Source organism: Heliobacterium chlorum (assembly GCF_014502795.1).
Classification (GTDB): Bacteria; Bacillota; Desulfitobacteriia; order Heliobacteriales; family Heliobacteriaceae; genus Heliobacterium; species Heliobacterium chlorum.
Genome location: NZ_JACVHF010000021.1, coordinates 1 through 45926, shown reverse-complemented (window position 1 = coordinate 45926; position 45926 = coordinate 1). Strand labels below are relative to the sequence as shown.

At 42.8% G+C, this 45926-nt stretch carries 52 protein-coding genes and 1 tRNA gene; 5 read left to right on the top strand and 48 right to left on the bottom strand.

Annotated elements, in window-relative coordinates; all coding sequences use genetic code 11:
* From H1S01_RS15800 to H1S01_RS15735, 15 genes are all read right to left on the bottom strand, one after another.
* A partial coding sequence (locus tag H1S01_RS15800) for a phBC6A51 family helix-turn-helix protein (protein ID WP_188041382.1) occupies positions 1–368 on the bottom strand: 368 nt, incomplete at its 3' end.
* A gap of 167 nt (positions 369–535) precedes the next feature.
* On the bottom strand, positions 536–811 hold the full coding sequence (locus H1S01_RS15795) for a hypothetical protein (protein ID WP_188041381.1): 276 nt from the start codon (positions 809–811) through the stop codon (positions 536–538).
* Between the two features lie 637 nt (positions 812–1448).
* A complete protein-coding gene (locus tag H1S01_RS15790; RefSeq protein ID WP_188041380.1) occupies positions 1449–1703 on the bottom strand; it encodes a YolD-like family protein in 255 nt (84 codons plus the stop codon).
* A 109-nt stretch (positions 1704–1812) separates the two neighbouring features.
* On the bottom strand, positions 1813–2487 hold the full coding sequence (locus tag H1S01_RS15785; protein ID WP_188041379.1) for a DNA-methyltransferase: 675 nt from the start codon (positions 2485–2487) through the stop codon (positions 1813–1815).
* A 119-nt stretch (positions 2488–2606) separates the two neighbouring features.
* On the bottom strand, positions 2607–4487 hold the full coding sequence (locus H1S01_RS15780; protein WP_188041378.1) for a DUF3732 domain-containing protein: 1881 nt from the start codon (positions 4485–4487) through the stop codon (positions 2607–2609).
* A complete protein-coding gene (locus H1S01_RS15775) occupies positions 4484–4942 on the bottom strand; it encodes a three component ABC system middle component (protein ID WP_188041377.1) in 459 nt (152 codons plus the stop codon). Before H1S01_RS15775 ends, H1S01_RS15780 begins: the two co-directional genes overlap by 4 nt.
* Positions 4936–6177, bottom strand: coding sequence for an ABC-three component system protein (locus H1S01_RS15770; RefSeq protein ID WP_188041376.1), 1242 nt, complete (start codon positions 6175–6177; stop codon positions 4936–4938). Before H1S01_RS15770 ends, H1S01_RS15775 begins: the two co-directional genes overlap by 7 nt.
* A 337-nt stretch (positions 6178–6514) precedes the next feature.
* Positions 6515–7573: a ParB/RepB/Spo0J family partition protein gene (locus H1S01_RS15765; RefSeq protein WP_188041375.1), complete on the bottom strand. Its 1059-nt coding sequence runs from the start codon at positions 7571–7573 to the stop codon at positions 6515–6517.
* Positions 7570–7950, bottom strand: a complete 381-nt coding sequence (locus H1S01_RS15760) for a hypothetical protein (protein WP_188041374.1) — start codon at positions 7948–7950, stop codon at positions 7570–7572. Before H1S01_RS15760 ends, H1S01_RS15765 begins: the two co-directional genes overlap by 4 nt.
* A 318-nt stretch (positions 7951–8268) precedes the next feature.
* Positions 8269–8469, bottom strand: coding sequence for a hypothetical protein (locus tag H1S01_RS15755; protein WP_188041373.1), 201 nt, complete (start codon positions 8467–8469; stop codon positions 8269–8271).
* Between the two features lie 148 nt (positions 8470–8617).
* Positions 8618–8860 (bottom strand): hypothetical protein, encoded by a 243-nt coding sequence (locus H1S01_RS15750; RefSeq protein ID WP_188041372.1) that lies wholly within the window; start codon positions 8858–8860, stop codon positions 8618–8620.
* A 650-nt stretch (positions 8861–9510) separates the two neighbouring features.
* On the bottom strand, positions 9511–9984 hold the full coding sequence (locus H1S01_RS15745) for a hypothetical protein (protein WP_188041371.1): 474 nt from the start codon (positions 9982–9984) through the stop codon (positions 9511–9513).
* A 512-nt stretch (positions 9985–10496) separates the two neighbouring features.
* On the bottom strand, positions 10497–10940 hold the full coding sequence (locus H1S01_RS22365) for a CBO0543 family protein (protein WP_341479117.1): 444 nt from the start codon (positions 10938–10940) through the stop codon (positions 10497–10499).
* Between the two features lie 493 nt (positions 10941–11433).
* On the bottom strand, positions 11434–11688 hold the full coding sequence (gene rpoZ / locus H1S01_RS15740; protein ID WP_207732374.1) for a DNA-directed RNA polymerase subunit omega: 255 nt from the start codon (positions 11686–11688) through the stop codon (positions 11434–11436).
* Between the two features lie 335 nt (positions 11689–12023).
* A complete protein-coding gene (locus H1S01_RS15735; RefSeq protein WP_188041370.1) occupies positions 12024–12845 on the bottom strand; it encodes a hypothetical protein in 822 nt (273 codons plus the stop codon).
* A gap of 195 nt (positions 12846–13040) precedes the next feature.
* Between H1S01_RS15735 and H1S01_RS15730 the strand changes: the two genes are divergently transcribed.
* The 3 genes from H1S01_RS15730 (at position 13041) to H1S01_RS15720 (ending at position 15978) form a co-directional block, all read left to right on the top strand.
* On the top strand, positions 13041–13715 hold the full coding sequence (locus H1S01_RS15730; RefSeq protein WP_188041369.1) for a hypothetical protein: 675 nt from the start codon (positions 13041–13043) through the stop codon (positions 13713–13715).
* Positions 13716–14349: 634 nt separating this feature from the next.
* Positions 14350–14425: transfer RNA gene (locus H1S01_RS15725), tRNA-Thr, on the top strand.
* A gap of 743 nt (positions 14426–15168) precedes the next feature.
* Positions 15169–15978 carry a hypothetical protein gene (locus H1S01_RS15720; protein ID WP_188041368.1) on the top strand — a complete coding sequence of 270 codons (810 nt, stop codon included), beginning with the start codon at positions 15169–15171 and terminating at the stop codon, positions 15976–15978.
* 32 nt (positions 15979–16010) lie between these two features.
* Here the strand turns inward: H1S01_RS15720 and H1S01_RS15715 are convergent, their stop codons facing one another.
* On the bottom strand, positions 16011–17183 hold the full coding sequence (locus H1S01_RS15715; protein ID WP_188041367.1) for a tyrosine-type recombinase/integrase: 1173 nt from the start codon (positions 17181–17183) through the stop codon (positions 16011–16013).
* Positions 17184–17627: 444 nt separating this feature from the next.
* Here H1S01_RS15715 and H1S01_RS15710 point away from each other — a divergent pair, with 444 nt between their 5' ends.
* Complete coding sequence (locus H1S01_RS15710; protein ID WP_188041366.1) at positions 17628–17870, top strand: hypothetical protein; 243 nt, start codon at positions 17628–17630, stop codon at positions 17868–17870.
* 543 nt (positions 17871–18413) lie between these two features.
* On the opposite strand, the gene H1S01_RS15705 is transcribed toward H1S01_RS15710, so the two are convergent.
* The 18 genes from H1S01_RS15705 to H1S01_RS15620 form a co-directional block, all read right to left on the bottom strand.
* Complete coding sequence (locus H1S01_RS15705; RefSeq protein ID WP_188041365.1) at positions 18414–18989, bottom strand: hypothetical protein; 576 nt, start codon at positions 18987–18989, stop codon at positions 18414–18416.
* 497 nt (positions 18990–19486) lie between these two features.
* On the bottom strand, positions 19487–19957 hold the full coding sequence (locus tag H1S01_RS15700) for a hypothetical protein (protein WP_188041364.1): 471 nt from the start codon (positions 19955–19957) through the stop codon (positions 19487–19489).
* A 164-nt stretch (positions 19958–20121) separates the two neighbouring features.
* Entirely contained in the window at positions 20122–20769 is a 648-nt protein-coding gene (locus H1S01_RS15695) for a hypothetical protein (RefSeq protein WP_188041363.1), read from the bottom strand.
* Positions 20770–20940: 171 nt separating this feature from the next.
* A complete protein-coding gene (locus H1S01_RS15690) occupies positions 20941–21285 on the bottom strand; it encodes a DUF2007 domain-containing protein (protein ID WP_188041362.1) in 345 nt (114 codons plus the stop codon).
* Between the two features lie 1878 nt (positions 21286–23163).
* On the bottom strand, positions 23164–23571 hold the full coding sequence (locus tag H1S01_RS15685; RefSeq protein ID WP_188041361.1) for a hypothetical protein: 408 nt from the start codon (positions 23569–23571) through the stop codon (positions 23164–23166).
* On the bottom strand, positions 23568–23936 hold the full coding sequence (locus H1S01_RS15680) for a sigma factor-like helix-turn-helix DNA-binding protein (RefSeq protein ID WP_188041360.1): 369 nt from the start codon (positions 23934–23936) through the stop codon (positions 23568–23570). Before H1S01_RS15680 ends, H1S01_RS15685 begins: the two co-directional genes overlap by 4 nt.
* 21 nt (positions 23937–23957) lie before the next feature.
* A complete protein-coding gene (locus H1S01_RS15675; protein ID WP_188041359.1) occupies positions 23958–24491 on the bottom strand; it encodes a nucleoside/nucleotide kinase family protein in 534 nt (177 codons plus the stop codon).
* 2 nt (positions 24492–24493) lie between these two features.
* Entirely contained in the window at positions 24494–25021 is a 528-nt protein-coding gene (locus tag H1S01_RS15670) for a hypothetical protein (RefSeq protein WP_188041358.1), read from the bottom strand.
* Between the two features lie 80 nt (positions 25022–25101).
* Positions 25102–26274, bottom strand: coding sequence for a DNA-methyltransferase (locus H1S01_RS15665; protein ID WP_188041357.1), 1173 nt, complete (start codon positions 26272–26274; stop codon positions 25102–25104).
* 82 nt (positions 26275–26356) lie between these two features.
* The gene (locus H1S01_RS15660) at positions 26357–27298 is read right to left on the bottom strand and encodes an FAD-dependent thymidylate synthase (protein ID WP_188041356.1); all 942 of its coding nucleotides are present in this window, start codon (positions 27296–27298) and stop codon (positions 26357–26359) included.
* Between the two features lie 22 nt (positions 27299–27320).
* Entirely contained in the window at positions 27321–27815 is a 495-nt protein-coding gene (gene dut / locus H1S01_RS15655) for a dUTP diphosphatase (protein WP_188041385.1), read from the bottom strand.
* 102 nt (positions 27816–27917) lie between these two features.
* On the bottom strand, positions 27918–29816 hold the full coding sequence (locus tag H1S01_RS15650) for an anaerobic ribonucleoside-triphosphate reductase (RefSeq protein ID WP_188041355.1): 1899 nt from the start codon (positions 29814–29816) through the stop codon (positions 27918–27920).
* On the bottom strand, positions 29813–30253 hold the full coding sequence (locus tag H1S01_RS15645) for a 4Fe-4S single cluster domain-containing protein (RefSeq protein WP_341479116.1): 441 nt from the start codon (positions 30251–30253) through the stop codon (positions 29813–29815). The genes H1S01_RS15650 and H1S01_RS15645 overlap by 4 nt, the downstream gene beginning before the upstream one ends.
* 50 nt (positions 30254–30303) lie before the next feature.
* The gene (locus H1S01_RS15640) at positions 30304–30702 is read right to left on the bottom strand and encodes a PDDEXK family nuclease (RefSeq protein WP_188041353.1); all 399 of its coding nucleotides are present in this window, start codon (positions 30700–30702) and stop codon (positions 30304–30306) included.
* Positions 30703–31608, bottom strand: coding sequence for a PD-(D/E)XK nuclease family protein (locus tag H1S01_RS15635; RefSeq protein ID WP_188041352.1), 906 nt, complete (start codon positions 31606–31608; stop codon positions 30703–30705).
* A gap of 36 nt (positions 31609–31644) precedes the next feature.
* Positions 31645–33906: a DNA polymerase gene (locus H1S01_RS15630; RefSeq protein WP_243237375.1), complete on the bottom strand. Its 2262-nt coding sequence runs from the start codon at positions 33904–33906 to the stop codon at positions 31645–31647.
* Positions 33907–34035: 129 nt separating this feature from the next.
* Positions 34036–34737 (bottom strand): hypothetical protein, encoded by a 702-nt coding sequence (locus tag H1S01_RS15625; protein WP_188041351.1) that lies wholly within the window; start codon positions 34735–34737, stop codon positions 34036–34038.
* A gap of 59 nt (positions 34738–34796) precedes the next feature.
* Complete coding sequence (locus tag H1S01_RS15620) at positions 34797–35399, bottom strand: hypothetical protein (protein ID WP_188041350.1); 603 nt, start codon at positions 35397–35399, stop codon at positions 34797–34799.
* Positions 35400–35564: 165 nt separating this feature from the next.
* On the opposite strand from H1S01_RS15620, the gene H1S01_RS15615 reads away from it, so the two are divergent.
* The gene (locus H1S01_RS15615; protein ID WP_188041349.1) at positions 35565–36530 is read left to right on the top strand and encodes a helix-turn-helix domain-containing protein; all 966 of its coding nucleotides are present in this window, start codon (positions 35565–35567) and stop codon (positions 36528–36530) included.
* Here H1S01_RS15615 and H1S01_RS15610 read toward each other — a convergent pair.
* From H1S01_RS15610 to H1S01_RS15545, 14 genes are all read right to left on the bottom strand, one after another.
* Complete coding sequence (locus H1S01_RS15610; RefSeq protein WP_188041348.1) at positions 36489–37466, bottom strand: toprim domain-containing protein; 978 nt, start codon at positions 37464–37466, stop codon at positions 36489–36491. The two genes, H1S01_RS15615 and H1S01_RS15610, sit on opposite strands and share 42 nt — an antisense overlap.
* Complete coding sequence (locus H1S01_RS15605) at positions 37463–38308, bottom strand: BRO-N domain-containing protein (RefSeq protein ID WP_188041347.1); 846 nt, start codon at positions 38306–38308, stop codon at positions 37463–37465. Before H1S01_RS15605 ends, H1S01_RS15610 begins: the two co-directional genes overlap by 4 nt.
* Before the next feature lie 174 nt (positions 38309–38482).
* Positions 38483–39751 (bottom strand): DnaB-like helicase C-terminal domain-containing protein, encoded by a 1269-nt coding sequence (locus tag H1S01_RS15600; protein ID WP_188041346.1) that lies wholly within the window; start codon positions 39749–39751, stop codon positions 38483–38485.
* The gene (locus H1S01_RS15595) at positions 39751–40512 is read right to left on the bottom strand and encodes an ATP-binding protein (protein WP_341479115.1); all 762 of its coding nucleotides are present in this window, start codon (positions 40510–40512) and stop codon (positions 39751–39753) included. Before H1S01_RS15595 ends, H1S01_RS15600 begins: the two co-directional genes overlap by 1 nt.
* A gap of 12 nt (positions 40513–40524) precedes the next feature.
* A complete protein-coding gene (locus H1S01_RS15590) occupies positions 40525–41496 on the bottom strand; it encodes a helix-turn-helix domain-containing protein (protein WP_188041345.1) in 972 nt (323 codons plus the stop codon).
* Positions 41497–41503: 7 nt separating this feature from the next.
* Positions 41504–41710 (bottom strand): hypothetical protein, encoded by a 207-nt coding sequence (locus tag H1S01_RS15585; RefSeq protein ID WP_188041344.1) that lies wholly within the window; start codon positions 41708–41710, stop codon positions 41504–41506.
* Between the two features lie 102 nt (positions 41711–41812).
* Positions 41813–42040 (bottom strand): hypothetical protein, encoded by a 228-nt coding sequence (locus tag H1S01_RS15580; RefSeq protein ID WP_188041343.1) that lies wholly within the window; start codon positions 42038–42040, stop codon positions 41813–41815.
* A gap of 19 nt (positions 42041–42059) precedes the next feature.
* Positions 42060–42740, bottom strand: a complete 681-nt coding sequence (locus tag H1S01_RS15575; RefSeq protein WP_188041342.1) for a peptidoglycan recognition protein family protein — start codon at positions 42738–42740, stop codon at positions 42060–42062.
* 16 nt (positions 42741–42756) lie between these two features.
* Positions 42757–42999, bottom strand: a complete 243-nt coding sequence (locus H1S01_RS15570) for a BhlA/UviB family holin-like peptide (protein WP_188041341.1) — start codon at positions 42997–42999, stop codon at positions 42757–42759.
* Positions 43000–43221: 222 nt separating this feature from the next.
* On the bottom strand, positions 43222–43596 hold the full coding sequence (locus tag H1S01_RS15565; RefSeq protein WP_188041340.1) for an Ig-like domain-containing protein: 375 nt from the start codon (positions 43594–43596) through the stop codon (positions 43222–43224).
* Between the two features lie 18 nt (positions 43597–43614).
* Positions 43615–44259: a hypothetical protein gene (locus tag H1S01_RS15560; RefSeq protein WP_188041339.1), complete on the bottom strand. Its 645-nt coding sequence runs from the start codon at positions 44257–44259 to the stop codon at positions 43615–43617.
* A gap of 3 nt (positions 44260–44262) precedes the next feature.
* Positions 44263–44994 (bottom strand): hypothetical protein, encoded by a 732-nt coding sequence (locus H1S01_RS15555; RefSeq protein ID WP_188041338.1) that lies wholly within the window; start codon positions 44992–44994, stop codon positions 44263–44265.
* 13 nt (positions 44995–45007) lie between these two features.
* Complete coding sequence (locus H1S01_RS15550) at positions 45008–45427, bottom strand: hypothetical protein (RefSeq protein WP_188041337.1); 420 nt, start codon at positions 45425–45427, stop codon at positions 45008–45010.
* Positions 45427–45926: hypothetical protein (locus H1S01_RS15545; protein WP_207732373.1), on the bottom strand; the 500-nt coding region annotated here is incomplete at its 5' end. The genes H1S01_RS15550 and H1S01_RS15545, both read right to left, overlap by 1 nt.

Below are 45926 nucleotides of genomic sequence, written 5' to 3'. Positions count from 1 at the left end.
ATCGCTTCGTTGGAACGGGCATCCTCTATCTTAGCCTCAACCTTCTGCACTTCCGTCAACCGGCCCTGGTTCTTCATGACCAGTTCGATAGCTTTTAATTTGTTCTTCTCGCTTTGACTGCCGCGAGCAATTGATTTTAGGCTGTTATAAGCCTCGGCAAGGAAGTCCTTCATCGCTAATTCGGCGACTTCATTCTGGTAAGCGATGAAATCCGGGTCCTGCTTCCATCGGTATAACGTCCGTTCGCTGATACCGGCTTCTTCCGCAATTTGGGCTAACGTCATTTTGTGGACGTCGTTGGAGGCGAGTATTTCCGCAGCGAGTCTCTGCGAGCCATTCAACGCATATTTCTTAGATTGCTCTGACAATGGTTCACCTTCTCCTTTCAATTATAAAGTTAGAACCTACTTCTAACTTCACTATAGTAAAGTACAATCCGTAGCGATCGTCAGCTTACCGTCAATCACGTAGATATCTCGTCAACAAAAAAGCGACCCCGCAGTGAATGACGTATCTCACCGCGTGTCGCTCTATTTTAGCCAACATCCTGTTCCCTATCGCTATGTTCTTCGGCAGCTTCAAGTCCTTGGATAACGAATAACAGCCTATCCAGCGCATTATCGTCAATATACCTTGACTCTCCCGCCAATTTCAGAAAATAACTCGTGAATGTCGACTTAGGCAGTTTCTTTTTCATTGCATTCGTACACTTTTGTGACCAGCTTCTAATCCGTTTTCTTTGCTCATCCTCTGTCAACAAGTGAAATTCTCTTTTTATCTTATTGCCTTCTTCGGCAAGTTCAAGAAACATTAATGTTACCCCCGATGAAATACCTTTGGTTTATCATATCATCAGAACAGACATTTCGATGTGATGACAGTCACATTATCTGCCAAGGCTGTGGATATAATCCATAACATCCAGTCCTCCGAGTGATCGTAAAACGCCCTCATTTGTGACAGGTATCTTACAGGAACCTCCGCCAGTAATCCCATATTTCACAGAGGCTTCCAAGTTGGTATGATATCTGGGCGGATGGCATGGCCAGCGTCCGAGGTATATATACGTGTTTCACTGTTCTTTGATAATCCCATAGATATAGTGTTACCGGTGTTAATTAACAGTGTATCTAGTTATAGTATTAAGACACAGTATAGTTAGTGTCAAAGGTGGTTGACGTCAAGATTGACGACGTCGTCGTTTTTGACATCGCTCTATGAACTGTTACTCCTCAATAAAGTTCATTTACCGGAAGTTATTTTTATAATCATCTAGCCCAGAAAAGCCAATTCCGGCCCCGCGCTCGCCTCACCCAGCTTCCGCACGGCTGGGTTGGCAACGTCGCGGGCTGTGTGGCCACGTGTGGCTCGCAAGTATTATTTGAATGGAATTATATTACCAATGGAGTCTGTCGGCACACGTGGCGAAACAGGCATGGCTGTGGCAATTACGAGATTTTCTGTACATCGACGATATCGGTGAAAAGAATTTCACGCTCACCACGCTCGGTAGATACTGATAATTTCCCCATTCTGCCTTTTAGCGGCACACACAAAATCTGCTTTCCATTTCGCAATTGAATCATTAGCTGTGACTTTTCTTGCATGGCAGAACTGACGATTTCATTCATTTCCTCTAGTTGATACTCAGTGATTTCTCGCAGGTCGTTAACCACCTGAGCGTCTTTAGGTTTTAGGAACATTACCAACACCTCCTGGAAATAGAATAGCACGTTTCTCTCGTCATTGGAACACACGTTCCGGTTCTATCCCAGGGATTTCTTGCCTTGGTCAAACATTGAACAACTATAATTATGCCGCTTGGTTGAGCCGTTTACTTGCTGCCTCCACGTAACCCTTCTCCACATCAAACGTAATGAACCTCCGCCCCATCCGCTTGGCTGCCACGCAATCTCCCCCACTACCGCAGAATGGGACCAGCACAACATCACCCGGCTTCGAAGATTTCTCAATAATCATCTCGGCCAGCTTTACCGGTTTTTGCGTTGGGTGGATGTAGGTCACTGCCGGATCGCGAGGCACAGGCCATACGTCAGAAATTCGCTTTCCTTTTAATATGTGTCTGCCCTTCACTGCGAAGATGAGAAATTCATGAGCGGGACTGTAGGCCCCACGGAGATCACCCATTCCCCCGCCGTTCTTTTGCCAGATGATGCAGTTCTTGATGGTGAAGTGTTGGGTGATACGGTGGTACCACTCGACGTAGACATCCCAGCGGGTCCAGCAGTATAGGGCAGCACCGTCCTTCAAAACCCGATAAGCATCGGCCAACCAGTCTGCCATGATGATATTGTCGTTTTGGATCGCGGTGAACTTTCGCTTGCGACTGCCGCTGCGGTAATTGATGCCGTATGGTGGGTCAGCGATGATGAGGTCGATGGAGTTGTCGGGAAGCAGCTTGAAGCCGTCGTTAATGTCCATGTGATGAATGGTGTCTAACGTTAATTCACCGAAGTTTGCTGTCATTGGCCACCGTCCTTGAAAAAAATAAGGCAGTCCGGCCACGATGGGCTGCACTGCCTGTCTATTCAATAGGTGGGCTGTGGGGTGAGGGGTACAATAATAATGAGTAACAAGGTTACATTTTAGTTAATATAGGAGTCAGGAATCAAGGCATTTCCGTGTTTAAACTCTTCATCCACTAAAATAACGTTATTTAATTTTTCATCTTCCCAGATTGAAGGAGGAATATGTTCTAGTACTATAATTTGAAAATCAGTTTTATAATCACTGTTAATTTTATCAATAAAGTCGTTTAGGATCTTGAACGCTATAGTTATTTTAGTCTTATCATCTTGCGGTATTTGAGACCAATTCTTTTTATTCTTTTTGCTACCGGCATCTTCTCCGTAATACGGACGGCTTGGTTGATCTAAAATAATAAAACTAGGTACAAAAGGTACCTCTTGGCTAATTATTAACTCATGAAGCCCCAACATGAAGCAAAGATGTAGAAACATGTGATTAGAGCTACTTCCTACTACTGCTGTATTGACCGCACCAGGTTTTTTTAACTTTAGCACTTTATTTTTATAGTCAAAAACAGACTTGTAACCCTTGTATGTACCTAATGCATCACCAGAATCATCTAAATAGTTTTGTATAAGTTCTTCAAGAAGCTTATAGACTAGATCTCTATTAATTATCTCTTTCTCTAACTTATCCTGTAACTCTGCTAACTCACGTGCTTTATTATCGAATTCTTCCTCGTTAAAGATATCCGTGAATTTTTTTTCAAACATCTCTAACTTAGATTTAATTTCGCCAATAAAAACAAACTTGTGTATATGATTTTGAAAATCAGATTTTATATTTGGGAATCTATCAAGAGCGTCCTCTATAAGACTTAATTCTTTTTGTAGGTTTTTCAACTGTTCATCTATGTTAATATTAAAAGGGCTTTTATTTTTTATTTCTTTTTTAATTAAGCCGAGCTCATTTTCAAACATTTCCATGAGATCTATCAAGTCTCTATTTATAATTAAAGAACCATATTTTTCTTTAATGAAATTAAGAGGTTGCAAACTATCTAAATTATCCTTTTGAATTTTTGTGTATTTTTCATATTCACTCCTAAACCTTGTAAAATTTCTAATTTTTCTTTTAACCTCGAATTTTTGTTTTTGCAACTTATCAAATTCTTTATAATCTGATGAGAAGTCAGCATCCTTAATAGTTTTTACCAGTTCCTTTAAGTAAAAGACGTCTTCTTCGATATTCTTTGTCACATCTTTAATTAAGTCATATTCTTTGGCCTTACGTATTAATTCTTTTATATTGCTGTGAAATATATTTTCTTCTTTTTTTAGGGCGGCTTTTCTTTTTTCCAATCGATTCAGGTCTTTTTCTAATGCATTTATTTTTTCTTTGATTATTATATTTTTTACAGTATCTATACCCGTCGCTAAATCAAAAACTCTATGTAGTGCTTCATTATACTTCTCGTCGTTTTGTTTATCGAAAAATACTTCACTATTACAAATAGTGTTTTCTGATTGTGTATTGAATAACCAAAAGTATCTAAGAGAAATCTTACTTCCTGCTTTTAGTTTTTTTCCACCGTAAGGAATTATTACATTACTATCGATTGAAAATTCGTTTTCTATTATTTCTTTTAATTGTTTCTCTTCTATTGTATCGGATATTTCTTCAGGAACAACTCCTATAGGGGAATAATAATACAAATCACTAACTTTACCTTTCTCAGTTAGAGCTCCCCTAGCGATAGTGAATGATTTATTATTAATCTTAAATTTTAAGCCATACCAACTTACATTTTCGTTAATTTTTTCTTCAGAGATATTAGCTTTACTCGCAAAGAAACAATAATCAATAATATTTATTATCGCAGACTTTCCGGTACCACTATCTCCCGTAATTACATTTATCTTGTTATTTTTGAATTCAAGTCGTCTTATTTTACCATTCTTAAGCCACAAAACAAGCTCTTCTAATACAAATTTCATATCTGCACCCTCAATTGTAAATATAAATTTATTTCCTCATCTCTTAAAACATGAGCAAGTTTGAAACTTGATTGAATTATATTGTAAGCTCTAACACCGATATTACTACTTGACGAAGGCATGGGTACATTTTTACTTATAATTATTTTATTTTTATATAATCGTACAAGCTTGATTTCCAATAAAAGGGCTATGGAGTTAAATGTAATTGGTAAAAAAGAATAATATCTTTGATTATAGTTGCTAAAGAAAGTAGGTTTTTTTACCATAAGTTCCTCTAAGCTATTTATTATAGTGTTTTTATTCTTCAGAAAGTCAACCGTACCTTTATGAGCAACGAAAGGTAATATAAGCATTGCTTTCGAAACACTAATTTCCTTTAGATGAATTAGTACGTAGTATATTGACAAAGCTCCTATAAATTCATTATTTACTACACTTCTTTTATTCAACATTTATTATACCTTTCTTCCCAGTCTAAACGCCATCCAATCAAAGGTTTATCAGATAATGAATAAAATTCACCGTTGCTCATTTCAGTATCTAATTTAGTTTCATCCAACACAAGTTCTATTTTTCTTACTTGATCTAAGCATACAAGTGCTTGTTCGATAATTGTTTTTTCAATAGGATTACTGCCCTCAATCTTCATACCTAATAAAACTTTTCTATATGCTTCCCTATGTATATTTTGCCATTTTAGTTTAGCGTCTTTTTCAAATTTCTCTACATCTTCTTCAATTAAAAGTCCCTCGTTCACCCATTCTTCAAGATGATTATTTATTTGTAGCATATATCTGGTAAATTCAATCATTTTATCAGTATCGTTTGGTTCAACTTCAAATATATCTATTAATTGCTTTATAAATATTTGTTTATCCAAAGGTTCTGAGAATGATAATTCCCTTTTACGTATAGGTAATTTTTTGTTTCTCCCCCTATCAAATAGCAAATTGTATTTTTTATAAAATTCTTCAAAGGATATTATTATCTTTTTTTGCGATTTAACTGTAAAATAGATATGTCTCCTAATATTACTATCTATTGCACTGAAGACATCTTCTATTTTAGATTCTGGAACATGTTTTTCTTTAATACTATTTTTAATCTTTGAAATAAGGTCGTCTTCTTCTAGCTCGAAATATAAGTTATCTAAAAATAAACTTAGCCATTTATCATCTTGAGAAAATAAATTCAAGATGTAATCTTGAAGATTTTTACTGGTTGTTGTTTTTGAAAGATCTTTAATATAATCCTTTATATTAGATATACTCATTACTCTTTTCTTAAATTCTATTACATTATTAAGGAATCTGATTTGTTTAACGGATTTATTTGATACTAAAACAAATTTTGTTTTCTTAATAAATTCTAACTGTTTGGTTAGTTCTTTTCTTCCTTGAGTAATGTCGTTTATATTTTTTACCCAATTGTCAATAGTATGCCATAAATCCTTATCAAGTTCTGTTAAATTAATAATGGCTCCAGATTTTTGTGTTTGAACAGAATGTTTCAATTGAAGAAGTATTTGTTCTTCATTAGGTAAGTCTAAGTGGATATCATCTTTTACTTCTATACCAATCTGTTGTCCAACTTTAAGACCAAGTAGCAAATATAAAAAATAGTAATATTGATAATCAAAACCTATTGATTTATTATCAGCACTAGTTAAATCTTGAACGCTTTTCATTTTTCACCTCATTATAAGATTAAATTGATCAATTTCAAAAGCTTAACCATAATTCATAAAGTCACCTCCTGCTCTTTTGTTCGACATTTATTTATATTTTCCTGGAAAAATATTTCGACATATTTCTACATTTGATTGGAGTTTTATAGATAGTCTGGCTTAATTAAACTCAACTGCTTATCCTCACATAGCAGACGACTTTCCGCCCACCTACCCCTCCCATGCCCACAAACTCCCCCACTTATCCCACGAAAAGCTCATCTGCTATGTAAACGCAAAAAAGCGACCTCGCCGGGTGTGGCGAAGTCGCTAGAGAACTATAGTTAGCAAAATGATCTTATGGCTTAATTAATTTTATAGAATCTTTTGGCTTTAACTTTCGTTCAGCCTCAATTCTTAAAATCCTCCATTCTTCTAAATGAGCCTCTGTGTTAGAAATTAATATATTCAGGGTTATAAGTAATTCCTGACGTTGTTCTAAAGTCATTTCATTGATTGAGTCAAATAAATCGGGGGAAATGGAATGAAACGTTGGAATACGTGAAATTAATTGATTAATTTTTTCTTGCAATGGAGCAACTCGAAGAAGATAATCTTCAATTATCTTTTCATCATCATGGGATATTATCTGCTTTTTATTTACTAGACTTAATTCTCGTGAATTATTTTCAAACTGATTATCGTAATTTTTGCTCCCCTCATATTCGAACCAAATAGATAGAAGATCATTTCCCTTTAAAGATAACAGTTTTTCTTTTGCGGTTAGACTTCTACTTCTATCTGTAAAAAGCGTAGAAATCCTCTCGATATCATCTGGGATTAGTTGTTCCTGAGCAACTTTAATAGCCAATTGATCGCGATATTCAATGGGTACTTTTTTTAATCTTAACGCTTGTTCCTCAGAAAGTGCCCCTTTAATAACATCATTTCCACCATGTATAATTTTTCTTACGTCGGAACCGAATAAAAGAAGATCTAGTTTTTTGCTAATATAACGTTCGGATTTCCCCAGCTTACCAGATAAGTATTTTTTTGATATTTTCCATCTCTGATCATTAAGTAGTTTTTGAAAAGCTAGTGCTTCTTCTATTGGAGAAATGTTTTCTCGTTGAAGATTTTCTGTGATTTGTTCAATATATATTTCCAGTTCATCGCTCGATTCCGAAATTATACATGGTATTGCTTCGTAATTTAGTTTTACAAAGGCTTTATAGCGCCTGTTTCCAAATATAATTTTGTACCTATTATCATTTATTTTTCTTACCTTTATTGGATTAAGCAAGCCAATTTCCTTAATACTTTCAGCTAATTCATCTATAGTGCTTTCAGTAAAAGTGTTTCTTGGTTGATCTTTATCCTCATCAATTAAATGCAATGGTATATTTTCTATTCTCATTTAGCACCCTCATCGGCAAACAATTCTAGTTGTGGTGAAGATATCGCTTTTTTTTCATGTTTCTCGTAGTGCTTAGCAGATCTAAAAAATCCTTTACTTATGTTTCTCCGTTTATTCGCCTGTTTTCTAAATTCATCTTTATGAATAGGCAAGAAGTAACCCTTTCCGTCATTACTTATAACGGATAAACTGCTATCGCTATCTGCGAACTTTATCAGATTTCTTATGTACCTGGTTAGTCTTTTTATCATATTTTCGTCTACATTAGGTATTTTCAGATGAGTGGCTATTCTTTCACTGGACCAAGGATCAGTTTTTCTCGAAGTTAAAAGCAACTCAATAATTTGGGCTTTATAACGATCAAATTCATTTTTCATTTATTATCCTCCTTAGATGGTTCGTGTGGGAGGTAAAATGAAAGGTTGTCGTTATGTCCTATAAGCTACGATCCCTATTTGATATTCGACAGCATCATCCAATCTATTCAATTACAAAGTACAATCTTCCATGTAAATAGTTTCTTGTACATTAGTCTACAGCTTTTTACTTATAAGATCAATATACCTCTTAGTAAAAAACAACGTCGAACTATTGGTCGTGTGTATTATAAGAAAAAAGTCCTGAAAGGTTAAATTTTAACAATATTTTTCCTTGTAAAAAAACGACCCCGCCAGTAACGGCGAGATCGTCGGAGGTCAATGAACGCGTTTCTTCATCTGTTCACGCTGGCCACAAAACAGCTCGGCCCGATTACTCGATTGCTCAAGGCTTTCCTTTAATAATTCCTGAACGCTGTTCGGAACAGTAAGCCCAGCGGCTTCGATTTGTTCTTGGAAAAACTCGAGGTCTTTGGCTAAGGTGGCATTTCTTACGCACTCGTCATTAAGGTAAGCCAAAGCAAGCTCATCTTCTTCCCTTTTCCGCTGCCGTCGAGATTCAAGCCATTCCTGGATGAAGACGCATCACCTCGGGGATTAGTGTGTCCAGGATAGCATCAAAAACAAAAGCGACCTCGCCGGTGGTGGCGAGATCGCTGTGTGGAGGTTAATACGTTTTGAGTTTTTTGAGGCTTCGTTTATAAGCCCGGGCGAAGGATTTAGAAATAGACAAATTCTTGTCAATGGTCTTTTCCACCTTATCTGCTATGCCTAACCTTGATAATCTCAAGCGTCTCTTGAACGCTTCAAGGTCTCTCACTGATTCTTCATAATGAGCTTGTTTCTCAGATAAACTCATTATTTTCTCAGTCCTACGCTTTAGGCCTTGATCCTCAATCCACTCAAACAATTGTCCCACCTCCATCAATTAGAATTCCTGTTGGAGTGGCGGAATATTTGCTTTAGTTGAATGTTTCTTTGTTAAGCAAAAGCGACCTCGCAGGTATTAGCAAAGTCGCTTTTTGATGATTAAACAAATTAGAATTTTTGAATGCATCACCTTAAGGTCTGCCAGATCAATAAACTTGAAGAAAAACGCAGTAATTGATCGTTGCATCTGTCCGCTTGTCAAATTCACGTGAACGAAATCCAAAGGTTATGCTTACTTGAACTTGATTCGGTGAAATTATTCGACTACTCGTCTGAATTTGGCTGCGAAAAAATAACCCTTCTTGATCGGAAAAGCCGTAGTCCATACCCTGAATAGACACGGAAGCTTGGTACACACGGTAAGGACTTGTATTATAAGTTCTTGTAATTGTTCTTACGGTAGCTAACGCCTCGGGAAAACGAACGGAATCGTTGATAATGCTAAGCATCGTTACACCCCGAGTTAACCTATGCTTTCCAATTCTACCTTGTTACACTTCAATAAAAAACAACCGCCCATTCACGCTGCTCCCGACAACGAGTGGTATTTGGGAGATCAGTGAAATGGGCGAATGGGTGAGGTTATTACGCTTAACATTATCGGGAAACGTAAAAATCGTTTGATAACGCCTAGTCCTGTGATAAAAAGATAAACCTATCATCTTCAATATTTAACTTAATGCCCAATCCATTACTCTCCAGTAATCTTTCGAAAAACCTCAAAAAGTATTTCCTGGACTCTAATATCTGTTCTATTTCTGTTGGGCTGAGTACTCGAAAATCACAGTTCCAATGGCAGTTATCTTTATTCTCTAGTAAACCTCCAGCCAATGTAATTATTTCATCCTGTGAATCATTCGAAAGTAGTTTGTCCGATATGAAGATCACCTTTATGTAATTGGCTCTGCTAAAATTTAATTCCTCTTCTATCCCTTTAAGATACGGATAATCTTCTAATGAACTAGGTCGGCGATAATCGACCAAGACCATGAAACTAATCAAGTCTCCGCAATAACCGTCTCTCAATAGAAATATTTCTACGTCCCTTAAACGTAATAACCTGGTCATCGTTATTTGCCTCACGACATCCTCCATTATTTTCAAGCTTTTCAATTATCCTTCGACATGATACCAAGTTTTCCTCCCGGACAATCAAATACGTTTTTAGATAGACGTAGCCACCTGATAAACGACAAAAAAAATACCGGGAGCTAGACATCCCGGTAGGCAGATGGATATTTGAAAAGAAGGCATTTTTAGATTAACATGCCTCGATATTGGAGTTCAAAGGACCGTAGACCTATTTTTTTAGCTAATAATAATTTCCTCCACCCAACAAAACTGCCCCCACACATCGCCCCCTACGCCCTCAAACACGACCAACCACTCCATTCATACCACAACGGGGCTCAAATCGGTGGCCTGCCGTTACTCAGGCGATACTAAAGCCAATATTTCGCCTAATAATTTCCTCTACCCATTAAACTTCACCCCACAGAATGCCCTGTATGCCTTCGAAAACAATCGACTATACCATTACCAGAATGGGGCTCGGATTGAACTGGGGCGTTATAGCGGGTGTGCGTGATGTGGGGGTTCTTAGGTGGTCATTTAAGCTATTTTTGTAGTATAAAATCTCCTCTAAACCATCTGTAGAAGATACGAGACGCCAAAAATGTTAAAAATATTGTAATCCAAGTCCAATACCACGACCAATGAATATAAGTTATAGTGTTAGTATATTTTTCGAGTATTGCTTCAAATCCAGATATTCCCGAGGTGTATGCCACGTAATGAGTTAATTGCCTAATAGTGCTCTTTTTTTCTGGATAGAACAAGTTGAATAAGACGCATATACCAGGATATACCACGTACTCAAAAGTTAAACTGGATTTCGTCGCATTAGGTAAAAAACGAGTGGGATACTCGATAAGATTCCATTCAACAACTATAAGGCCTAAAATCCACGTTAGAGTTTGCTTAAATAAAAAGATTACAACGCCGTCTCTTATCTTATTCCTTGGAACTAACCAGATAACAAGACCAATCGTCAGAAACATTGAAGTAATTTCGATTGTTCTATCTAAGGTCATAAGTAAGCCCCCGAAAAAGAGTTTTTTGTATTATGTCCAAAATAATCTTATAAAACTTATTGGGAAACAGAAAAACCGCCCCTCCCCACTGGCCTCCCTTTAGGGGCTCGGTAAGGTCGTGTGAACGGGCGGTTATTCTTCTATTCTGACCAATATTTGAATTGGCTAACACCTGTTCAACGGCTAGTTTACCTAATAATTTCCTCCAGACCTTAAACCCGACCCCACAGAATGCCCTGTGTGCCTCCTAAACGATAGGCTATATCATTCCATACCACAACTGGGTCAAATCGGACTTGGGCCATTACAGCGGCCTTATGTAGGATATGGGGGATTTTGGGTAATTTTGAACGATGATTTTTGGTCAATGACGAGGTTGCTCGATTCGAATTCATCGACAGCAGAATAAAAAACAGCCGGCCGTTGGCCGGACTGTAATTACTGTAATCAATATCTACGGTTAATATTTTCGATCAAACGTAGCCTCAACGCTCTCTTTGTTCTTCACAGGTTCGTAACGTATTAATCCTTCAGCAATTTCCCTAAGAGCAATACTTACCGGCTTTTCATCTTTCTTCGCATGAACCAATGGTTCGGCTGGTTTATTAGGGTCATTCAGTGTACGAGCTCGCTGGGCAGCGAGTATAACCATAGCGTATTTGCTGTCGACTTGACTCAATAAATCGTCTAATGATGGTTTATTGATGTATATCAACCTCCTTAAACTAGGACGGGCATCATTCTAGTTTTCGATGTAACCCAAGTATTTACTCAATAAGTACCCCAAAAGCGGGTAATTAAACTAGCCTTATGACTAATTATTTCCTACTCCCTTCAAACCCGACGTCACAGAATGCACCCTACGCCCTCCAACGCGACTGATATACCATTTATAACACAAGCTCGATATTGGATTCTTTCATACCACGATGGTAGCATATAAAAACAACAGCCCGGCCGTTGGCCGGACTTTAAGAATATAAAAAGAAAATTAGTTGGGTAAGTTCTACTTAGTTAGCCATATTATTTTTCCTAATAAATATCTAACATCTATTCTGGAGCATGGAGGTACGAAGTACTTTCTTTATTAACACCGGATCCAAAAGAAATTGATAATCCACTGAAAGAAACACTAGGAGTGAGGGTCACTTGAGAATGACCGTACGAAATAAGCATTGCAGCTTCACTTAGTTTTCCTTGTTTAGTTACTCTCATATATCCAGAACCATTTTTAGCCCAGTATGCTCCCTCTGTCATAGAAAACTTAGAACTCGCGGCCGTTCCGGCATTTTCAGGGTTAACGGTTACATTTTTACTATACGATGTTCCAATTGGATGTACGTATGTTACTTTATGGCTTGTTTGTGTATCAGGTATAGTCATATACATTTCGGGTGACCAGGTAAGAGCAACTATATCCGTCCCAGTTATTATCGGTACCGAAGACCAAGCCCACTCAAAATATACCCTGAAATTTGTTTTATCTGTAGTACTATTGTAACTAAAATTGTTTAACGCAGCTTTTAATGTACAAGTGGCGGACAAAGCTATAATTTCTGATTCTGTCCCTTTGAAATTTTTTAATGTGTTTATCTGACTATCTGTATAACCCATGTTCTTTAATGTTTGCGAATCTAACTTTGCTCTCTTCCTTAATTCTTCGGCATAATCTAAGGATTTAATTTGATTAATCTTATCTTTATTTAAACCTTGTGAAATCAATTCGTTTTCATTCATACTTTTTAGTTTCTTCAATGTTAAGTATTCGTTTGACTTTACCTCATTAGATTTATCCGTCTGTGCAAAACTGATACCAGTGCAGGTAAACGTAAATAGTAATAGGGAACATAACAAAGTTATAAGCCTTTTCATTTTTCTTTCTCCTTTTCTATAGTTCATGATTAAGAAATTGCGGTTAAACTATAATTCACCTCCTTTTAATTACAATTGGTTAACTAAAATAAATCTTCGAAAAACCAATTGACACAACATTTATCGCCAACAAATACACATATTTACATTAGAAAGAATATAGTGTATATTCTAAGTCAAAAGGAGAGTGGAATGATGTTAAATCCAAAAAATCATCTCAAATACATTATTTGGTTGGCTTTGTTGTTTATTGTACCTTTTTGTTTTTATTTGTCAACTAGTTTTGTTTTGCTAAATATGTCAGATAATGTCGAAGACTTGTGTTTTTCTGAAATATTAACCCCGTTATCCAACAATGAATTAATTGATAATCTAAAAGTCGACCATTTTTATTTGCATTTTTCGGGTGATGGATCAGTTAAAGAGTTAACTTGTCGATTAATTAAACCTACATCCAATTCAGTAGTTTTATACGATTTAAAATATGATGATTTTTTCAAAGTATATATTTTTTCTAAATCTAGGATAAACGATTTGTATTTTTACTCTGAAGATAATTTGCAATTGAATGTGACAGATTTAATCAATGCAATAAACACTATTAATTTTACTGACGTGTTAAAAGAAAATAACGACGGTGGTTTTTCATTGGCCTGTGATACAAGAAAAAGAAATTTAACAATCGAAAATTCCATACAGGCTAATGATTACTTTTATATAAAAGATAAACATATTGAAAAAACAATCTATAATAGCACTTATAGCAATGTGTTTTTGTTAGATTTATTTAATAATAAACGTAAAGTAAAAACTTACTTTTTTAGTCTATCTTTATTTAACAGAGAAAGTAAAGCGTTTAGTTTTTCTTAAGAACCATATGTAAATGCTAAAGAAGATAGCAAGCCATAATTTCAAGAGTTCTATTTCATACTGTTCATTACCCATCCTACCCTGTTATCATCCCCCTCCAAAATACCACCAAATTATCACTCACCTCACACCCCTCCCTCCATACCCCCCACCGGCAACACTGCCCCTAAAACTGCAACTCATCCTTCTATGTTCCCTCATCTTCTGTACCCCCGGTGGGCAACAGTATTTTTGGTCATTACCCGTCAAAATTGAAGTGTAACTGTAGTTCCGACAATTGCCCCCATCACCCAACACAAAAAAGCTCGCCTTAACTGGCGGGCCTTTTATACTATATCCCCTTAACTTAATCCCTTCTTCTCCCAACCAACACCACCCTAATATCCCAAAACTTACTCTCTGTTCAAGCTTTCAAAAATTGGCTATAATCATACCCAAATATAGACCGTCTTCCAACAGAGCAACTGACTTGTAATCAGTTGTTCCAACGTTCATTACACCGAGACTATACATCTCTAGTCTGTCATCAATGGGGGTATGCACTAAATTCCGAGACCTCCAATTTGCTCATGGAGATACCCCATGACTATTGATTAATGCAACTCACCAAATTGGAGATTACTTTACTTGACTCGCCGGCGTAGCTCAACAGGTAGAGCAACTGACTTGTAATCAGTAGGTTGCGGGTTCAAGTCCTGTCGCCGGCTCCACTACATATGCGGGTTAGCAGGATCACCAGGTGGAAGAGAGAACCAAAATGTGGTTACGGTCGTAGTTACGGAGGGGCATCTCTGGTGAAGCCATGGGGTTGAAATGGCCCGGTACGCAGGGGAAACCGACGGAAGCAGTGTGCTGACGGCGGTTTTTTGCGTTTCCGTTGAGATGGTTTTACGGTGAGGGTTATGGTGGTTTAACGAGGCCCGGTACGGGCCACGGGGATGACCATCCTTCCGATTGTAACTAGGGTTGGATTTACTCCCATGAATTACATAGGGAAGTTCAAGATATACTACCTTTGGTGTAAAGACCTCGTGGGACGGTAAGAAAGTAAACTCTGGTTTCGTTGTCGCCGGAGGCTTTCTTGCTGTTGCAGAGTGCTTCTCACAGATAGTTCCTCCTTAACAGGGGTACGGCCTTTCACCGTGCTCCTCCTTTTTTTGAATAAACATTGGGAATGAAGGGAACATTGAATTTGTCCCGTTAATAAAGAAGAGTACGGTACTGGATTGCCGTACTCTTCTGAGGCTAAAAGGTACATATCTGGTTATCTGAGAAAAGAAAGCGTAGGCCGGTGGCTACGCTTTTTTCACTTTTTATTACTTCAATTATTGCAGTTACCCCACGACCTTCCTTTTTACAGATGGCGATATGTGGTTGATATATTTAAATCCATTTTGTTATAATAGTGTCAACTTTGGGATTTTTACCTTTAATGAAAGTGAGAGGACTATAAATGGGAGCTTGGGGACCTGGCATATCTTCAAATGATGAGTACCTGGATGTTTATGATGAAATTATGAAGGAATTTAATAACGGAACGCCAATTGAAACAGCATTAAATAAAGTTGTTGAGAAATATGAAACAGCTTTTTTCGATGATACTAATGCATTGCATAATATGTACTTTGCCGCTATTTATGCTGGTTGGGAATGTGGGTATCTGAATAATAATCTTTATAATAAAGTAAAAGATATTATTGAAACTGGTAAGGATATTCAGTGTTGGCGTGAGTTAGAGGCATCTGCCTCGGATCTAAAAAAAAGGGAAAAAGCCCTGACGTCTTTCTTGACAAAAATATCTACTCCGAAAGTAAACCCTAAAAAACCTAAGCCACTAAAATATAAACCACCACTTTTCAACAAAGGTGATGTTTTATCAATTAAGCTTAATGATGGAACTTACTCGGGTGCTATTGTTTTAGAAAGTATCAAGACTAGTGAGGAATTTGGAAGCAATTTCATAGTCAAGGCATATATGAATAATACAGAGATGCCGACTGTCGAAAGTATCTTAAATGCTAAAGTATATAGTTATGCTTGGTATTCAAAAATTCATTACAAAAAGTACATAAAGCATATCGATGTTATCGGAAGAGTTGATATCAAATTTGATTATAGCTATCCTACTGGTCGCATTATATCTGGATGGAATACCTTTGTATCCGATTATAAAGATGTATACTATCGTGAGAATGTTGACATTAAGAATATTGTTTTATTTCTAAAATTAACTCCTGCTCAAATTTCTAATAGACGGAGATAGCAATTTTGTTTTCATCTCAAAACCAAGTGGGCCTACCCCATCTTCCTCGGACTTAACATTCCTTCAATCTTATCAATCGCTTGTTTCTTAACGTCGGGCAATACGTGACTATAGGTATCCAACGTAATTCTGATGCTGCCATGACCCAGTAATTCCTGCACCACCTTCGGATGAACCCCGGCCTCAAGTAACCGGGTGGCGTACGTGTGCCTTAACGAGTGGAGATTGGTTTTCGGTATTTCAGCTTTAGCCAGCAGTCGGTGAAACTTCGTGGCGAGGTTCCGTTGGCTAACCATCCGACCCTTTTTGGTCGTTACGACCAGCCCATCATCCTCATACTCTTCGCCCTCGCCCATCCGTTCTATATACTGGAGGACTTGCCACCTCTTCAACTGCCTAACCAGATCTTCGGTTATCGGAATCCTCCGGTAGCCGTTTTTCGTTTTAGGCTCTTGGATTATCTGGTGGGTTCTGTTAGGGCCGTATTCGTTCTTGACCAGTACGGTCCCCTTGGTAACGTCTATGTGACCACGTTCGAGATTGATATCGCCCCACTTCAAAGCCAGCAGCTCCCCCACTCTCATTCCCGTTCCGAGCAGCAGTTTGAAAGCAATCCAGAGTCTGTCCTCCTCTGCCACGAACATAAATTCCTTCATTTGATCTACGGTAAATACGCTGATTTGTTTTTGGGACGGTTTGGGCTTGCGGACATGGTCAGCTATGTTCTTGTTGATCAGTTCATCATGGATGGCTTGTTTGAGGGCTGTTCTTGCGGTAGTGAGAATCAGTTCGACTGTTCTCGTCGCTAGGCCCGATTGCCGTTTTTCGTTAATCAGCTTCTGTAGCTGGGTGGTCTGCAGTGCCTGGACCTTCACGTTGCCTAGCTTCGGCTTCAAATGAAGCCGGGTAATATATTCATAGGACTCCCAAGTTTTAGGCCGCACGTTGGGCTTTACATATTGGTCAAGCCAGATGTCGAGCCAGTCGCCGAAGGTTACAGTTGAGGGAATCACAAAGATTCCTTGACGATACTCGACTAAAGCTTGGTCACGCCATTGTAGGGCTTCGCCCTCTGTTTTGAAAGTTCTTCGAGCATACTTTGGTTTGCCGTTATCATCTTGGCCGATGTGGACCTGGGCTACAAAGTAGCCGTCTTTGCGTTGGTACACCGAGCCCTGGCCGGGCTTGTTGCGTTGGGAGGTCATGAAAAAACACCTGCTCCTTTCGATGTTCAAGATCGACTGATTTCAAGGGAGGCAGGTGTAGGTTATCTCTAGTGGGGCATGAAGGGAAGTTAAATCTAATGGTTCGGGACCAAGAGGCCGCAGGTTCGAATCCTGTCGCCCCTACCATGAGTTAGCTGGGGTTTCGTAATGTTATATGTTGCTACAGTTAGGATTTAACGCCTAACATGACGCCTACGGTGGTTTGAAGAGAATAAATTTAAGGCTCAGTATGAGAAGTCCTGGGCCTTATTGTTTTGTCTGGTGAAGTATAACCTAACATATACGGAGATGCCGGAAAATGGATACGGATTAAAGTATTGACAACACCTTAATTCCGGTGTATTTTTTCACCATGAGGTGTAATTTTACACTAATCATTAGCCCGTCATACCAAATAAATAGTTAGCTAGGGAGTGATGTCAGATGGCCCAAAGCTCTAGATTTATCTGTGCTATAACGGCCGCCTGGTTATTGGCTATAGTAAATTTAACAGGGGGAATTCTTTCTCATTGGATAAATATTTTCTCAATAATGTGCTTGGTAGGTGGAGTGTTCTTAGCTTACAGGGATAATCCTAATGGTTTTTCTAAATTTATGGCATGGCTTAATGGCTTAGTTCTTAGTGTTTTTTTGCTTTGGACTTCCCTAGCGGCAAGTGGAGTATAATGACTAACTCCAGATTGAGAGATGATTTCTTTGAAACCAGCCGACAAAAGCCAGTTAAATATCTGTGGTTTACGATACTGCTTGCCACTATATCCATATGTATCTGTTTCAATAATTTTTGGGGTTACGATGACAAAAGTCTAATCCTTTATATTAGTGGAGGCATTGTCGTATGGCTAATGGAAGAACAATCAACTCTGCCAAGACAAATATTTACAACAGATGAAATTAAATATCTTGTCTATGTAATTCATTATTTATCGTGGTTAAGTTTAGGCTACATCATCGATTATTTTAGGAGTCTAATCAAAGAGGTAGGTTGGATTTGGGAATAGACTGGGGTTAACGTCTTCCGATTCAACTGACTACCGATAATGAAACAACCGTAATGAGGCCGCACGTTCGAATCCCTTCGCCACAACCATGGTTTAGTTGGGGTTTAGTGCAGTGTGGTCTTTACCATTGTGGATTTGACGCCTACCGAACTTAGAAGATGAAAGAAAATGAGGTCGAAGATGAGAAGTCTTGGCCTTTTTCATTACATTACCAACTTACCGTTACGATTTCTCCTAGTTGGTTAAGTCCACGGAATACAAATCCCATACTCTCCGTGTTTGATGTCTGGAAATAGTGTGCTGCGTACCCGTTTATTACGTCTAGTTCTACATAAACTTTAGATTGTTCTTTTACCTCTTCCAGCGTTGATAGATTTTTAGTGTAGCCTTCGTTGGTTACTATGACTTTGTTTATATTTGGGTCTATAATCTCTACGGCTAAAAGAGTATCATAACGATCATCATCCGCTCGGTGAGATGCCCAGGCTGTTTTTATTTTTTTCTGAACCTCTTTCGATTCGATTAACGCTACACCTTGAACCCGATAGAGAATACCTAAATTTTGGTTAACAAGTTTTACATATCGTTCAGAGCCTGTGTCCCATATAACTAAGTTTTTATTTCCAAATTGCTTTTCATAAACAACAATTCCATCTTGATAAGGAAACGATTTGCGTAACGACGACTCTTCTGAAAAGGCATATTCTGCTGCATTCATCGCAAAACAAAGATATAAAAATAGCATGAAGAACGATCCTAAAAATAATGTCCTAATAAATCTCATATGTCCCTCCAAAAAGTAATATCACCTTTATGTGCTTCTATTGTTTCACTTAATTGTAACATATTGGGTTAAGTGGGGTAACAAAACCGTCTACCATCGGTATTCGGCATGAGACGGTTTTTCTAACATTACACGGTTATGGCGTTGTGATGTCACCGTTCGGGCTATAATGTTGTGGGATATGGTTGAGATAGTTATAGCCGATATTTCCATTAGAGGGAACGTTGGGGCGGTGTGGCCAGCGAATAGGCCTATTCCCTGCCCTGTTATAAACCAGTAATGAAACAACTGTATAGAGGCCGCAGGTTCGAATCCTGTCCCCCCGACCATGAGTTAGCTCGGATTTTATAATGGTAGGCGGTTCTTACGGTTAGGATTTGATGCCTAACGTGACGCCTACCGGGATTTGAAGCGGTGAAATATCGAGATAACGTAAAGCCAGGGACGATTGTCCTTGGCTTTTTTGTTGCAATCGTAGTTTAGTTCCCGTAGTAACCTTAATTAGATAATATCTGAAAATAGTAATTTGCGTCTGTTACTAACGTTTGAATTTCAAATGCAGTATCGAAAATTACGAATAGTGTGATTAATGTAATTGGAGTAATAAAACCAATAGCTTCTTTTTTAGGGTACTCGTTCTTCTTCTTAACGGCTAAGTAAACTATCGAGCCTAAGCATATCAGTAAATAGCCTATTGCTAGGTACATTTTAACGGTTTGCCTTTTTAATTGACTAATTGATTCCATAAAACTTTCCAATGCACTTTTGTTTTGGGGTGTTTCTACAATTTCTAAAGTCATGTTCTTGTTCCATAAATCCCAGGTATAAGTGCTATTTTCTTTCTTTACAACACAACGATAAGAACCACTTTCCGTTTCGTAAATGACGGTATCGTATCCAAATGCATAAGTGTAAAATGAAAAAACTATGGTTAAACATATAATTGTAATAGTTCCTAATTTTTTCACAATAATCACCTTTTTTTCACATTCCAGTAATATGCTAGATTTTAACATGTTAGTCTAGGGTGAACCTACAAAAACCATCCTCCTGGGATATCTGGCCTGGGACACTTTTTTCGCTAATTCACGGTTTTGACGTTATGAGCCCCCCTCCAATGATAAAAGGTAGCTTATATGTCTGCTTTCTTCACTCGAATTAGCTGTTGTATTTCGTTTGCATTTTTATTTATGTCGCCATGTTCCATTAGTAATTCAATGAGCTTTTCTTCTCTCTCAGATGAAAAGCTTATACTGTTGATTTCGAGGTTGTTTCTTTTAAGTATATTTATTATTTCTATTGATTTGTTAGCTAATGTTTCATCGTCTTTTATCACGTTATAGTGAAAATATACATTGAAGTTGTATTTTGGCGGATGATCATCCTCCTGAAGTTCTTTGTTTCCTATAACACCTGCAATATACTGTAGAATTTCTTTGTCAATAAAGCAGGAGTCGATTAAATCTCTCATTTCTTTAGCATCTTTGTTTTGCAAATAACTATCGTAATTTCCGCCAACACGAAATTCAGTTCCATCCTCGTTACAGTAAGCTTTTGAGGAGTAATCTCCTTTAATAGGATCATAGGTTACCCAGTTTATCCGAAATGTTTTATCGGGATATTCAACTTCCAAATGCTTTTTATATTCGAAATATATCGTTAACTTGTAAATATTAAAATATAATTGCCATGTGAAAAACATTAAAGTAATTAATAGCAATACTTTTTCCAAGATAGTTAATGCTTTTAACTTATTCCAGATTAGAATACCAGGCTTCAATAAGGTTCCCCCTTCTGGAACTGTGGACAGTTTTTAACAAAAAGGTCTAGCTTTTAGACTCTCGTCCACTCCCCGGTTGGCTTGAGGGTTCTTTTTTCTTGGTTTTGTTAAGCCAACCTTATGCGTACTTTTTCCATCACTTTGTTGTCACTACGGAAATCTCACTCATATTTATTGATCAGCAATAACCATAAATAATCCATACAGTATAGAGAAAGCAATCGCAATTAGAATAATTCCAGACAAATATGACTTATCTTGTTGATATGTTTCGTCACCGGAATTATCTTCTTCATACGATACAGATACTAAATTGATCGCATCGTCGTAAAAAATGTCTGGAACGTACAATTCAATATTATTAAGAGTGCCACCTGTTACTAGCTTTAGATATCCATCTGTTCCAGCATATTTACGCTGAAATGGAATGTTCGCTTCTCGGAGTATTGATTCCACAATTTCAGCTTTGTACACATCGGCGACGTTAATTAAATGTATCCATGTATCTTTATACATAGGTTATCAACACCCATTTGTTTAATTAAACGCAAGTTGTGACATTCTCAATAATGTAAAAAGAGATGTAAGTCATTCCTCATTTAGCTTTATCTAATCCCCCGGTCTGGAGAGAGCGGAGTGATTCATGAGCCAGTAAATGACCATCCCGAGAATCGGAAGTAAGAATGATATACTAACCCATAAAAATGGCGAAATATTTAATGCAGAATACCTAAGCCTTTTTGCGTCTTTATAAACGATACTGCAAACTGAGATATGGGTTACCAGGAGAAAGGTAAAGAATAATGGGTAAATTATTACCACCAAGGCTAATGCTAACTCAGACATTACAACCCTCCTAGCGTCAACACTAATTAACCAATTTCCAGATAATTTAATTTACATAATTGTAACATGATGGATTTCATTTTGCTACCCAACGCGTGTGCCAATAAGCAAAGGCCTGATATGGTTTTTTATGTTCATCATTTCACAGAATGAACATTGAGTTGAGGACTCACGTTTTTCCGTTGACTTCCTCCCCCTTTAGAGCGATGATGTCACTGCGGCAACCGCCCACCGAGGAGGAATGAATATCGAGAAATAACCGGCCCCGAAAAAAATTAAAAATTTAATTCCGCAATGATTCTACCGTCGAATCAACACGACACGCATTTGATTCATATACCTCATTAATGGCCCATTGCATGATGGGCCTGCAGCAAGGAGGAATCGATATCGAGGAATAGCCGGTCCCAGCTAAAATTAAAAATTTAATTCCACAACGTACAAGCATTTGCTTCAGATATTTTACATCTCGGTTCAGTGCATGATGGGCCGGATATATTAGGAGTGGTTTTATCGAGTGATGACCGGTTCTCTCAATTAAAGACAGCGACGAATCAAGTTCATTCCGCAGAGGAGGTCTGCCCTTCTGGAATAACGGTCTTGCCCGAATTCTCAACCAGAGGGAGGTCGATAAGGGCCAAAAGCTGAATCACCTGTTCTCGAAAATCAAATATGGGAAGCGTAGCTTCACGGTTGAGCTATGGGTTTTGGCTGGGGTCGCCTTAGCGATCATAGGTGCGGAATCCCCGGTGGAACACGATGGCAGCGTAACCTGCAAAATTCTCTAAGTAGTATATACCTCTTAGAACTAATTGCAGGTTTGCGGAAAGCGACCGGTAAGCCGATGGGCCACTACGCAGACGCCACCTAGCGAAGTCCGGCCACGTTACCGAAACCCACGGTCAGGGCAGTTTTGCCGATAAGTCAGCAGTGAACTTCGCCCATACCGTCGAGAGGCCAGTCTGCCAAACAGCCGATAGGTGACTTCAGCCGATAATCTGAGGGGCAGTTTGTCCTCACGACCAACAGCGAAGTCCTCCCAGCAATACCAGAGTCAACGTCCGACCATTAATCAAGCGAGGGTTCTTTTAATCTCACGACCGTCGCTTATTTGGCGTGGGCTTTTTTAGTTATCAAAGAGCGAAACAGCCCCCGTTGCGGGGGACTGTCTTGGCGTTAGGTTTATTTATCGTTGGTTAACGCAATATATCTATTTATGGTTTGGTCACAAAGATTTCTTATATCATTCTCTAGTTCGTCTTTTCGATCGTCATTAAGGTGATATTCCGATGATATATTATTGATTAAATCAATCATCGTCTTTTCGTAATACTCGCAAATTCTTATAGCGGCCACACCGGAGTAGATTAGATTTGTGAGTCTTTTCTCGTTTTCTTCCATAATCATAATATCTTCACCTTACTTACTTTTAGGAAAATAATCGTATCTAGCTATACCCCTTATTGCGATCCTCATTCTTCCTGTTTGAATTTTAGTATTAGTGAGAGGACGCCAGTGCGTCATTAAGCGAAAAAAATCGAAAGGCTGTTACGCCCCCTCTCGTTGCATATGACGGTATTTTTTCGGCTTAATCCTCGGCTTTCTACCGGTAGAGGGGACGTACCCCATATCACCAGTCGGCCTTTCCCTATTCATCCGTAGCTTCGTCTGCCCCTTACTCAAAAAGGGAAAATCCGTACGGGTCAGCTTATCGGGGCAACGGTCCTTCAGGTCGTCCCGGAGAATGTAATTCGCCAGCCAAAAAAGCTGTAAGCTATCCGGTACTTTTCGTGACTGTTCGAAATAAGCCTCCGTCAAGTCTTCCACCTCTTGATTCCGCCATCGGAGAGGCATGTCCCTCTTCACAAGCTGGGTTACTTCTTCTTTGAACGCCCTCTCGTAATCTGTACCGGGAAGAAACCGACCAGCGTAAGGGTTTTTTCTTTTCTCTTTCATGCCACATTTACCCCCTGCTCCTTGTTCCGATTTACCACAGCAATCCGGGATACCGCCGCGTTAATATGGTCACTAACACCTTGTTGGGTAATGGAAAGCCTTCGGGCCACTTCTTGTTGGGTGTATCCTCGGAAATAGACCAAGTATATTACAAGCCGCTGCCGAGATGTCAGAGAGGCTTCCACCACAGAATTCGTAAAATCGATTAGCAAATCACTCGCCGCATAATCTGCCCGGCTAAACCTCATTTCCCGCAGTTTGTGAACATTGGCAAGCAGAGCATAAATACCCCGTTCTCTGTCCATTGGATAGGCTTCATCCATTCTCTTTTGTTTACCGGAAAAATCAACTTTGCAGGTTCCCATCCCCCCGATTCCCCCCTCCGTTCAGATGTTCGATAGCACCGTTTCTACCTGTTCAAATAGTCGCCTACGGTTGCTGTTGTTTGTGATCTCGAAATCTACCACGTATCGTTCAATATGGGATTCTGTTTCATGGTTCACATCTTCAGCCGTAAACACATCCCCCAGAGCTTTCATTCGGGCCGTCCGATTATCTTCCGTAGAATTTACTCGAACAATTGTAAACCCCTCGGTCACTAAGGCTGCGTATTCATTCGGTTGCCGTAGGTCGGAAATCACAATCGAATCCGTAGGGTTGGTTTCACTCACCATCTGTCGCAGTAAGTAACGCACCCACACGTCCGGGTCATTTCTCCGTAATGACTGCCCCACATCCTGATAAAGAGAACGGTGTTTCCCTCCCTCTATCTCAATCTGGGGGTACAGTATCCGGGACACCATTCTTACCCCATCTCCAAAGGCAAAACGCTTAAATCCATGCTTTTCTATGAGATAGTCTGCAATCAGGTCTTTACCGCTTCGCATCCTTCCGGTTAATGCAATTTTTACGCCGTACATAGTCACCCACATTTCCCATAACGTTCTTTCCCCTTTAACGCCGTCCATATATAATCCGCAGCAGATAGTTCGTAGCACAGTTTTCCACCCCAATGGGTAAAGGGTAACGGTTCTCCACTTTGTTTAATGGCTTCGAGTTGTCTTGTTTTGAGCACTGTAAAGACTGGAGACGGAGTTTGCCATCCGTTTACCCAGATCACCGAGGCACCTTGTTTCAAATAGCTTTCTAACTGATCAGCCTTGAAGCGGAATGCATTAAGCACTGAATTGTTAAACTTTACTTCCACGGGTTTTCCGTTCAATAGGTAATCCGCATTTAGGTTTACTCTAGCATTCATCAGCAGTCGCCCGGAGTTATCGCAGCCGTTATTTTTGACAGTCAGGACTTCCCCGGTCTTTTGCCGCCAGTAATCCACATAGAGAGCGATGATTTCCGCTTCCGTTTTGGTTCCCTGTGCAATGTCACGGGCAAACTCCTTAATCGTCCTCCCTTCCATTCGATAAAAATCGTACAGGGCTGCTTGGGCCATTTCATCTTCCTCCCCCTCTTTGTCCCTATATCCTTAGATGCCGATGGAAAGGAGAACTTGTGACAAAAAAAGAGGGAGGGTTATCCCACCCTCGCCCTCGCAATTTCTACATATTCCGGATTTTGTTCAATCAAGATAAACGCCCGATCTTCTTTCAGAGCCGCTACCCCTGTGGTCCCACTTCCACCGAAGGGATCTAGCACGATTCCACCGGGAGCCGTCACGAGCCGAATTAGCCATTGCATCAGCCCAACAGGTTTCACCGTTGGATGAAAGTTTCGATTCATAACGGGTTTTCTTTCCCGACCATCGAGGGTATGGGTGCTGTTTAACACTCCTCTACCGCTACCGGGATACACTCGACGTTCCTCTATATGAATGAGATTCCCTTTCCAATCACTGTTCTTTTCTTTCTTTGTGGGCTTTTTAGAAAGTTCTTGCGGAGATATATTGAAAAACCTACTGAACCATTCATCAGATTCTTCGGTTACGCAGTTTGCGGGCCATCTACCTTCTTGACTGGATACCGAACATGTTCCCGATTTATCTTTGATTCTACACCCATTTACATTAATAACCCCGGCTCCGTACTGTTCAACGGTATCACAAACCGTTCCCACTAAAGGCTTCCGGGCCATGATGATCGGTTCATGGGAAGGCTTTAACGCCGTTCCCCAGCCGTCCCACTTTTTCGCCTGTTCGGTCACCGGCATCTTGCTGTCTGTTTCGTGAAATCCCTGTTGTACTGCCTTGTCCATCCATGGCCGGGAGTTCTGACCTCCGAATCGCAAGACGGGATTATAGGGGACTTTCACTTTCTCCCGTTCGGCCCCTGCCCGTTTGTCAAACTGTTTTCCTACGTCTAAATTCTTGGGAAATCCACTGGTATATAGCCATTCGATTACGTCTCGGATTTCAAACCCCGCCAGCCGGAGAGCCATCGTCATTAAGTCCTGTGTCCGCGTCCCGGCAAAACATAAAAGATGGCTGCCTGGCTTCATGACCCGGTACACTTCTCTCCACAACTCCGGGCTAGGAACAAAAGAATCCCATGTTTCACCCATGAAACCACCAGACCAATGATTGTAATCTTCGCCCGCCAACCAGTTCGTCAGTACCTCGGTAATATTGGGTTCCTTTGAAAGCCCGTATGGCGGGTCGGTCACGCAGGAATCGACACTGTTATCTGGGAGCGTTTTTAGAAGCTCTTGGCTATCCCCTTGTAGTAGTTGGTTCTTCGATTGTTGCATCATGTAATCCCTCCTATGTCTCTTAGATACCGACAAACAGATAGGGATTGTGACAAGATAAACAGTCATTGAAAAAATAAATCCGTTAGTCCCACATCGATTTCGGGACCTTCCCCAGTTTCTCCATGATCAGTTTGTAAACATCCAGGGTGAAAACGTCATTTCCCTGGGCTTTTTCTTTGTCTAACAGATCACCCAGGGTGGGACGTTGCTCCCGTAGCTTTCGCATCGCCCGTTTCTGGGTTGACATGTGTTCCCCATGATACTCCTGAAGGAAATCCCACTTTTCCAGGTCCAGTTCCCGTACCGCTTCGAACATGTTTTGCACAATCTCTTTCGTTTCACCTTGGGCACCGGGTTCCCATAAACGCTGCTGAAAAATATTCTTTGCCAAGGCTTCTTCGGAAAAGTCAAACATGAATGGGGGAAGAATCACACCGGTTGGATATAGCGATCGTACCGCTTGCAATTGTTCCTTCGTGTCGGCCTGCCGGGTCAGTTCCTCACATTGGGCCAATTGGGACTCCATCATAGCTTTATAGACCTTTCGGTTCTTAGCTTCTTTGGGAATGACATATCCCCAGGGTTTATTCGCTCGCAGACCGCCAGCAATCCGGCGATTCCGTAATGTATAGGTGATGAGATGGTCATAAGCAGGCTTACTTACCCCTATATAAAGGAAAGAAATCGTTTCGCCGCGAATCGGTTCATAGGAATGCCCGGCCCTTACCATACCTTTTAGAAACCTCTCGGTATTATCCATGTCGTCATATTTGCCCAAATACAGGGCTGCGGCGAAGGCAGAGGACAGGCGTTCCCGGTCGGTATACCGTAATGCAATCACCCGGCCCTTTTGAACAGGCTGAAATCCCTGCATTCTATAAACCCGGTTAATGAAATATTCAATTCGAGCAATGTCCATCTGCCGATCCTGATTCAGAAACACATAATCATTGCCGGTAATTTCATTCAAGTTGATAGAAAAAATGTCGTCCGGGAGAATGGCTTTTCGAAGGTTATTCTTCATATAAGATTCCACCCCGCCTCTATTATCTTTTTCCGGTATGCCCAAAGCCGCCCTCAGCCCGTCCCGTCTTCTCGAAATGGCAAACCGCGATAAGTTCTGCATTATGCAATGCTTGCGGGAAGACCATTTGGGCCACCCGTTCCCCTTGGGTAATCACGAAGGATTGATCCGAAAGGTTGATTAGGATCACTCCGATCCCACCCGTATAATCCGCATCAATTGTCCCCGGTGTGTTCAATACGGTTATCCCATGCTTCCATGCTAAACCACTCCGGGGCCGTATTTCGGCTTCCAGTCCGATGGGCATCTGAATAGCGATTCCTGTTCGAACCATGCACCGTTCGCCGGGTCGTAAGGTATAACGGGAAAACCATGCATTGAACGGCTCGTTGGGATCTTCACCGGGCCTTAGCACATCGAAGGCCCGCAGGTCATATCCGCTTGCCAAGGAGGTTGCCCGTTGAGGAATCATTGCTGTTGGATGCAATCGCTTCGTTGGAATGAATACCTCTACCATGTTCACAATATTTCATCCCCCTTTAATCTTTCGATGCCGTTTTCTCCCCCTGCTCCGTGCAAAAAACTTTCGGGGGAACTTTCGTCCCCCCAGGTTGATACATCAGTTAAATTTTCTTTTCGGGTATTCGTAATTTTTGCGGGTCGCATTCCAGCTCGAAACTTTGGTGAAGTATCCGATAATCCGGGTCAAATAATCTTGGATCGGGGCACCGCAAATCGGGCAACTTGTCCCGGTTCCGACAATAGATGTATGCCCTTCAGAACAGATTCCAAAGCCATAATTGATTGCGAAATGTTCCACACCTTCGGTCAGTGCAATTTGGATTAACCGCTCCATGGTCTCTGGATCAGTAATCCGTTCTTGAACATTCAAGTGTAAAATCCCACCACCACTAACATGTTTCATAAAACGCCCGGTCAGGTGGATTCGATCCATCGTCCCCATTTCAGCAATTAAGGGAATGTATTGATTACTGTAAAGTTCAAAGGGCTGCTGCTGTTCCCCGAATGTCAGCCGATCCTTTCGGGCTAGGGAGACGGCAGTGGATTCCGCTGGTATTTCTTCGGTATTGAAAGAATGGCCTGTTTCCCGGCTGAATGCCAAGGCGTATTCCTCCGTCTTCATCAGCACTTCTTCCACAAAGTCTTGCCCTTCCTGGGATTCCAAGGGTATCCCTAAAAAGTGGCACATTTCGTACTGCCCATGGATGCCGATTGTGGAAAACAGCATATCCGGTGTGAACCAGCCAAGGGGTTTGAAAAATCTGAGAAACCCTTGGTTCACCCGTCGTTGCAATATTTCTTCCCGGTGAACCAGCAGCAGATCGCGAGTCAGCATTAGTCGTTTTTCTAACAGTCGGAAAAAATCTTTCCGGTCTTTCGCCTGTAACGCAATCCGGGGAAAGTTGATTGTAACAACCCTATGCGATCCAATATTCATTCCACCGTTACCAAAACTGTCTGCCCGGTATTCTCGCATGCGATCCGCATCGTTGACATATCGGCAGCACATAGCCACCTTTGATCCTTCATTGGCGTAAATGTTGAAACAGCCCAAGTTTGTATTTATTCGACTGATAAACTTCATAAAATCGGTATCCAATGGCTGTCTGTTTTCATCCACAGACATATTTGCCGTCATTACCGGAAAGCGATATGGCAGGCCCGTAGACGGATCTCCTTTTGAAAAGAATTCGGCAAGGATCTTTTGAACATCCATCACATATTCCACGTTTACTTCCGAACCATCGGGGTAACGGTATTCTGTAAATAACTTTTCTAGGTTCGCCCGATCAAAAATCGAAATGTTGGTAAAAGGGCTTTGCCCGGAAGTTCGAAACTTGTTATTACAAACGTGAATAAACTTCTGCCATAAGTTCACGATATAATCCCAATCGTGGGGCTTACGAGGGTCTATTCCTTCCCGTTGTAAATACCAAGACAGGTTTACAATAAAATCCCCTGGGGCCACCGCTCCGGCAAATTCCTGGGATAGATCCATGACGGTTTCCGTTACTTGAGCCACAAAACTATCGGCCCGTTTTGGAGGCACCGATCCGAGTTGTCCGTAAGGTCTCCCTTGCAACATTAAGTTTTGGGTAGAAAAAGCGAAGCAATAGGGAATCTGAATTCCATGCCCGCTGGCATCATGAAAGTACACGTCCCCCTTCCAGATTGCAGAAATCATTTCATTTGCTTTGCGTATCCCGAAACGCTTGGCTGAATAACGCCACAGCAGGTAATATCCTTCCAGCTTCAAAATCCCTTTCACCACTTCGGACTGATAGTTGTTGGCACTCAACTCCTCGTTGGCGTTGGCGTTTTGATCTACGCTGGTATCTGCCAGCCGCTTCGTGAAGTAATCATGAGACATTTGGCCTACATCAATTTTGTCTGGGCTGATCCCTTCCAGAGACAGCAGTGCAAACCCTCGTGGATTTTTGGCGAATTTCTGATAAAGGGCATCGAATTTTTTGTCAAAGGTCAGTGATAATCTCATGCTGCTGCTACCCTCCGGTTGTCGATAATTTTTTGGTTACTGCTTGCAGGAAAGATGCCCGTTCGTAGGTTTTCTCTATACTCCCCCGCCACTATGACACTGCATCGTTGGGTAATATCACTGGGTATCTCGTGAGCTTCATATCCGGTATACAGCCATGTTTCAAGGCCCAGCTTGTTTACTTCGATTAATAGTTGTCTCAGAGCTTCCGGCTGTTCCAATGGTTCGCCACCAACAAAGACAACCGCTTCGTAATGTCTTTTGAACCAGCGAATCCGGGCCACGATTTCGTCCAGAGTTATCTCTTTTCCGCCATTTGGGTTTTGGAGTTCGGGGTTATGGCAGCCGGGGCAATCTCTTTTACAGCCCTGGAAAAACACCGAAAAAGCGATTTTTCCCCTAGCGTCGGTTGTGTTTAGATCGTTGAAACCTGCCACTTTCAAAGCGTTCACCCCCTCATTCTTTCAATACCGTTTCTCTGAAGATCTTATTTCCGGAAAAAATCTGGGGCAGCTTTTTCTGCCGCCCCATCTCGTCCTGTTCGTTCATCACTTGGTAAGGGTAGAATCTCGAACCGGGTAATCTTCCACTTGGTAAATCCCTTATGGTCCACCCAGACCCAGAACTCGAACTCCATCACACCGCCCAGGTCATAGTCGCGGATCACTTGCTGAATCTCCTCGATTTCTTTTCGGTATGCCGAAGGTTTAAAGGCTTTTGTCCGTTTGGATTGCACCGCTACAACACGGTTTCCTTGAATACCTAACACGTCTATTTTTGAATGGCTTCCCGCCGATCGGATGGCAAGGTATCCGTGATCCGTTAATTCCTGCATGATTTTTCGTTCGATTTCATAGCCCCTTTGGTAGTTCGTTCGTTTAGGCATTTAGGCGATCTCCTTGCACTTCATTTTATAAGGGCAGAAAATGCATTTTTCGATCGCTTTGGCCGGCAGTTTTCCGGCATAGTACATTTGGGCCACCGTTGCAAATTTATGAAGCAGTTGGTTCCGGTCTTCGTCGGTTACGGCAAAGTAAAAGGCCCGCATATCCGCTTTTGCCTCATCCCCTTTTGTCCAACTGTCCTTCGCGAGCGATTCGTAAACGATCAAGAATTCCCGCAGGCCAAACAACAACGAATAGGCAATACATTGGGTTTTATGGTCTTCCTGGGCGTCTTTCATTTTGTAATTCCCGATGGCCCCTAAGGTGGTTGATTTCGTTTTATATTCAAAGCCGATTTTTACGCCGTCCTGGTATTGCAGCACTCCGTCCATCATGCCGTAAATTTGGAAGGGTATACCGTTATATTCAAGAGGCCGAACTTGCCGAATATTTTTTTCCCATGCAGGAAGCCCCGTTTTCGTTCTTACCACAGAAAAGGTGGGGTCCTTCAAGTATTTCTCCGCATATAAAAGATCCCGTTGCACGGCAGCATGGACAGCGGAACCGTTGCGTACCCATCGCCGCTGATAGGGAAGCATTTCGCCCTCTTCCTTCGGGATTCGATCCGCCCGGAAATACAGTTCCCGCTCACACTTGGAAGCGGAAGAGGGAGTAAACGTTACCATCCCTTTTTGAAAATGCAGGCCACTTTTATCGTCATCTAGGGATAATTGTTCCGTTTCCAATATCTGCCGTTCAATCTCTACGTCCGTCTGGAGTTCCATCGAATGGACCCGGTTAAAATGGTCCAGGATTGCCGCAGTCAATTCCGAGCCTCGCACCGATATATTTTGTTCCATCACGGATACCCGTAGCTTTTCGGCCCCGGCCCTGTTCGTCAATCCCACGATGTTTCCCCCTTAACAATCTCTCTTTGTTCACGATTAGGCCGCGTGACGTTGAAACCATTCGGCCTTTTTTACTCCCTCGCCCCATCGATACATTAGTTCGGTATCGACTTTCATAGGAACATCCAAGGCCAACGCCGACAACATACAGGTCTCTAACTCTTGCACTTCAACAGGGGTGATTTGTTCACTAACCAGCATTAACGCTTCATCATGGACAGTGGCAAATAGATTCCAACCCTTGCCCTTACAATAGGCATGAACCTGCAACAGGGCTTTTTTCATTATGTCTGCCGCCGTCCCTTGGATGATGGCGTTCACACTTTGCCTCCGCACCGATTCCACCGGGCCTTTTACTTTCTGATATTCCTCTTTCAAGGACCGGGGGATCTCTTGGATTTTCCAAAAGTTCGAAGGTACCTCGTCGGTCATGGTTATGCTGCATATCTTTCGAGCCAGGGCATCGTACGCTTTTGCCTGTTCTCGGTGTCCGGGAAAACGCCGTTTTCGCCCGTCGATGGTTTCGACATACTCGTTCTTTTTGACAAAATCATGGACGGAAAGAATAAACGCATGAACACCCGGATACGTCGTGAAGAAATCTCGGATAAACCGCTGAGCTTCTTCGACGCTGATACCCAACTGCTGGGAAAGGGTAAACATACTGGTTCCGTACATTACCGCCAGCAGGCCGATCTTCATCTTCTTCCGATAGGTCGTTCCGTCACCGCATTCTTCGATGGGTACCTTAAAGACCTGGCTTGCCAAGGTTGAATACAAGTCCTGACCTAACAGGTACGGTTCGCGGAAATGTTCATCCCCCGATAAATGAGCTAAAATCCGGGGTTCAATCTGGGAGAAGTCGCTGCCTAGAATCAGCATCCCTTCGGGAGCGATCACCAGCTTCCGGGCTTTCGGGGGAAGGTTTTGCAGGTTCGGGTCGTTGCTGGAGAAACGGCCGGTTACGGTTTGCACCTGATTGAAAGAACCATGGAGCCGTCCGTCCGTCTGGATCTTTTCGGGCAGGGCATCTACATAAGTTCCCAGCAGCTTCGTCAGCCCGCGATAATCCAGTAGAGCTTTAATGCCATCGTGTTCTCCTTGTAAGGCTTTTAATGTTTTGACATCCGTTGATCGCTTGTTGTTATCCGGCAGTTTTAGGTGATCATAAAGCACCTTGGCAAGCTGGGCCGGGGAATTGAAGTTGATATCTCCAAAGGCTTCCTGCAGCTGGGCTTCCGCTTCCGCGATTTCGGTCCGCAATTCTTCGCCATACTCGGCTGCATATGTCCGGTCAATCAATAACCCGGTCTGTTCCATATCCACACACACGTCCACCAAGGCATTTTCCATATCCCGATGAAGTTGTTGCAACTTGCTTCGTTTTTGTAAATGTTCCATCTGCCACTTGTACAGTCCCAGGGTTACATGGGTATCCTTTGCCGCATAGACCAGGGCCACATCCAGAGCCACATTATCAAACCGGGTTTTGCCGAATAATTCCTCAAATGTATGGCTTTCTTCTTGGAAGCCGAAGTATTTGCCGTATTTCGTAGCCAAGTTCTTGAGGGCATAACTTGGTTCATTTTCATTTAGAAGAGCCATCGCAATCCGGGTATCATGCAACAATCCACGCATCCGAACCCCGTGCCGGATTAGCATGTGAATGTCAAACTTCGCATTGTGCAACACTTTGCCGATCTTCGGATCTTCCAGCATGGGCCGCAGTGCTTCCAACACTAATTCCCGCTTGAGTTGCTTTCCGGTCTTATGAGCCACCGGAATATATACGTGATAATCCGTCGTAGGCAAGCTAATCGATAGGCCTACGATTTCATCCTGGTACACATTCAGCCCGGTTGTTTCCGTATCCAGGGCCACAAATGCTTCCTTTTCCAAATCATCTACTAACTGCCGAAGTTGGGTGACTGTTTGAACCAGCAGATAATTGGCCGGGGTCTTTGCCACCATATCCCGCAGGATTCCGGTCTTTCGTTGGCCCATCAAAGCCCGATAAAGGTCGAGGGCTTTTGTCTTGGTCAAAGTTTTGTTATTATCTAGCCCGGTTCCGATTTCACCCTGCTCTATGGCTTTTTTAACGTCCAGCAGCCGGGCTTGGTCGGTTGCCGTATTGATCATTTGCAAAATTCCGACCTTATGCTTTCCAGTCCTTGTCTGATATCCCGTGGTCCACACTTCTTCCCAGGTCGGACGATGGAGTGCGGCTTCCTTCTTTGCTTGAGCTTCTTTCGCCCTTACTGTTTTTCGTGCTCTTTCATTGTCTAATTGCAAGTTCATACTCAACAAATGAAACACCCCCTTTGTTCACCCGTCTTCATTGAAGGAAACGGGAAGGGCACTGCCGCCCCTCCCCGGGTATCTTGGCACTTAAAATACACTGTCAGGGTTATCCTCTATCGAGGTTGGTTAAATAGGTTTTACACCGACTCCTCCGTTCTTTGTCGTTTCCCATTCGTCGATTTGTGCCTGGGATTCTTTTATTTCTTCGGCGGTAAAGAGTTGGGATGCGGGGAATCGGGCTTGGATCAACTGGGCGATCTGATGGGTGCGGTTACGGGGTTGCAAGCCCGATTCGTAAAACTCCGGTTCTATCGTCATACCGTTAAATTTTGCAAACTTCTCTTTATCGGCATCATTCAGTCGAATAATCGGAGAAAGGGAATAGTTCGTATCAACTTTGTTCCCCGTTCTTTTGAATATAAAAGCCAGCCCGTCCAAGTCATCGCAATACTGTTCAATCGACGCAATCAATTGCTGGGCCTGTCCCTTTGTGGCGTCAAAGAGTCGAATTGCACCCATGTCCAGATCGGGGAAGGCGAAAAGGTAACGTTTTTTGGCATATAGACCGTCAAACCCTTTTGTTTTGGTATCCGACGCTTCACAGAGAGCACATTTTTCGCCAACCGGCTTGATGCAAGGCTGAGTGTAGATTCCGTTTGCATAGGAGGCGTGGGCAAAATATTCGCAGTAATCCTCGGCACTCAATAGACGAACCCGGCAACTTTCGCCGTCTTTAAGCCGGATATATAACTTTTTGAAGTCGATTTTTTCAACTTTTTTATTCAACGATTCTTTTGCTTGCTTTCCTTTTGCGGTAATGATAGACATTTGATATTTCCCCCTATAATCGGTTAAAATGTTTAATGATTGTTTTACTTTTATAGTGGCTATGATGCTAAATACTCCCGGAAGGCTTTTCGAGCCCGCGACACTTTTTGCCGCACTTTTGGTGAGTATTCCGCTTCACCCAGGAATTTTGCGATCTCTTCATTTTCAAAACCTAATCGCATCAATTCCAGGATCTTTGACGCTTGCTCGTTGGTTCTCGCAAAACCAGCGAGCTTTTTTTCTATATCGACCTTGGCGATCACTTCTTCTTCTAGGTTGTATTTATCTTCAATCACGTTCGCGTAGGTCGAATCTTTTTCCATTGGCATCGGAGCATCCATCGAAACTTCGGTACATAAGGATCGTTTTAGTCGACAGCAATATCGGATGAGGTCGATCTCTTTATCTTTTGCGAAGCTATGGAATCTCTGGGTGAAAGCCGATCGACCGTTGTATCCCACCGATGCTTTCCAGACCACTTCCTTTAATTCGCTGATAATCAGCTCTAGTTCCAGTCCGGTTAGCTGGGCGTACTTTCTCGCGGTGTGCTCGACGACGGGGGCCATGAGTTCAAGAAGGCGGGCCAGGCTTTCCTCACTTGGGTCTAGGTCGCATAACAGGGCTGTTTTATTGATTAGCTTCATGTCGATAGTTCTCGCCATTTCTCAGCCCCCCTTTCTATGATATTAGATACCGCCATAGCTGAACTTTCGTGACTTGACAGGATCGAATTTTGGATAGCTGATATAAACAGAAATTTCGGGGGAATACTTCTAGGGCGAGATCGCACTCATTACATAATTGTTTATCAAGGGGCAAAACTTTTAATGGTTGCACGAAAAGCCGATCCGTTGTCCCCGGAAGAACGCTTGGAAATTGCGAAAAAGCAGATTGAAACAGGGATTTTCCTTGCCGAGTTGCGTAAGGAAAAAGGCTTAACATACAACCAGCTAGCCGAACAGTTGGGCGTTTCCGGCTCGTATTTATCGAAGCTAGAAAAAGGCACAGAATACCCCAGCGATCACCTTGTCCGAAAGCTCGCAGATTTCTATGGGATTTTGGAAACGGATATTTTCGAGAAGCTAGGCCGCATCCCTTTGGTTGCGAGGGAAGTTATCGAAAGGTTTCCTCATTATTCAAAAGCAATAGAACAAATTGAAAAAGATCCCGATCTCGACGAAACAGATAAGAATGAAATATACGATCAGATCGCTGAAATGCACCGGATCGTTTACGAAAAGAAAAAGTTAGCGAAGGCAAAGCGATCGGCTGGAGAAACTATCAAGGGGGTCGGAGTTTCCTTGGGCCTTGGTGGGATATATTCTTCCTTAGCGGCATTGAGAGACAGAATTGACGATACTTTCATCGCCCTAGTGGGCTGGCATAATTACATGATTCTTGAGGATTGTTTCAGTATATTTTTAGCGGGTATCGTTGCCGCTCCTTTAATAACTTACCTCAACTACCGATGGCTGAAGGGTCTGCATAAATGGATTGTAGGGATTCATAAAAATTACCAGATGGTCATCGTCATTGATGAGGACGGGACAGAACACCAATTTTCAGATCCACAAACTTTTCTAGACTATCTTGATCTAATCTACTTCGCCCTTTTTCCGAAAAAGTTTGAAGCACTTTTACAACGCGAAGGGGAGCGTAAATATTTCGTTAAAAAAGATATACGACGCTCTAGGGCTATATTGACATGGATGATCGTACTCATCGTGGTTATATCGGCGATCCTTTTGGCTTTAATTGTTGGGGTAACACCCGAACCCCCCGACGTTTGGTAGAAAGGGAATCGTCTTCACGCCTCCGATAATCTGAAATAATTCAACCTTGCTTAGATCGTTTACGTCTTTTACATGGTCGGGCAGTTGTAGCCGTTCCAGTTCCATAAACCCGCCCATTTGATCGATAATATCCTGGGCAATCCGCCGACCAGCTTGGTCGTTGTCGGTGGCCAGCACCAGTCGATGGAGCGGGGATTGAAGTAGAAGGTTCCGCTGCTGCTTGCTTAGATGGGCACCGCCCAGAGCTATCGCAGGGAATCCGGCCTGCCACAATGTGATCGCGTCGATCTCACTCTCGACGATAAAGGCCCAGTCTGCATTTTGCTTATGAACGGCATGCAGTCCGTAAATATGATTTCGCACAGGTTGTCCTCCTGGGAAATACCAAAACATTTTCCCGCGAACGCTCCGAAACTTCACATTTACCAGCCTTCCGGACTTGTCGAACCAGGGAAGGGTAATTGCTTGGCTTTTCCGGTCATACCCGATGTGAAAAGCACGCTGATACCTCTCTCCTATCCCACGCTGTTCCTCAAGGTACGGATGCCGAAACAGAAATTCCTGCAAAACTGCCGGGTCTAGCAATAGGCCGGGCTTTTTTTGTTCCTTCAGTTCTAGCGATAGGACCAGGGAGTCTGGATTTGCTATGCTGATTCCGTACTCTTGCAGCAGGTAATCTTCGGTTTCCTCAAAAGTCTCATTTCGCATCCAGGAAAGCAGCTTTACAAATTCACCCTTTTTCCATACGGGATCATCTGATCCGCTATCCAACCACACGCCTCGTTCCAGATGGATCGCAAAGCTGGGGTTTCGTTCATCCCGAAACGGTGAACAGGCGATAAAATTCTTTTCTGTCCAACGGGGTCGTCGCCATTCGTACCGTTCAATTTCGTCTCGGATCTTCACCGGAATTTCGTAGGACCTAACAGTAATCATGCCGCGATCATCTTACCCGCTACAATTTCCATGATCGCCGCCAGCTTGGGCAGTTGTCCCCGTTTTGTTACCATGCCCAGTTTGCTTCCCCATTCCTTTTTCTGTTGAATAGGCAAGGTTCTCCATTCGGCAAAGGCATCATACCCGGTAACATCTTTCATGGTCAGATACCCGTTAATAAAATTTTGCTGCCCGTTACCACTAAAGGACGCGAGACGCTTAACCGCACCTTTCAAAACATTTTCATCCACTTGGGATAACGCTACCACCCGTTCGTTCAAGGTATCAAAGCCGGGCAGTTTATCTGTTGAATGGGATTTCTGCTGTAGCTTATCGCTATACACTTTATGAACAATTTCGGTCATGACGGTTTTGAAAGTTGCGTCCCTTTTTTCTTGTTCTTGACGGAATTCCCGTAGCAGTTCTTTCATCCCTCCAATCGCCATGCCGCAGGCTTTGTCCACGATGGACACGACCACGCTCGGTTCTATACCTGCCGTGGCTTCTGTTTTCATAGAATAGCTGCCTGTTTTTCGTAGAGTCGGCAGTAGATCATGGACTACCCACCGCTTGAAATCCTTTGCTTCGGGCTTGCGACTTCCTAACACAAGACGATATAGCCCAGGTTCATTAATAACCGTGGTTCTTTGAGTTCTACCGATGGCGTCGGAAATTCCGACATCATCCTTTTCATCATCATCTAGACGCCTCAATGCGTCCCTGCTGTTCTTCACCTCCAGCACATCGCAAACGTCCTTGGCCACCCACCACGGTTCGTTTTCGAGTATCATGGTTCGAATTTGATTGCCGTTGTAGTTGAAAACTTTTTCGAGTTGTTGCATGTTTGATCGCCCTTTCTTTTTTTGACCCTTTTGGAGTTACTGCGATACAACGCAATGTCGCACATTCCCATAATAATTTTGTCGGAAAAACTCCAACCAGAAGACCTTTGCTATAATAAATGATCAATGTTTGTATATCTACCCCGCAACTTGTGGGAACTTTCCCATGAAAGCCTAAAACAGGTCGGTTACATCCGTTTCCCGAATATGCCCCAGGTTGAAATTCACCGACAGTTCTACCACTTTTCCCACGTTCGGTTCGCGGCATTTCTCAATCGAAATTTTGCCGATCCCATCTGCCGCATCAAAGGTTAAGACCGTTGCGGCATCTTGAATCACAGCGATGGTTTCACTGTAATCCGTTAGTTTTGGAGGTTTTATAATTCGGTTCCCGTCATCATCCTGCTTTAGCCCCTCTTTTTCGGCCGCTCCGGGGGTTTGGTGAACTACGAGCCCAGCGACCCCGTACCGCCCGAACAGCTGCCGTAACCGCCGCGATGTAGCCGTCATTGCATCCCGCATCCCCCTTCCCTTTCCGTGAATCATTAGGTTGAATCCGTCAATGATTACCATCTTTGTATCGGGATAGGTTTGCAGGTCAGCCTCTATAGCCTCAATGGTCAACCCACCGGGCAGGTCTTCCATGGTCTTAATCACATAGGCACCTTGAGCTTCCGCTATCTCTGGGGAAAAGGCATCCAGGTATCCGAAATAGGCTTCCTCGCTGTCCAACTGACCCCGCCGTAGCTTTACGTTATCGAATTTTCCCATCAGGGTATCCAGGCGAAGGCTTTGCTGTTTTTTCGAAAGTTCGGGCGAATAATGCAGCACCGGGAAACGGTTCTCCCAGGCTGTTAGGCCGATATGGGACGCGATCCAGCTTTTGCCCCGGTTTGTAAAGGCCATCAGCAATATAAAATCTCCTGTTTCAAGTCCGCCTGCCAGTGCTTCCGTTAGGCTTGCGTAGGGAGTGGGAATAAAGACTGAATCACGAGCAGTCTTTGCTTCCTCGTACCATTCCCGCCGTTCGTTGCCATTGGCTGCATAGTTGGTTCCCAAAGAAAAGGTCGATGCTGTTAGGGTTTCAATTCGGGATGTTTCTTCTTTGAGCCAAGAAATGAACTTATCCCCTGGCAGGTCGGAAAACTTCTTTCCGGCTTGATTTTGCAACAGTTCGAATGCTTGGCGTTTTGTGGTTTGGGCCTTTAACCGGGTGCAAAGAAACTTAAAAGTATCGGCAACACCCGGCATATAGTCAAATTCTTCAAACTCCGCCGCTACCGTCCGGGGATCGGGGGCTTTTCCGTTCTCTTTTACATAGTCCCGAATAAATGCGTACACCTTGCCCATGGTGGGGAAATCGTCTCCATCAATGTTGTATAAATAAAGTTGGTGGAATGCATTTTCGTCGATGGCTTTGGAAATCAGTTGGGATTCAAGCATTAAAATATCCCCGCCTTTCTATGGTCTACCCCCCGGAATGATACGGGGATTGCGGTTCCCTCGATTCGGCTTACGATCCGGTCATCTAGCAGCCTAGCGATCTCGGGAAGGGGCAGGTTTGACGTGTAAATGGTTGTAAGTCCTTCAATCACCCGCCCGTCAATCACTTCGTAAAATTCGGCTCGATACGCCTCTGTGGCTTCCCTAACTCCGATGTCATCCAGCACCAGCAGCTCAGTCCGCATCATCCGTTCCTTTAGCTGATAATATTGATAGCTTGCAGTTTGCTGCATTTCCGGAGTTCCGCGAAACTGAGCATTAAATACGTTTTGATACTTGGATGCATTGACAAACAGGGCCGGGATTTCGTCGATCTGTCGTTCTTTTTTTACGTGTTGAATCGTTCGGGCCACAAGGAATTCGTTCAAAATCGCCACCGCTGCCGTGGTCTTCCCGGTACCGGTTCCCTTGGGGTTGTCCATCTGGGGGATAGAAAATAGGTATAAGCCGCAGCCCTTGGTCACTTTCCCCAATACATCGGCACAATATTTTTGGACGGCCGCGTAGGCCACCGGGTTTTCCCGTTCGAATGGAATGTTTGCCGTCGTCTGCCCGGCATAGACTTTCGGAATTCCCGCCAATCCCCAGATGCCACCGCTACCGGATTCCCCTTGCAATTTTAGGAAGGCATAGCACAAGGGGCTGCACAAGGCAGGGTTTCTAGCTTGCTTGCACTTACCCTTTAATAAGCAATTGTCCACGCTTGTCACCCCTTATATCCGGTCTAACAGGGCAAGGAGTTCATCACCTGTCCTACCACCATGTTCCGGTATATTCATTCTTGCTTCCCGTTGCTGAGCCATTGCTAGAGCTTTTTCCGGCATCCAGCTTGTCAGGGCCGCGATGCTGGGACGAGGGAATTTAGAAAGGGTTCCCCACTTCTCGTACATCTCCACTGAAATGTCCACGATCTGCCGCAGTTGTTCCGGTGAGTATTGCCCGATTAGCTTGGTCTTCACCAGCTTCATGTCCCTAGCCCAGTTTGGGGAATAGTTCGCATTGTACTTCTCCCGGTAACGATCGCAAAAGTATTGGATTACATCTTGGGCTGTCATAGGATCCTCGGTAGGTTCCTCGTTTGTTGTTTCGTCTACGGTCGACTCAACTGTATTACCGTTTATATCGTTATTACAGTAAATTACCGGGGGATCATATATACCATTATTCTTTGTATATACCGGGTGAATGGGGTCATGCACTTGTGCATGGGTTATATTCATTTTTGATAAGGGGTTATGCACCTCTGCATGGGGCACATTCATTTCTGCGGGAGGGTTATGCACTTGTGCATGGGGCATATTCGTTTCTGATAAGGGGGTATGCACTTCTGCTATAGGGCTAGCTATAACCTGAGCTGCTGGCATTATCTTGTAATGGGAATACTCCACCATTGAGTTTGGTGGCTTTCGCATTTCCCTGAGCAGAATCGGTTCTCCATTCCATTGAAATTCCAGAAGTGACTTCACCCACCGGCTAATCGTGCATTGGGTTTTATTTGTTAATATGGCCAGGGTCTTCTGGGAAGGGAAGCATTCCCCATTTCCGTCCATATGGGCTGCGATAATGCACAGCAACATCCATCGTTCCGGTCCCAGATTGGCAATCAGCTCGCTCGTTATCGCCGTTTTTAGTACCCGGAATCCCACCATTTCGGGTTTGGGTTGCAGGGTGTTTGATTTCTCCACGACTTTGTTACCTCCGTTCTCTGGGCTTTTTCCCCACATTTCCCCATAGGTGGTTTACCGTCCTCACATGAAAGTCATGGGCAGACATTTCACAGGCTGGGCATTTCTTGTATCCCGTCCAAGGATCTTTTTTGAACTTTTGCCACTTTCCGCAGTATGGGCACCACAGTTCGCCCTTCCGCTTTTGCTTGGCTGGGTCAATTGGTTTGATCATTTTCTCGACCTCCTATATTTCTTTGATGACGTTTCGCGTCCTGATTTGTGACAAAAAAATAACCCGCCAGCCAAAAAAGGCCGACGGGCAGGGAAAGGGATTTTATTCTACATGAATGGATTTCGACACATCATACAGGCCACAGGCCGAAAGGCCAGCCATTAGACCGTTGACGATCCCGGTTTGGATCGTGTCGGCAGGGATAAGGAAAAGGCCAGCGATCACGCCCAGCACCAGGGAAAGAGCCGGGATATACTTGTGTTCCATATAGCTTTTTGCCAGTTGTCCCAGGGCCACGATCAGACCGACAATAATTGTTGAATCAAACATTTGTAACCACCCTTTCTTATTAGGCACTGAATTTTTCAAAAAGGCCGATTTTGTCCAGCAGCACCATCACCCGGTAAAACGATTGATCACCCAGTGGGTCTGCTACCGTTCCCCGTTCATGCAACTTAATCATTGTGGGTCTTGCCCAATCTGGGATCTGGGCATATAGTTTCTGGGCTGCTGCTTTCGCTTGTTCCTCAGCGTTCCGGACATTTTCTGCGTCTACCCGTTCTTTAACGCCAGCGATAAAGGAATCCCAATGGGGCAGGATCACATGAGGGCATTCTTTTCCTGTCCAATGCTTATGTGGAACGATGTTTTCCAGGGGAATGTTATTTTCCATCATCAGCTTGCAGATCAGATCCTTGGCGTTTTCTTCGCCCTTGGCCTCGTTACCGTCTGCATTTTCACAGATTTCGATCCCTATGCTGGTACGGTTGCCGGGGCCGTTACCGCCGTCGCCTGCATGCCAAGCATTTTCTGTAATGGGTAAATGCTGATAGATTTCCTTTTCGTCAACGGTAAAATGCCAGCTAGTCGTTCCGGCTGAGGCTGATTTGATAAAGGCATTATGGCCCGCAGCATTGGCTCCGTTCGCAGCGTTTCCGGTATTGTGGACAGTAATAAAGGTCGGTTTCATGGAATAGCCGGGCCGATTCTTGGCACCTTTCGGCAAAATGTCTTGAATGATTTCGATCATGTTATATCCTCCTTTACTACTTCGAATGACAGCGAATCTCGGTCTTAATGTCCTGCACGTCTTCGGAAAGCCGTTCATACTGCCGGGCCAGGGCTTCGAATTGCTTTGACATTTCGGATAAAAAAGCCGTCAGTTTGTCTTCCCGGCTCTTAGCTTCCTGCTGTTGCCGCCTGCCCTCTTGCAGTTGGTACAAATACAAAGAAACGAATAAAGCCGCCCATAGTCCCTGTTGCAAGGCTTCCGAAATCAAACTATCCACCACAACCCCCCTCTTTTTGAGACATATTAAAAAGACGCTGCTTTGCGTCTTAGTCTTTCAGTAATAGTTCTATAATTAAATCTATTTTTTCCGTAATGTTGTCTAGGGAAGGCTTTTCACCCTTGGCTTTTCGGGCGGCATAATCGGAGATTTTGATTCTAATACCTTCCGATTTCTGCTGTTTCTTTGATTTGGGGACTGTTAGCCCTGGTCTAGTCATTATTACGTCACCTCCACGTTAAAAAAGCAGCCCCCACAGATCATTTCGCTGCATTCCGCGTGAATTGTAAAAAATCCGATTGAATGGCTAGTAAAATCAAAATCGGCTTTCCCATTATCGGGGGTTAGGTTTAGGGAAATTGCATCTTCCCCTTCATGGGTTACATGCACAATAACGGGGCAAGTTTTCGGTAGGGGATTGCCTTTCCAGTCTTTGAGTTCTACGGTTATGGGCAGGGTTTCGCCCACCGTAGCCGTATCTTTTGAAGCCGTCATGGTCAGTATCATTTCTGCACAATAAAACGATTTGTCAAAAACAAAATTACCGTCTTTTTCTATTTTGTAGACAGATCCATTTTCCACAATGAAGTCGGTCATGCTTTGTTACCTCCATAATTAGCGAATATAATATACTGCCCACCGGATATAAGGGTTGGATTGACTATTAGACGATGTTTTGAAAGTAAGACGTAAACGCTGATCAATAAAGAAAGATGTTGGGAAGGTAAAAATGGTTTGCCCGTTCCCCGCCTTATTTGTATATATAAACGCGTTTGTAGAATCGTAAAAAGTCAGATAGGGATCGGGAAGGAAAAAGGGATAGCTAACGTGGCTTGATCCCGTATTGCTACCAGACGATCGCCATTGGTAAATACCATTCGATGAGTTCATTGTGTCGCCCCATACGTTGTTAATGATGAAGTTACCGTCGTTTTCAAGTTTATAGCAAACATAACTATTGCCGCCGAATTGAATATAGCCACCGATTACCATTAGGGGGCCGGCTAGGTTAAATATTTCTGTATCGGGCGTATTTAACGCATATGTCGATCCATTATACCCACTCGTAATATAAACTTTTTTCCCCGCTGCCCAGGGATTCCGGGCCAGTGCCGTAGTTACCGTACTAAAATTCGTGTTTGAAGTATCTTTAATATCGCCCAGCTTGGCATGAACGCTTCCTGTACTACTTGACGCATCGGTTCGAAGTCCTACCTGCCGCCGCAGGAAGGAAAGCAGGGTTTCATTCAGACCGAACATTTTTTAGAGTCCTCCCCGTTTCAGGTATTCACCGTTCCACGTATAGGTCAACACATCCCGAATCCCACCTTGGGTTGTCCCCGCCGGGGGCAGGTAACGGTACATTTTGCGGATAATTTCGCCACTAAACTCAATCGTGGTAAAGCCGCTGCCGTACATACCATGCTTTAGTTCTCCGCTTTCACCGGAGAAAATCTTGAAATGGGCTGCAGTTGTACTCGCCCATGCACCCGTCCCCGTCCGGTAATAGCAGGGATAGTTCGCATCGGTTGCGGCTTCGCCGTTAAGCCGAAAGTAATTCATTGCATCTCCGCTTTTGCGAATCACTAGCCAATACCTTGCTCCACTCGTTAGGCCAGTTAGATCGAAGGGGATGCTTACATAGGCTTTCGTTGTTGGGATAAACTCGGCGGGCAGCACCATTTTTTTCAACAAAGTTCCTTCTGTACTGCCGTCTGTAACAAGGCCGGATCGAATCTCCACCGTTACATCGGCTCCGTTCCCAGCTTTGAAAACATCCAGTTCGATCCGTGAAATTTCGGTAACATTTAACGCAGTAAAATAAATCGCCATGTCATAGCTTGCATTATCAAATTGCGTTACGCCTGTCCCGGCCTTGCTGTCCACTTGCGTTCCGTCGTATACCAAGGAAAAGGGCTGCAAGGATAGGATCGAATTCATGGTGGCTTCATCGATCACGCTGACTCCACTCTTAAATGCATTTATGATCGGCACCGAGTCACCTCCATTACACTGCCGCCGTTATCGTGATTCGGGTTTCTATGGTTAGAATGGTATTCGACGTTTTCGACCAGGGTTGAGATAGCAAATTCAGCATGGTTCCGGTTCCGGTCACGTTGGTTCCTCCGATAAAAATCGCCGCTTTCGAGTGGTTCCCGTTACCTTCATTCTGCAAAAGCTGCGTCCGAAAACGGATTTGATAACCCGAAACAACAATGGTCGAGACCGGCTTCCGTATCACTTCGGTAATGGTTTCACCGGAGGCTAAATCATCACCCACCACTAAATACGGACTGGGAAGGTTGGATACAGTCTGGGCCAACAATAGCATCCCAGCACTGGTAATAAAATTAGAAAGGGGGCCGATCACAGCACCCCCTTCCACCTCGAAAAACCATTCACCTTTTATATCTAATTGTTCACCCATTAGGCGACAATCACCTCACCGCATACGGTTATTGACTCTTCCAAGGGCATTTTGGAATTGAGATAGCGGATAGGACCACCATAGTTGGTGAGTTTAAAAAATCCCGGATAAGGGACGGAGATTACCTGCCCCATGTTAACCGTTTGCCAAGCCGAATAGGTCACGCCGTCTACACTGGTTTTTATCTTCGCGGTGACCGACTTCGTCTGATTCTTGGGGAGCACCCGTAAAGAAGAACCGACCGAAGGGATTGCAGGTCGTTCCCCCTCTATCATTAGGCAAAAGCCGTGTAGCTTCGGTGATATGGGAAGATCGGACGTTAGGGTTTGTCGTACTTGTATCGTTACATCCGAAAGATTCATGCCGGTTGCAAGGCCCGGCACTGGTCCACCGTTTGTGGCCGTCTGCCATCCCTGCCACACCGATCCGCCGTTTACGGAAAGGTTGGTTTCGATGATTACGTCACCGGGGTATTCCAGCACCACGAAATCTACGTCGG

Coding starts and splice junctions, on each gene's coding strand:
- H1S01_RS15795 (WP_188041381.1), bottom strand. CDS start 811: ATGTTTCTTGAACTTGCCGAAGAAGGCAATAAGATAAAAAGAGAATTT.
- H1S01_RS15790 (WP_188041380.1), bottom strand. CDS start 1,703: ATGTTCCTAAAACCTAAAGACGCTCAGGTGGTTAACGACCTGCGAGAA.
- H1S01_RS15785 (WP_188041379.1), bottom strand. CDS start 2,487: ATGACAGCAAACTTCGGTGAATTAACGTTAGACACCATTCATCACATG.
- H1S01_RS15780 (WP_188041378.1), bottom strand. CDS start 4,487: ATGAAATTTGTATTAGAAGAGCTTGTTTTGTGGCTTAAGAATGGTAAA.
- H1S01_RS15775 (WP_188041377.1), bottom strand. CDS start 4,942: ATGTTGAATAAAAGAAGTGTAGTAAATAATGAATTTATAGGAGCTTTG.
- H1S01_RS15770 (WP_188041376.1), bottom strand. CDS start 6,177: ATGAAAAGCGTTCAAGATTTAACTAGTGCTGATAATAAATCAATAGGT.
- H1S01_RS15765 (WP_188041375.1), bottom strand. CDS start 7,573: ATGAGAATAGAAAATATACCATTGCATTTAATTGATGAGGATAAAGAT.
- H1S01_RS15760 (WP_188041374.1), bottom strand. CDS start 7,950: ATGAAAAATGAATTTGATCGTTATAAAGCCCAAATTATTGAGTTGCTT.
- H1S01_RS22365 (WP_341479117.1), bottom strand. CDS start 10,940: ATGTTTCTGACGATTGGTCTTGTTATCTGGTTAGTTCCAAGGAATAAG.
- H1S01_RS15735 (WP_188041370.1), bottom strand. CDS start 12,845: ATGAAAAGGCTTATAACTTTGTTATGTTCCCTATTACTATTTACGTTT.
- H1S01_RS15730 (WP_188041369.1), top strand. CDS start 13,041: ATGTTAAATCCAAAAAATCATCTCAAATACATTATTTGGTTGGCTTTG.
- H1S01_RS15720 (WP_188041368.1), top strand. CDS start 15,169: ATGGGAGCTTGGGGACCTGGCATATCTTCAAATGATGAGTACCTGGAT.
- H1S01_RS15715 (WP_188041367.1), bottom strand. CDS start 17,183: ATGACCTCCCAACGCAACAAGCCCGGCCAGGGCTCGGTGTACCAACGC.
- H1S01_RS15710 (WP_188041366.1), top strand. CDS start 17,628: ATGGCCCAAAGCTCTAGATTTATCTGTGCTATAACGGCCGCCTGGTTA.
- H1S01_RS15705 (WP_188041365.1), bottom strand. CDS start 18,989: ATGAGATTTATTAGGACATTATTTTTAGGATCGTTCTTCATGCTATTT.
- H1S01_RS15690 (WP_188041362.1), bottom strand. CDS start 21,285: ATGTATAAAGATACATGGATACATTTAATTAACGTCGCCGATGTGTAC.
- H1S01_RS15685 (WP_188041361.1), bottom strand. CDS start 23,571: ATGAAAGAGAAAAGAAAAAACCCTTACGCTGGTCGGTTTCTTCCCGGT.
- H1S01_RS15680 (WP_188041360.1), bottom strand. CDS start 23,936: ATGGGAACCTGCAAAGTTGATTTTTCCGGTAAACAAAAGAGAATGGAT.
- H1S01_RS15675 (WP_188041359.1), bottom strand. CDS start 24,491: ATGTACGGCGTAAAAATTGCATTAACCGGAAGGATGCGAAGCGGTAAA.
- H1S01_RS15670 (WP_188041358.1), bottom strand. CDS start 25,021: ATGGCCCAAGCAGCCCTGTACGATTTTTATCGAATGGAAGGGAGGACG.
- H1S01_RS15665 (WP_188041357.1), bottom strand. CDS start 26,274: ATGATGCAACAATCGAAGAACCAACTACTACAAGGGGATAGCCAAGAG.
- H1S01_RS15660 (WP_188041356.1), bottom strand. CDS start 27,298: ATGAAGAATAACCTTCGAAAAGCCATTCTCCCGGACGACATTTTTTCT.
- dut (WP_188041385.1), bottom strand. CDS start 27,815: ATGGTAGAGGTATTCATTCCAACGAAGCGATTGCATCCAACAGCAATG.
- H1S01_RS15650 (WP_188041355.1), bottom strand. CDS start 29,816: ATGAGATTATCACTGACCTTTGACAAAAAATTCGATGCCCTTTATCAG.
- H1S01_RS15640 (WP_188041353.1), bottom strand. CDS start 30,702: ATGCCTAAACGAACGAACTACCAAAGGGGCTATGAAATCGAACGAAAA.
- H1S01_RS15630 (WP_243237375.1), bottom strand. CDS start 33,906: ATGAACTTGCAATTAGACAATGAAAGAGCACGAAAAACAGTAAGGGCG.
- H1S01_RS15625 (WP_188041351.1), bottom strand. CDS start 34,737: ATGTCTATCATTACCGCAAAAGGAAAGCAAGCAAAAGAATCGTTGAAT.
- H1S01_RS15620 (WP_188041350.1), bottom strand. CDS start 35,399: ATGGCGAGAACTATCGACATGAAGCTAATCAATAAAACAGCCCTGTTA.
- H1S01_RS15615 (WP_188041349.1), top strand. CDS start 35,565: ATGGTTGCACGAAAAGCCGATCCGTTGTCCCCGGAAGAACGCTTGGAA.
- H1S01_RS15610 (WP_188041348.1), bottom strand. CDS start 37,466: ATGATTACTGTTAGGTCCTACGAAATTCCGGTGAAGATCCGAGACGAA.
- H1S01_RS15605 (WP_188041347.1), bottom strand. CDS start 38,308: ATGCAACAACTCGAAAAAGTTTTCAACTACAACGGCAATCAAATTCGA.
- H1S01_RS15600 (WP_188041346.1), bottom strand. CDS start 39,751: ATGCTTGAATCCCAACTGATTTCCAAAGCCATCGACGAAAATGCATTC.
- H1S01_RS15585 (WP_188041344.1), bottom strand. CDS start 41,710: ATGATCAAACCAATTGACCCAGCCAAGCAAAAGCGGAAGGGCGAACTG.
- H1S01_RS15580 (WP_188041343.1), bottom strand. CDS start 42,040: ATGTTTGATTCAACAATTATTGTCGGTCTGATCGTGGCCCTGGGACAA.
- H1S01_RS15575 (WP_188041342.1), bottom strand. CDS start 42,740: ATGATCGAAATCATTCAAGACATTTTGCCGAAAGGTGCCAAGAATCGG.
- H1S01_RS15565 (WP_188041340.1), bottom strand. CDS start 43,596: ATGACCGACTTCATTGTGGAAAATGGATCTGTCTACAAAATAGAAAAA.
- H1S01_RS15560 (WP_188041339.1), bottom strand. CDS start 44,259: ATGTTCGGTCTGAATGAAACCCTGCTTTCCTTCCTGCGGCGGCAGGTA.
- H1S01_RS15550 (WP_188041337.1), bottom strand. CDS start 45,427: ATGGGTGAACAATTAGATATAAAAGGTGAATGGTTTTTCGAGGTGGAA.